56 protein-coding genes and 3 pseudogenes (1 of these 59 only partly in view) are annotated in these 56,670 nt (G+C 64.1%); 34 read left to right on the top strand and 25 right to left on the bottom strand.

Annotated elements, in window-relative coordinates; translation table 11 throughout:
• The 5 genes from H535_RS26365 to H535_RS0117555 all read right to left on the bottom strand — a co-directional run.
• On the bottom strand, window positions 1–78 hold the beginning of the coding sequence (locus H535_RS26365) for an SET domain-containing protein (protein WP_035770080.1). 429 nt of this gene lie to the left of the window's left edge; 78 of the gene's 507 nt are visible here — the first part of the coding sequence; it begins with the start codon at window positions 76–78; the stop codon falls past the left edge of the window.
• Window positions 79–111: 33 nt separating this feature from the next.
• A complete protein-coding gene (locus H535_RS0117570) occupies window positions 112–897 on the bottom strand; it encodes a putative hydro-lyase (protein WP_026820579.1) in 786 nt (261 codons plus the stop codon).
• A 10-nt stretch (window positions 898–907) separates the two neighbouring features.
• On the bottom strand, window positions 908–2,179 hold the full coding sequence (locus tag H535_RS0117565) for an NRAMP family divalent metal transporter (protein WP_081416779.1): 1,272 nt from the start codon (window positions 2,177–2,179) through the stop codon (window positions 908–910).
• Window positions 2,180–2,226: 47 nt separating this feature from the next.
• Complete coding sequence (locus H535_RS0117560) at window positions 2,227–3,072, bottom strand: PhzF family phenazine biosynthesis protein (RefSeq protein WP_026820577.1); 846 nt, start codon at window positions 3,070–3,072, stop codon at window positions 2,227–2,229.
• 207 nt (window positions 3,073–3,279) lie between these two features.
• Complete coding sequence (locus tag H535_RS0117555; RefSeq protein ID WP_026820576.1) at window positions 3,280–3,825, bottom strand: AMIN-like domain-containing (lipo)protein; 546 nt, start codon at window positions 3,823–3,825, stop codon at window positions 3,280–3,282.
• A 260-nt stretch (window positions 3,826–4,085) separates the two neighbouring features.
• Between H535_RS0117555 and H535_RS0117550 the strand changes: the two genes are divergently transcribed.
• The 9 genes from H535_RS0117550 (at window position 4,086) to H535_RS26350 (ending at window position 13,055) form a co-directional block, all read left to right on the top strand.
• Entirely contained in the window at window positions 4,086–5,885 is a 1,800-nt protein-coding gene (locus H535_RS0117550; RefSeq protein WP_026820575.1) for a bifunctional metallophosphatase/5'-nucleotidase, read from the top strand.
• A 35-nt stretch (window positions 5,886–5,920) separates the two neighbouring features.
• Window positions 5,921–6,166: a type II toxin-antitoxin system Phd/YefM family antitoxin gene (locus tag H535_RS0117545; protein WP_026820574.1), complete on the top strand. Its 246-nt coding sequence runs from the start codon at window positions 5,921–5,923 to the stop codon at window positions 6,164–6,166.
• Entirely contained in the window at window positions 6,163–6,420 is a 258-nt protein-coding gene (locus H535_RS0117540; RefSeq protein WP_026820573.1) for a Txe/YoeB family addiction module toxin, read from the top strand. Before H535_RS0117545 ends, H535_RS0117540 begins: the two co-directional genes overlap by 4 nt.
• 73 nt (window positions 6,421–6,493) lie before the next feature.
• The gene (locus tag H535_RS27965) at window positions 6,494–8,383 is read left to right on the top strand and encodes a plasmid pRiA4b ORF-3 family protein (RefSeq protein WP_162144907.1); all 1,890 of its coding nucleotides are present in this window, start codon (window positions 6,494–6,496) and stop codon (window positions 8,381–8,383) included.
• 278 nt (window positions 8,384–8,661) lie between these two features.
• A complete protein-coding gene (locus H535_RS0117530; protein WP_026820571.1) occupies window positions 8,662–9,267 on the top strand; it encodes a helix-turn-helix domain-containing protein in 606 nt (201 codons plus the stop codon).
• Window positions 9,260–10,048, top strand: a complete 789-nt coding sequence (locus H535_RS26355; RefSeq protein WP_051299485.1) for a B3/B4 domain-containing protein — start codon at window positions 9,260–9,262, stop codon at window positions 10,046–10,048. Before H535_RS0117530 ends, H535_RS26355 begins: the two co-directional genes overlap by 8 nt.
• Window positions 10,049–10,104: 56 nt before the next feature.
• Window positions 10,105–10,944 (top strand): EamA family transporter, encoded by an 840-nt coding sequence (locus H535_RS0117520; protein ID WP_051299492.1) that lies wholly within the window; start codon window positions 10,105–10,107, stop codon window positions 10,942–10,944.
• 10 nt (window positions 10,945–10,954) lie between these two features.
• Window positions 10,955–11,851, top strand: coding sequence for a dihydrodipicolinate synthase family protein (locus H535_RS0117515; protein WP_026820569.1), 897 nt, complete (start codon window positions 10,955–10,957; stop codon window positions 11,849–11,851).
• Entirely contained in the window at window positions 11,793–13,055 is a 1,263-nt protein-coding gene (locus H535_RS26350) for an MFS transporter (RefSeq protein WP_245580368.1), read from the top strand. Before H535_RS0117515 ends, H535_RS26350 begins: the two co-directional genes overlap by 59 nt.
• A gap of 74 nt (window positions 13,056–13,129) precedes the next feature.
• Here H535_RS26350 and H535_RS26345 read toward each other — a convergent pair whose 3' ends face one another.
• Together H535_RS26345 and H535_RS26340 are read right to left on the bottom strand one after the other, a co-directional pair.
• Window positions 13,130–13,576, bottom strand: coding sequence for a DUF6328 family protein (locus H535_RS26345; protein ID WP_051299484.1), 447 nt, complete (start codon window positions 13,574–13,576; stop codon window positions 13,130–13,132).
• Between the two features lie 117 nt (window positions 13,577–13,693).
• On the bottom strand, window positions 13,694–14,629 hold the full coding sequence (locus tag H535_RS26340; protein ID WP_051299483.1) for a ketopantoate reductase family protein: 936 nt from the start codon (window positions 14,627–14,629) through the stop codon (window positions 13,694–13,696).
• 295 nt (window positions 14,630–14,924) lie between these two features.
• Here H535_RS26340 and H535_RS30425 point away from each other — a divergent pair.
• The 7 genes and pseudogenes from H535_RS30425 to H535_RS0117460 form a co-directional block, all read left to right on the top strand.
• Window positions 14,925–15,707 (top strand): annotated as a pseudogene (locus H535_RS30425) (benzoate/H(+) symporter BenE family transporter); the annotation flags it as partial.
• A gap of 241 nt (window positions 15,708–15,948) precedes the next feature.
• Window positions 15,949–17,382, top strand: a complete 1,434-nt coding sequence (locus H535_RS0117485) for an L-lactate permease (RefSeq protein WP_026820566.1) — start codon at window positions 15,949–15,951, stop codon at window positions 17,380–17,382.
• Between the two features lie 165 nt (window positions 17,383–17,547).
• Window positions 17,548–18,477, top strand: coding sequence for a sugar kinase (locus H535_RS0117480; RefSeq protein ID WP_081416778.1), 930 nt, complete (start codon window positions 17,548–17,550; stop codon window positions 18,475–18,477).
• A 2-nt stretch (window positions 18,478–18,479) separates the two neighbouring features.
• Window positions 18,480–19,223, top strand: coding sequence for an IclR family transcriptional regulator (locus H535_RS0117475; RefSeq protein ID WP_026820564.1), 744 nt, complete (start codon window positions 18,480–18,482; stop codon window positions 19,221–19,223).
• The gene (locus H535_RS0117470; RefSeq protein ID WP_026820563.1) at window positions 19,211–19,825 is read left to right on the top strand and encodes a bifunctional 4-hydroxy-2-oxoglutarate aldolase/2-dehydro-3-deoxy-phosphogluconate aldolase; all 615 of its coding nucleotides are present in this window, start codon (window positions 19,211–19,213) and stop codon (window positions 19,823–19,825) included. Before H535_RS0117475 ends, H535_RS0117470 begins: the two co-directional genes overlap by 13 nt.
• Window positions 19,826–20,974, top strand: a complete 1,149-nt coding sequence (gene dgoD / locus H535_RS0117465) for a galactonate dehydratase (protein WP_026820562.1) — start codon at window positions 19,826–19,828, stop codon at window positions 20,972–20,974.
• A gap of 99 nt (window positions 20,975–21,073) precedes the next feature.
• Window positions 21,074–22,468, top strand: a complete 1,395-nt coding sequence (locus tag H535_RS0117460) for a GntP family permease (RefSeq protein WP_026820561.1) — start codon at window positions 21,074–21,076, stop codon at window positions 22,466–22,468.
• Here the strand turns inward: H535_RS0117460 and H535_RS26335 are convergent.
• Window positions 22,465–22,905: a DUF2871 domain-containing protein gene (locus H535_RS26335; protein WP_035770077.1), complete on the bottom strand. Its 441-nt coding sequence runs from the start codon at window positions 22,903–22,905 to the stop codon at window positions 22,465–22,467. The genes H535_RS0117460 and H535_RS26335 overlap by 4 nt on opposite strands.
• Before the next feature lie 154 nt (window positions 22,906–23,059).
• Here H535_RS26335 and H535_RS0117450 point away from each other — a divergent pair, with 154 nt between their 5' ends.
• A complete protein-coding gene (locus tag H535_RS0117450) occupies window positions 23,060–24,247 on the top strand; it encodes a hypothetical protein (RefSeq protein WP_155838759.1) in 1,188 nt (395 codons plus the stop codon).
• Window positions 24,248–24,254: 7 nt separating this feature from the next.
• Here H535_RS0117450 and H535_RS0117445 read toward each other — a convergent pair whose 3' ends face one another.
• Complete coding sequence (locus H535_RS0117445; RefSeq protein ID WP_026820559.1) at window positions 24,255–25,124, bottom strand: universal stress protein; 870 nt, start codon at window positions 25,122–25,124, stop codon at window positions 24,255–24,257.
• A gap of 194 nt (window positions 25,125–25,318) precedes the next feature.
• On the opposite strand from H535_RS0117445, the gene H535_RS0117440 reads away from it, so the two are divergent.
• From H535_RS0117440 to H535_RS26330, 4 genes are all read left to right on the top strand, one after another.
• The gene (locus tag H535_RS0117440; RefSeq protein ID WP_211236626.1) at window positions 25,319–26,794 is read left to right on the top strand and encodes an NCS1 family nucleobase:cation symporter-1; all 1,476 of its coding nucleotides are present in this window, start codon (window positions 25,319–25,321) and stop codon (window positions 26,792–26,794) included.
• A gap of 20 nt (window positions 26,795–26,814) precedes the next feature.
• Complete coding sequence (locus tag H535_RS0117435) at window positions 26,815–27,537, top strand: aspartate/glutamate racemase family protein (protein ID WP_026820557.1); 723 nt, start codon at window positions 26,815–26,817, stop codon at window positions 27,535–27,537.
• A 236-nt stretch (window positions 27,538–27,773) separates the two neighbouring features.
• Window positions 27,774–28,130, top strand: coding sequence for a hypothetical protein (locus tag H535_RS0117430; protein WP_026820556.1), 357 nt, complete (start codon window positions 27,774–27,776; stop codon window positions 28,128–28,130).
• A 39-nt stretch (window positions 28,131–28,169) separates the two neighbouring features.
• The gene (locus tag H535_RS26330; protein WP_051299481.1) at window positions 28,170–29,264 is read left to right on the top strand and encodes a phosphatase PAP2 family protein; all 1,095 of its coding nucleotides are present in this window, start codon (window positions 28,170–28,172) and stop codon (window positions 29,262–29,264) included.
• Here H535_RS26330 and H535_RS0117420 read toward each other — a convergent pair.
• Window positions 29,233–29,574: a YnfA family protein gene (locus H535_RS0117420; RefSeq protein WP_026820555.1), complete on the bottom strand. Its 342-nt coding sequence runs from the start codon at window positions 29,572–29,574 to the stop codon at window positions 29,233–29,235. The two genes, H535_RS26330 and H535_RS0117420, sit on opposite strands and share 32 nt — an antisense overlap.
• A gap of 112 nt (window positions 29,575–29,686) precedes the next feature.
• On the opposite strand from H535_RS0117420, the gene H535_RS0117415 reads away from it, so the two are divergent.
• A complete protein-coding gene (locus H535_RS0117415) occupies window positions 29,687–30,232 on the top strand; it encodes a hypothetical protein (RefSeq protein ID WP_026820554.1) in 546 nt (181 codons plus the stop codon).
• A gap of 144 nt (window positions 30,233–30,376) precedes the next feature.
• The gene (locus H535_RS26325) at window positions 30,377–31,102 is read left to right on the top strand and encodes a hypothetical protein (protein ID WP_155838758.1); all 726 of its coding nucleotides are present in this window, start codon (window positions 30,377–30,379) and stop codon (window positions 31,100–31,102) included.
• A gap of 90 nt (window positions 31,103–31,192) precedes the next feature.
• Here H535_RS26325 and H535_RS0117405 read toward each other — a convergent pair whose 3' ends face one another.
• Complete coding sequence (locus tag H535_RS0117405) at window positions 31,193–31,969, bottom strand: alpha/beta hydrolase (protein ID WP_211236625.1); 777 nt, start codon at window positions 31,967–31,969, stop codon at window positions 31,193–31,195.
• A 261-nt stretch (window positions 31,970–32,230) separates the two neighbouring features.
• Here H535_RS0117405 and H535_RS0117400 point away from each other — a divergent pair, with 261 nt between their 5' ends.
• Window positions 32,231–32,986: a class I SAM-dependent methyltransferase gene (locus H535_RS0117400; RefSeq protein ID WP_026820552.1), complete on the top strand. Its 756-nt coding sequence runs from the start codon at window positions 32,231–32,233 to the stop codon at window positions 32,984–32,986.
• A 70-nt stretch (window positions 32,987–33,056) separates the two neighbouring features.
• Here H535_RS0117400 and H535_RS28595 read toward each other — a convergent pair whose 3' ends face one another.
• Complete coding sequence (locus H535_RS28595) at window positions 33,057–34,208, bottom strand: M14 family zinc carboxypeptidase (RefSeq protein WP_162144906.1); 1,152 nt, start codon at window positions 34,206–34,208, stop codon at window positions 33,057–33,059.
• 10 nt (window positions 34,209–34,218) lie between these two features.
• On the opposite strand from H535_RS28595, the gene H535_RS29410 reads away from it, so the two are divergent.
• Entirely contained in the window at window positions 34,219–34,473 is a 255-nt protein-coding gene (locus tag H535_RS29410; RefSeq protein ID WP_162144905.1) for a hypothetical protein, read from the top strand.
• A complete protein-coding gene (locus tag H535_RS0117390) occupies window positions 34,461–35,357 on the top strand; it encodes an amidohydrolase family protein (protein ID WP_281171273.1) in 897 nt (298 codons plus the stop codon). Before H535_RS29410 ends, H535_RS0117390 begins: the two co-directional genes overlap by 13 nt.
• A gap of 71 nt (window positions 35,358–35,428) precedes the next feature.
• Here H535_RS0117390 and H535_RS26320 read toward each other — a convergent pair whose 3' ends face one another.
• The 6 genes from H535_RS26320 to H535_RS0117360 form a co-directional block, all read right to left on the bottom strand.
• Complete coding sequence (locus H535_RS26320; RefSeq protein ID WP_035770076.1) at window positions 35,429–38,104, bottom strand: DUF4153 domain-containing protein; 2,676 nt, start codon at window positions 38,102–38,104, stop codon at window positions 35,429–35,431.
• Between the two features lies 1 nt (window position 38,105).
• Entirely contained in the window at window positions 38,106–38,801 is a 696-nt protein-coding gene (locus tag H535_RS0117380) for a response regulator transcription factor (RefSeq protein WP_026820549.1), read from the bottom strand.
• Between the two features lie 256 nt (window positions 38,802–39,057).
• On the bottom strand, window positions 39,058–39,990 hold the full coding sequence (locus H535_RS0117375; RefSeq protein ID WP_245580366.1) for an ornithine cyclodeaminase family protein: 933 nt from the start codon (window positions 39,988–39,990) through the stop codon (window positions 39,058–39,060).
• A gap of 14 nt (window positions 39,991–40,004) precedes the next feature.
• Window positions 40,005–40,772, bottom strand: coding sequence for a carbon-nitrogen hydrolase family protein (locus H535_RS0117370; RefSeq protein ID WP_162144904.1), 768 nt, complete (start codon window positions 40,770–40,772; stop codon window positions 40,005–40,007).
• A 54-nt stretch (window positions 40,773–40,826) separates the two neighbouring features.
• A complete protein-coding gene (locus H535_RS0117365) occupies window positions 40,827–42,170 on the bottom strand; it encodes an APC family permease (RefSeq protein ID WP_026820546.1) in 1,344 nt (447 codons plus the stop codon).
• 10 nt (window positions 42,171–42,180) lie between these two features.
• Window positions 42,181–43,059, bottom strand: coding sequence for a carbon-nitrogen hydrolase family protein (locus H535_RS0117360; protein WP_026820545.1), 879 nt, complete (start codon window positions 43,057–43,059; stop codon window positions 42,181–42,183).
• A 98-nt stretch (window positions 43,060–43,157) separates the two neighbouring features.
• Here H535_RS0117360 and H535_RS26315 point away from each other — a divergent pair, with 98 nt between their 5' ends.
• On the top strand, window positions 43,158–43,913 hold the full coding sequence (locus H535_RS26315) for a FadR/GntR family transcriptional regulator (RefSeq protein WP_245580365.1): 756 nt from the start codon (window positions 43,158–43,160) through the stop codon (window positions 43,911–43,913).
• 50 nt (window positions 43,914–43,963) lie between these two features.
• Here the strand turns inward: H535_RS26315 and H535_RS0117350 are convergent, their stop codons facing one another.
• On the bottom strand, window positions 43,964–44,560 hold the full coding sequence (locus H535_RS0117350) for a TetR/AcrR family transcriptional regulator (RefSeq protein ID WP_035770074.1): 597 nt from the start codon (window positions 44,558–44,560) through the stop codon (window positions 43,964–43,966).
• Between the two features lie 92 nt (window positions 44,561–44,652).
• On the opposite strand from H535_RS0117350, the gene H535_RS0117345 reads away from it, so the two are divergent.
• The 5 genes from H535_RS0117345 to H535_RS0117325 all read left to right on the top strand — a co-directional run bounded on the left by H535_RS0117345 (window position 44,653) and on the right by H535_RS0117325 (window position 50,142).
• Window positions 44,653–45,693 (top strand): NAD(P)-dependent alcohol dehydrogenase, encoded by a 1,041-nt coding sequence (locus tag H535_RS0117345; protein ID WP_026820543.1) that lies wholly within the window; start codon window positions 44,653–44,655, stop codon window positions 45,691–45,693.
• Between the two features lie 95 nt (window positions 45,694–45,788).
• Window positions 45,789–46,145 carry a hypothetical protein gene (locus H535_RS0117340; RefSeq protein WP_026820542.1) on the top strand — a complete coding sequence of 119 codons (357 nt, stop codon included), beginning with the start codon at window positions 45,789–45,791 and terminating at the stop codon, window positions 46,143–46,145.
• Between the two features lie 218 nt (window positions 46,146–46,363).
• Complete coding sequence (locus tag H535_RS0117335) at window positions 46,364–47,140, top strand: SDR family oxidoreductase (protein ID WP_026820541.1); 777 nt, start codon at window positions 46,364–46,366, stop codon at window positions 47,138–47,140.
• 45 nt (window positions 47,141–47,185) lie between these two features.
• On the top strand, window positions 47,186–48,712 hold the full coding sequence (locus H535_RS26310) for an FAD-binding oxidoreductase (RefSeq protein WP_051299479.1): 1,527 nt from the start codon (window positions 47,186–47,188) through the stop codon (window positions 48,710–48,712).
• A 2-nt stretch (window positions 48,713–48,714) separates the two neighbouring features.
• Entirely contained in the window at window positions 48,715–50,142 is a 1,428-nt protein-coding gene (locus H535_RS0117325) for an FGGY-family carbohydrate kinase (protein ID WP_155838756.1), read from the top strand.
• A 73-nt stretch (window positions 50,143–50,215) separates the two neighbouring features.
• Here the strand turns inward: H535_RS0117325 and H535_RS0117320 are convergent, their stop codons facing one another.
• Entirely contained in the window at window positions 50,216–50,809 is a 594-nt protein-coding gene (locus H535_RS0117320) for a glycerol-3-phosphate responsive antiterminator (protein WP_051299478.1), read from the bottom strand.
• 172 nt (window positions 50,810–50,981) lie between these two features.
• Between H535_RS0117320 and H535_RS26305 the strand changes: the two genes are divergently transcribed.
• On the top strand, window positions 50,982–51,734 hold the full coding sequence (locus H535_RS26305) for a LacI family DNA-binding transcriptional regulator (protein WP_081416775.1): 753 nt from the start codon (window positions 50,982–50,984) through the stop codon (window positions 51,732–51,734).
• An 89-nt stretch (window positions 51,735–51,823) separates the two neighbouring features.
• Here the strand turns inward: H535_RS26305 and H535_RS26300 are convergent.
• Both H535_RS26300 and H535_RS0117305 read right to left on the bottom strand, forming a co-directional pair.
• Window positions 51,824–52,545 (bottom strand): annotated as a pseudogene (locus H535_RS26300) (ThuA domain-containing protein).
• Between the two features lie 177 nt (window positions 52,546–52,722).
• Window positions 52,723–53,316: a TetR/AcrR family transcriptional regulator gene (locus H535_RS0117305; protein ID WP_026820538.1), complete on the bottom strand. Its 594-nt coding sequence runs from the start codon at window positions 53,314–53,316 to the stop codon at window positions 52,723–52,725.
• 93 nt (window positions 53,317–53,409) lie between these two features.
• Here H535_RS0117305 and H535_RS26295 point away from each other — a divergent pair, with 93 nt between their 5' ends.
• On the top strand, window positions 53,410–54,576 hold the full coding sequence (locus tag H535_RS26295) for a hypothetical protein (protein ID WP_051299477.1): 1,167 nt from the start codon (window positions 53,410–53,412) through the stop codon (window positions 54,574–54,576).
• Window positions 54,577–54,609: 33 nt separating this feature from the next.
• On the opposite strand, the gene H535_RS0117295 is transcribed toward H535_RS26295, so the two are convergent.
• From H535_RS0117295 to H535_RS26290, 3 genes and pseudogenes are all read right to left on the bottom strand, one after another.
• Window positions 54,610–55,074: a hotdog fold domain-containing protein gene (locus H535_RS0117295; protein WP_026820537.1), complete on the bottom strand. Its 465-nt coding sequence runs from the start codon at window positions 55,072–55,074 to the stop codon at window positions 54,610–54,612.
• A 104-nt stretch (window positions 55,075–55,178) separates the two neighbouring features.
• A complete protein-coding gene (locus H535_RS0117290) occupies window positions 55,179–56,207 on the bottom strand; it encodes a LacI family DNA-binding transcriptional regulator (protein WP_026820536.1) in 1,029 nt (342 codons plus the stop codon).
• Between the two features lie 94 nt (window positions 56,208–56,301).
• Window positions 56,302–56,670 (bottom strand): annotated as a pseudogene (locus H535_RS26290) (gfo/Idh/MocA family oxidoreductase); the annotation flags it as partial.

Raw genomic sequence — 56,670 nt, 5'->3', positions numbered from 1 at the left:
GACGGCGTGCAGTCCCCGACCCGCGATGTCGCTCGGACTGCCTTTGCGCGCCTTCGGGTTAATGTATGTTTCCACCATCTGCCGAAGTCTACAGCGACGGATTCTGGCTGCTCACGGCACCAGGTAGTCGCTGTCCTGGGCGTCGGTGATGAGCATGTGCCCGGGTGCATGTGAAATCGCCAATGGCGGTCGGGACTCCATCACAGCAGCCTGAGGGGTGACGCCGCATGCCCAGAAAACCGGCAGCTCGCCCGGTTTGATCCTGACCGGGTCGCCAAAGTCCGGGCGGTCCAGGTCGGCGATTCCCAGCTGCTCCGGATCACCAACGTGCACGGGCGCGCCGTGGACGGCCGGGTACCGGGCGGTGATCCGCACCGCGTCAGCCACCTGGGAGGCAGGCACCGGGCGCATCGACACCACCATCGGCCCGCCCATCGCTCCCGCGCCGGGACAGCGGAGCGAGGTACGGTACATCGGCACGTTGACTCCTTGGTCGAGGTGGGCAATCGGCACCCCGGCCTCCAACAGCGCCCGTTCGAAGGTAAAGCTGCAGCCAATCAGGAAGGAGACAAGGTCCGGCCGCCACCATTGAGTGATGTCCGGCGTTTCGGTCTCCAGCACGCCGTCGACGTATACCCGGTACAGCGGTGCGTCGGTGCGGATGTCCCCACCGGCCAGTAGCGGCCCGGTCGTTTCGCCTGGCTCCAGCACGGCCAACACGGGGCAGGACTTCGGGTTGCGCTGGGCGAACAGCAGGAAGTCGAACGCCTCAGCTTCGGGCAGGATCATCAGGTTCGCCTGGGTGAAGCCGGCGGCGAGGCCCGACGTCGGGCTGATGTGCCCGCCCCTGAACCTGGCCCGAGCTTCGGCGGCCGCTGACGACGTCGTCCCCGACATACCGGCCCTCCTATCCTGTCCACACGTCGGCAATGGACTGCAGAGACAGCCAACCCGCCACCACGGTGATGAGCACTGCCACGATGCCGAAGATAATTATCCACATAGGATGCTTGTAGTCGCCGACGATCCGCTTCTGCCTCGAGGCCACCAGCACCGATCCCAGCGTGAATGGCAGGATCAGGCCATTGAGGGAACCGACAATGACGAGGATCGCCACCGGCTCGCCTACGAAGACGAATACCAGGGTCGAGAATGCGATGAAACCGATGATGTACCGGTTGTTGTTGCCGGCAATGGACGGGTGGAAGGAACGCAGGAACGACACACTGGTGTAGGCCGCGCCGATGATGGAAGTAATGGCGGCAGAGAAGAGCACGACGCCGAAAATCTTGTACCCGACATTGCCGAGCGCGATCTCGAAGACCGACGCAGGCGGATTGTCCGGGTCCAAGGTGTGCCCGGCGGCCACGACACCCAGTACGGCGAGGAACAGGATCACCCGCATCACGCCGGTGGTAATCACGCCGAGGGTTGCCGCTTTGCCGGCGAACTTCACATTCTGGTGTCCCATCACACCGGCGTCGATCAGTCGGTGCGCGCCTGCGAAGGTGATGTAGCCGCCGACGGTGCCGCCAATGAGGGTAATAACCGGCAGCACCAGCGCCGCGTAGTCGTCGGGCACCACGCTGGCGACGGCGGCGTCGAGGAACGGTGGCCGGGCAGTGAACATCACGAAGGCCACCAGGATGATCATCACCCCGCCAAGAATGATCGCCACGGCGTCCATGATTTTCCCGGAGTTCTTCAGGCTGAAGACGATGATCGCCAGGACGCCGGCGATGACGGCACCCCATTTTGGCGATATCCCGAACAGCACTTGCATGCCCAGCCCGGCACCGGCCACGTTGCCGATATTGAAAGCCAGGCCGCCGATGACAATCAGCACGGCAATCACCGAGCCAAGTCCGGGCAGCACCATATTGGCGACATCCTGGCCCCGTTTTTTGGCTGCCACCAGCACGCGCCAGATGTTCATCTGTGCGCCGATATCGATAATGACAGACAGCAGAATCGCGAACGCGAAGTTCCTGCCGAAATCGTTGGTGAAGACAGCGGTTTGTGTCAGGAACCCGGGGCCGATGGCCGATGTCGCCATCAGGAAGATGGCGCCCCACAGCACCCGCTTGTGGGTCCTGCTCATCTTGCCTTCCGGTGCCGGCAGCACCTCTGCATCATCAGGGCCCGGACCGGAGCCAGGATTGGAATGCCGTTTCGCCATGGTCAGCCTCTCAGTCGGAAACCCCTCTCAGTATGGTGCGCATCACATCAGTATTCAACGATCGGCACCGCGTAGCCGGACACCTTCACCTGGGGGTCATCCGGCGAGACGTCGACCGTCAGCTCACTTGGCCTGCCCATGTCTTCGCCCTGGCGGATAGTGATAGTCACCGGCTCGTGGACCAGACCCAGCTCCCGGAAGTATCCACCGAGGGCGGCTGCCGCGGCCCCCGTTGCCGGATCCTCCACCACCCCGCCGACAGGGAACGGGTCGCGGGCGTGCACCACTGCCGGCTCTTCGACCCAGAACAATTGGACAGTCGTCCAGTCCCGCTCCAGCATGAGTTCGCGCAACGCATCGAAGTCGTACGCCAGGTCCGCCAACCGCTCACGGGAACGCACACCAAACATCAAGTGATTATTTCCGGCATACGCGACATGCGGCGGGTGATCGGGATCCAGATCGTCCGCGGCCCAGCCCAGCGCCGCCAGCGCCCGCGCTGTTTCGTCGCCGGAGGCTTCCCTGGTGTGGGTGGGGACGCTGCGCAGGCTGGCCAGCATGCCGCCGTCCAGCCGTTGGGTCTCGACTTCCACTTCTCCGGCGGATGTCTCAAACACAATGCGCCCCGGCCCGTCCGCTTCGGCCATCACGACGGCGGTGGCAATCGTGGCGTGCCCGCAAAAGGCTACTTCACCAACCGGGCTGAAGAACCGCAGCTCATACCGGTGCCGGCCCGTCACGGTGCCCACGAACGCAGATTCAGAGTAGCCGACGTCGGCCGCGATCTGCTGCATCCCGTGATCGCTGATTTCGTCGGCATTAAGCACGACGCCGGCCGGGTTGCCGCCGTCGGGCTGCTGGGTAAAAGTCGCGTAGCGCAGAATGTCCGGCATGCCCATCAGCTCCCGTCGCCGCCGATTGAAGATAGATATAGATATAGGTATTGGCCCACTGTGCACATGATGCGCCATGTCCGTGCGTTTGAGAAGGGCATCCGTTCCGCCCCGGCAGAGTCGCCGCCATCCCTACCGGACGCACCACCGGCGGCGGCCGGATCACTGCCCGGCCGCCGCCGTGTCATGTGTCGCCATGATTGACCGCTACCAACGATGCGCTACATCAATCACCACCCTTGAATTGTCACCGGGTCCATCCAGCACGAAGGTGCGGAAAGGCAGGCGGGCGCGGACGCCGAGCCCGATCTTTGTCTTGCCTTCGAAACTGCTGACCAAAGCAACCTGCCGGAACGTTGAGTAGTTCGAGACGTTGACGACATGCCTGCGATCAGCCGGGCGGTACGTGGCGTTGCCGTGCCGGTTGTAGCCGGGAGCGTTGATGGTGACGGAGAGGTCGGCGCCACCCCGCAGCCAGACCGCCTGGCCCGACCCATCGGCCCGGACCCTGTTGACGTAGCGGACGTCGTAGCCGGCGCCGTCGCCTCTGATATCGACAACCAGCCGGTCGAAGCAGGCGTGCCTGCCGGACCGGACATCGATGATGGGAGCATGGGTGGACGACGAATTCGCCTTGGCCAATGACCCCCAGTAAATCCCACAGAATGGAGCTGCGGTCGCGGAGCTTGGAACAATCAATCCCAGGCTCAAAATCAGTGCCATGGCCCCCAACCAGGCATATAGTTTCCTCATAGTGTGCCCCTAGTGTTGCGTGACGATCATCCGCCGGTATTGCGTGATGAACATCACTATGATATGGCGCGATCAGGCGAAAAGACCGGTCAAGTCCAATACAGCGCCAAACCGTTACGCATTCCACTGAGCGCGTTATCAACGGGATATGCCCGGCACGCCCCTCGCGCGCAGGCTCCACCGCCCGCCGTCGTCGTCGTTGACAGTGATCAGGGCCACATATAGTCTCCAGAGCACACCACTTGCACAGGAGCACCTTTATGCCGTCCAAACCCCGTAGACGTTCACGTTCCGCTGCCGCCGCCATCGCCGCGGGTTGCCTCGCCGTCGGCATGGCCGGTCCCGCTGCGGCCGCCCCCGACAATCCCCGGGCATCGAAGAATCACACGGTCGACCTGACGGTCATGGGGACCACCGACTTGCATGGGCATGTGGAGAATTGGGATTACTTCAAGAATGCCGAGTACGACGACGAAGCCGGCAACGACGTCGGGCTCGCCAAGATCTCCACCCTTGTTGACCAGGTCCGCGCCGACCGCGGCGACGAGCATACGCTGCTGATCGACGCCGGTGACACGATCCAGGGCACCTCGCTGACGAACTACTACGCCAACGTGGAACCGATCACTGAGACCGGGGCGCTGCACCCGGTGGCCGCGGCAATGAACGCCATCGGATACGATGCGGCCGCGCTGGGCAACCACGAGTTCAACTACGGGCTGCCGCTACTGCGCACGTTCGAAAGCCAACTGGACTTCCCGCTGCTGGCCGCCAACGCCGTCGACGCCGACACCGGTGAGCCGGCGTTCACGCCATACATCATCAAGACCGTCAACCTGAAGGGCTCCAAGCCTGTCCAGGTGGGCATCCTCGGGCTGACCAACCCCGGCGTCGCCATCTGGGACAAGCACAATGTTCAAGGAAAGCTCCGTTTCCCCGGCATCGTTGAGCAGGCGGAGAAGTTCGTGCCGCAGATGAAGGCGGCCGGGGCCGACGTCGTGGTTGCCAGTAGCCACTCCGGCACGTCCGGCACCTCGTCGTACGGCGACGAACTGCCGGTGGAGAACGCTTCCACTGCGCTGGCCAAAGAAGTGCCGGGCATCGACGCCGTGCTGGTGGGGCACGCGCATGAGGAAATCGAGGAACGCTTCGTCACCAATGAAGTCACCGGCGAGCAGGTGCTGCTGACCGAACCATTGAAGTGGGGCATGCGGCTGTCGGTGATGGATTTCGAGCTGACCAAGACCCGCGGCCAATGGGATGTGACGTCGATGGCGGCCGATATCCTCAACGCCAATACCGTCAAGGCGGACCCGGAGATCTCCGCACTGGTGGCCGATGAACACCAGACGGTGATCGACCACGTCAACACCCCGATCGGCACGGCCACCGAATCCATGCCCGCCGCAGAGTCCCGCTACCGTGACACGGCCGTGATGGACTTCGTCAACGAGGTGCAGGCAAACGCGGTCGACCAGGCGCTCGAAGGCGGCCCGAATGCGGACCTGCCCGTGGTCTCGATTGTGGCCCCGTTCAACCGTGAAGCGGGCATCCCCCAGGGTCCGGTGACGATCCAGGATATCGCGGGGTTGTATATCTACCCCAATACACTCTTCGGCGTGGAAATGACCGGCGCGCAGATCAAGGATTACCTGGAGTATTCGGCACGATATTTCACCCAGCTGGCACCGGGTGAGCCGGTCGACATCGAGTCCCTGACCAACGCCGGCGGGATCCCCGACTACAACTACGACATGATCTCCGGCGTCTCCTACGAGATCGATATCAGCAAGCCCGCGGGCGAACGGATCACCAATCTGCAGCACCAGGGCGAACCCGTCGATCCGGACCAGCGCTTCGCGGTCGCGACGAACAACTACCGGCAGTCCGGCGGCGGGAACTTCCCGCATATTGCGGAGGCCCCGGTGCTGGTGAACCAGCAGCAGGAAATCCGGCAGCTGCTGATCAACTATGTCGCCGAGCGGGGGACCATCAACCCGGACAACTTCTATGTTGAGAACTGGTGGTTGACCCGGGATGGCGAGCGCGTGTTCGGCTAGAGTGGTACAATATTTTGTACCATATAGGAGGGGTCATGGCTGTCACAGCTTCGGAGGCACGGAAAAGCCTCTTTCCACTTATCGAGCAGGTCAACGACGACCGGACCGCCATCGAAATAACGTCCAAGCGCGGCAATGCCGTGCTGATGTCACTCAGCGAATACGAGTCTCTTGAAGAAACGGCGCACCTTTTGCGCTCACCTGCCAATGCCACCTACCTGCTGGAGAGCATAGCTCAACACCGTCGCGGAGAAACGGTCGAGCAAAGCCTGCCCGAATGAACGTGGTTTTCACGCCACACGCGTGGGACGACTATCTCTATTGGCAGAAGACCGACAACGCCACGCTCAAAAGGGTCAATCTTCTCATCAAAGATTGTTTGCGATCACCGTTGGAGGGGTTGGGTAAGCCCGAGGCACTGAAGCATCAGTTGGCCGGATATTGGTCACGAAGGATCTCCGACGAGCACAGGCTGGTTTACGCCGTCGACGACGACCAGCTCGTCATCGTCTCCGTACGTTATCACTACGGATAGCGAAGACATCTGGAACCGACGGCAGCTGGGCTTGTAGGTTTGGAACAAACCATTGCCGATGAAGGGACAGCAGGTGTCGAAGCGACCCAAGGCGAACCGGCCCAAGCCCAAAAACAAATCCGACAAGTCCGCCAAGGCCAAGCAGCGCCGCCACCTGCACGCGGTGCCCTCCGCCCCGGCACGCACGGCGGAAGAACGCAATAAGCAACTCATCGACTCGTTCACCCCGGATTTCGTCGAGTGGTTCAGCCAGGAGACAGATGATCCGGACGGAGCGATGCTCTGCCTGAATATGGCGCAGACCTTGGTCGAAATGTGCTCTCAGATGTCGCCCGAGGCCACCGCCACATTCCTGCCTCCATGGACAATCGAAGAGGCCATCACCTCGGTCTACTCCGCAACATCCGATGAACCCGGAGCCGCCGAAGCGTTCGTCAATGCATGGCACTTGTACCTGCACTACCTGCAAGACAGCGGCCGCTGGACCGGCTCTGACGAGGAGTTCGCCGACACCGATGGCCTGCTGTCGGAGGAAGACTGGGACGAGGACGACCCGTCGCTGCCGGAGTTGGACGTCCCCGAACTCAGTCATTCCGAAGAAGCCACCGGCTTTTCAGAGCTGGAGTTGATCCGCCGGACGAGCCACCTGCTGCAGTGGCTGGGGGCCGGCAAGCAAGTGACCCAAACCGGAGCGCTGCGGCGAAAAGACATCGAGGCAGCGGCAGCGTGCGTCGGCGTACGGGTGAAGGCCGGCAATAAATCCAGTCCCATGTTCGAGCCCCTGCCCGGTCTCGAGCTGACGGATGATGTGCCCGACGACGAAACCGTCCCGACCGTCCGCTCCATGCACGACGTTCCGCTGCTCAGCACCATTTGGGCGGCCTTGTATGAAGTCGAGCTCATATCGCTAACGTCGACGACGGTGAAGCCCACCGCTCAGGCCGAGCAATGGCTGCACGGCGGAGAACCGGAACGAGTCAACCAGTACCGGAACTTCGTCACCAGTTTCCTGCTGCGCACCGTTGTGCCGGACGATGTATTCGAGCCGATGGTTCCCGCCGTCGCGTCTCTGATGTTGATGGTGCTGACGGCCGGTACGTCGGAGCCTGTGGAAAGAGCGAGGTTCGATGAGCTGCTGACCGAGCCAGCTGACGAGTCGGATATCTTCAGCACGTTGACCGCCCGCTTCGCCAAGCACCGCCTGGACCAGCTTTCGGAACTTGGTGTGCTCACCGGCAAGGATCATTTCACGGTGGCTCCGGCCGTTGCCCAGTGTGTCGGTGCGATCGTTGACAATGTCAGGGATTTTGCGCTTGCGGCCGAGGAGGACTTCGACGACGAACTGTTTGAGACGCCTTTCCCCGGCACCAGCACGGCGGACGGCATCACGAACTCCCCCGACGCCGAGGCATGGCAGTTGAAAATCGGGCTGCACGGGTCCAAGCCGCCGATCTGGCGACGCATCGTGGTGCCCTCTTCAATCCGCCTGAATGAGTTGCACGCGGTCATCCAGCTATCCTTCGGCTGGATGGGCTCCCATATGCATGCCTTCAGCACTGACGGACCGTACCGCGGTACTCTTTACCGTCCCCCGGAGTTCATGGACGAAGGCGAGCGTGACGAGTCAACGGTTTCCCTGGATGAACTGTTCTCGGGAGCCGTCAAGAAGCTGACCTACGTGTACGACTTCGGCGATGACTGGGTCCACGACATCCAGGTGGAGAAGACGCTGGATTCAGCCGGTGAGGAATTGCCCGTTTGCACCGGCGGCAGGGGTGCAGCACCCGCCGACGATTCGGGCGGCGTCCATGGCTGGACGGAGATGGTCGAAGCCGCCAATGACCCCTCGCACGAAGAGCACGCTGAGTTCCGGGACTGGCTCGGCCTCGAGCCCGGTGAGTCCATCGACCCGAAGGCGTTCGAGGTGGACAGCGTCAACGCGGCGTTGTCCAGGCTGAGGTAGCCCGGCTCGGCCTGTGACGGCGGGGGTGACGGCAGGGTGACGGCAGGGTGGCCTGCGCCTCCGTGCACCGGCGGCGTTCTGCCGGGACTCCGCCGTGCGGTGGGTGTTCGTGGCGCGGGGTGTTCGTGCCGGGAGTACAAAACCGCCAAAATCGGGCATTAGTGCATCGGGACCCGCTGTTGTACTCCCCGGCCGAACGACACCACACCTGGCCCGGAGCTCCCCGGCCAAACATCCCGGCTTTGCATCCTGCACTATGAGTGCATTATCGTGCCTTTATGGATGAGCATGTAGCAGCGTTGTCCTCGGCGATCGGTGCCAGGGTGAAGCAGGAGCGGCAGTCGCGCGGGTGGACGCTGGATCAACTGGCGGAGGCCGCCGGGGTGAGCCGCAGGATGTTGGTCAATGTGGAGCAGGCTGCGGCCAACCCCAGTATCGGCACCTTGTTGCGAATCAGTGACGCCCTCGGTGTGGGGCTGCCGGCGCTGGTCGAGTCTGCGGGGCCAAAGCCGGTGAAGGTGACGCGACGGGGTGATGGCGCGGCGCTGTGGCATGGTGACGCCGGCGGACGCGGCGTGCTAATGGCCGGCACCGAGCCTCCCGACGTCGTCGAACTGTGGGACTGGACGCTGGGTCCCGGCGATCAGCACACCAGTGAGGCCCATGCACCGGGGACCAAGGAATTGCTGCAGGTGCATCAGGGCAGCATCACGGTCGAGGCGGCTGACCAATCAGTCACCCTTGACGCGGGAGATGCAGTGGGCTTCGACGGCGATGTGGCGCATTCCTATGCCAACCCGACCGGGGAGCCGGCGCGTTTTTCGCTGTCGGTATTCGAACCGGGCGTGGGAACGGCACACAAGATGGAGGCAGACCATGGGTGATGCGCCCGTGCTGCAGGATTTCCTCGATCGCGGCCATGTCGACGCCGCCGTGTTCGACCTGCGGCCTGACTACCGGGCGATGCTGCTCGCCGTTGACGGGATTATTCCCGGTCCGACCGATGAGGTGAGTGAGTCTTTGCTCGAGTCGGCTGAAACCGCCACTCGTGAACTGCTCGCAAGCCGGCCGGTGGAGGAACTGGGTCATGTGGCCGCTTGGCGGGAGGCCTACCGGGCGTTCGGTGCGAAGCCGCAACGGACCCGCAACAGCCTGGAGGCATTGCTGCGCCGGGCCGAGGAGGGCCTGCCGCGGGTCAATCGGCTCACCGACCTGTACAACGCCATCTCCGTCCTCCATCAGAGCCCGGTCGGCGGGGAAGATCTGGCCGGGTACACCGGCGCGCCGCGGCTGATCCGCGCCTCCGGCGAGGAGCTGTTCGATACCGTCGCCGGTGGAGAATCAGTGATCGAGCATCCCAAACTCGGCGAGGTGGTGTGGTGCGACGAGTCGGGGGTGACCTGCCGACGCTGGAACTGGCGCCAGGGACGGCGCACCGCGCTGACTGAGGACACGACGTCGGCGCTGTTCATCCTCGACGCGCTCGAGCCGATGACCGACGAGGAACTGGACGCGGCCGCCGACAGCCTGACAGCGCATCTGGGACGGCTCGGCCCCGACGTCGCGGTCGCCCGCCGGTTGATCCGCAGCGGCGACGCCGGGTCGCCTGGCGCCGGCTCCAGCCGCGACGCCGGATCGTCCGGCGGTGAAGCGGTGGCCCCGTGATCCGTCGCTCCGCGGGCCGTCTGCCAGTGCCTCCGTGGTCGCTGGCGGTGGCGGCGATGCTGTCCGTGCAGCTGGGCTCGGCCCTGTCGGTGGATTTGATCGCGGCCGTCGGCGCCGCCGGAACCGCCTGGCTCAGGCTCACCATGGGCGCGCTGATCCTGCTGGCCCTGGCCCGCCCGCCGCTGCGTGATGTGCGCCGCCGTGACATGCCCGCCCTGCTCGGACTGGGCATCACCACCGGGCTGGTGACCATCGCCTTCCTGGCGGCGATCGAGCACATCCCGCTCGGCACCGCGGTCTCCATCGAGTTCCTGGGCCCGCTGACCATCGCGGCCGTGCGCAGCCACAACGCGAAGGCGCTGGTCTGGCCGGCCGTGGCGCTGATCGGCGTCGTGCTGCTCACCAAACCCTGGCAGGGCGACATCAACCTCGCCGGCATCGGTTTCGCCGCCTTCGCGGCGGTGGGGTGGGCCGTCTACATCACGCTCACCCAGCACATCGGGGACCATTTCACCGGCATCGGAGCATTGACGCTGACCGTGCCTGTCGCCGCGGCGACGGCCGCTGTCGTCGGCATACCACAGGCGCTCGGCCACCTCGGCCTTGGCGTGCTGGCCGCCGCAGCCGGGCTGGCCATCCTGTTGCCGGTGTTGCCTTTCGCCTTCGAGATGCTCGCCCTGCGCCATATGACGCCGACGGCGTTCGGGACCCTGATGGCGCTCGAACCGGCCTTCGGCGTGCTGCTCGGCTTGCTGGTGCTGCATCAGCAGCCCTCCGGCATCCAGATCGCGGGGATCCTGCTCATCGTCTTCGCCGGGGCCGCCGCGCAACGGGGCGGACGACGTCGGCCACGGAACCTTGACAGCGCGCCCTCCCACACCGACCTCAACGCATAGGAGCCGCATGATGTTCACCGGCATGAGTGCCTTTCCCCTCACGCCTCTGGCAAATGATGCCATCGATGAGGAAGCCTTCATCGGTCTGATCCAACGACTGGCGGAGGCGGACGTGGATTCCATCACCGCGCTCGGATCAACCGGCTCCTATGCATACCTGAGCAGCGAGGAACGCAGCCGCGTCGCCCGCCTCGCCGTCGAACACGCCAACGGCACACCCGTATTGGCCGGGATTGGCGGACTGCGGACCTCGCAGGTGCTCAGGCATGCGGAAGAAGCGCAGGAAGCCGGCGCCTCGGGGCTCTTACTCGCGCCGATGACGTATCAGCCCCTCACCGACGATGACGTGTACGAGCTGTTCCGGACCGTCACGCAGAACTCCTCGCTGCCCGTCGTCGTCTACGACAATCCCGGGACCACCCACTTCAGCTTCACCACCGAGCTGTATGGACGTATCGCGGAACTGCCCGGGATCGCCTCCATCAAGATCCCCGGGGTTCCGACCGATCCGGAGCAGGCCCAAGCCCGGGTGGAGGAGATCCGCAGAGCCGTGCCCGAGCACGTAACTATCGGCGTGTCAGGAGACCCGACGGCCGCCGCCGGTCTCGCCGCCGGATGCGATACGTGGTATTCCGTCATCGGAGGGACACTGCCGGATCCGGCCATGCGGATCACCCGAGACGCGCTGGAAGGTCGCGTGTCCGAGGCATTGGCCGAATCCGAACGCCTTGCGCCATTGTGGCAATTGTTCGCCGATTTCGGCGGCAGCATCCGCGTTGTGGCGGCCCTGGCAGAACATTTGGGGCTCGCACCCCGGGACAGCCTCCCATTGCCGATCCAAGGGCTGAATGAGCACCAGCGAGCCCGCGTTGCCACGGTTGTTAATGAGCTCGGCCTCCAGCGGTAACACCGACACGGGGACGTCTCCCGAGGAAAAGCGCCGCATCGGCGGTCTGGCGCGCTACATCTTCGCCGCGACGCTGGTCCGCAGCGCAGACGGTGGCGCCGTCGTCGCAATCGTGCTGCTCGCAACGGCCAACGGAGCGCCGGGATGGGTGGCCGGAATATTGGGCGCTTCAATCACCGCGCCGCATCTGCTTGGCCCTTTCATCGCGCGGCGTCTCGATACAGCCCGCGACGGCCGAAAGGTAATCGCAGTGTCCGGCGCTCTGCACGGTGTATTGCTCGGCGCTGCTGCGCTGCTCCTGCCGATCACGGGCGGGCTGTGGCCTGCCATCCCGTTAGTAGCCTCCGGCGCCTTCGGACCCATGATCACCGGCGGGGTAAGCAGCCGGCTGCCATCCATAGCCGGCCCCGGGCTGGAGAGCCACCGCAGGGCACAAAGCTGGGACGTCGTCAGCTACGGGATGAGCGCCACCCTTGGCCCCGCCGCAGTTGCATGGATCACGGCAACGTCCGACGTACTCACGGCCACGCTGGTCCTCGCCGGATCAGCCGTCCTCGGCGCCGGCGCTGTCCTGGTGCTTCCCAAACAAGCCCCACTCCATCACACAGTTGACGTCCCCTCCCCCGTCGGCGCGCTGAGAGTTATCTGGCGAAACCGCCCGCTCCGCCGCACACTATCGCTCACCGTGACAGTTGCATTCACTGTCGCCGCGCTGCCGGTCTACGCTGTCGCCGTCGCCCCTATGCTGGGGGCACCCGCAGCAGCCGGGACATTGGTCGCCGCGTATGGGATTGGAAACCTCCTTGGGGCTGCAGGTCTCATCCTTTGGCCGCTGCGCGGGAATGCCGACCGGCTGATGAGCTTGCTGGCCGTCGTCGTCGCAACGTTTCTGACGCTGGTGATGCTTGTTCCCACCCTGGCCACTTCGCTGGCCGCTTTCGGCCTGGCCGGAGCTGCCAACGCAATATTCTTCGCTGCAACGCTCGCTGCGAGGAGCGAATATTCTTCGGCCGAGACCCGCAGCCAGGTTTTCATCTGGGTCGGGGCGCTCAAGATCGCGGCTGGATCTGCCGGAACAGCCGCGGCAGGAGCAGCCATTGCGTATGCCGTCTGGACGCCGCTGGCGCTGGCAGCCACGCTGACCGCAATCGTCGCGATCGTCACCGTTGTAGATCGCTCCCGGTCCCGTTCGCTGAAACCGTAGTCTGTGAGTCTGGGGATGTTCGTACGAGGAGTACAAAATGCCGAAGCCGGCCATTCGTGCACCGGGAGGCGCTCTCAGCGGTTGCGTCGACGTCTCAGGAGCGGGAGTACGAACCAGGTGGCGATGGTCAGAACCAGTAGCCCGCCGGCCGTGGAAATGGCCAGCCGCCCCGGAAATACGACCTGCGTGACGTACCAAACACATGAGGTGAGGGAGATCATGAGCAGGAGCAGCGCCGCAACCGCCTGGCGCGTGGCCGTGATGATCAGCTGCTTCTTGTCGTACGGCTTGCCCCGCAACCGGTGATAGGCGCTCTCCCCGAGCAGCAGCACAAGGCTGCAGGCTGCGGAGATCAACGAGACCATGTACACCGCGCGGTCTCGTTCGTTCAGCTGGCTGAAACCGGATGAAAACGGCAGAGTCAGCAGGAACGCGAAGAGAACAGTGACTCCCGGAACGATAGTGCGCAACTCACTCGTGAGCTCATCCAGCTGCCGGTCTTCAACTTCGGGATTGCCCATACGCTAGGTATAACACGCCGTGGCCCGACTATTCAGTGCCCTCGCCCGCTTCGGCAACGCGGCCGGGACGGCACCAACATTCCATTTCCAAGGAGTGGGGCCCCGGCCGGACACGCTTCAGGCGGAGGCAGAGTCGAAGATCCCTCCTCCGGTGTGATTGATGTGGTGAGCCCGCACCTGTGTCACGGCGAGGTCCAGGAACGGTGTATCGACATTCAAGGTGCGGGCCCGGGCCGACAAGGAGCCAAGAAGGTGCTCAGCTTCGACTGCTTGCCCGCTTTGCAGATCGCGGTACACCGAAGACGTAAACGCTGAACCGGGAGCCGTCAGGATGTCAAGGCTCTGCTGATGCCCTGACTCGCTCACCGGGTAGCCGGCTGCTGCCGCAACGCTTTCAGTTTCGGCGATGGCCTGCAGGATCTGCGAGCGCCCTCCTGCTTCGAGGATCGCGGCCACATTGTTGCGCAGCAGGCAGGTGATGGCTCCTGCTGCGCTGATGAACGCCCATTTTTCCCAGAGTTGCTGCTTTATCGTGTTCGTGACGGTCAGGTCGATGCCGGGAACGTCCAGGGTTTCCACCAGGGAGTCAGGAAGCGGATCAGGCGTCAACGATCCGATGGTCATTGTGGACAGTGGCGCCATCTGCCGGATGGCGCCGGCGTCGTCGACCATGGCGACGATCTTCACCAGACCACCAATAACCTGCCCTGGATACGCGTCTTCGAGCAGATCAATATGGTCAAAGCCGTTGAGGAACGGCAAAATCAGCGTCTTGTTGCCAATTGCCGGGCCAGCATTGTCGAGGATGCTCTTGAGTGCTGGTGCTTTCACCGCGATCACCACCAAGTCGTAGTGATCGCCCTCGGGGACACTGGAAATTGCTGTGACCGCGTTAGTCCGTTCGCCGTCCGGGGCAAGGAACCGCAGACCATCCCTTTGGAGGAGCTGCTGGCGTCCGGGGCGAACAAGGTACGTCACATCCTTGCCCGCTTCCTGGAGCCGGCTTCCAAAGGCGCCTCCAGTAGCTCCCGCGCCCGCAATCAATACCCGCATCCGTACTCCCTTTCAACCGGCCCGGCAACCAGTGCGCCCAGACGACAGAATTCTATTGGTTCCAGTCTCCCACCCACTTGTGGCGCAGGTGCTGCGGCCCCCGGGCCGACCTGGCCCCACATTGGGAAAGTTCCCGTGCCAGAGCCGCCGAATTCATATCCAAAACCGGCGCACCGATAGGGGTGATTTCCGCTACAGTGACCGGCACATTCCGCACGAATCAGGAAGGCGGGCGCTGATGGCGCGAACACTGACCAAGCCGGATCGGCAGAAGTGACCCGGCCTACGGGCCTCGATGTCGCTGTCAGCGGTGACTGCCGGCTTCGTTGCTGTCGCGGTCTCATACGCGGGCCCGATGCTGGTCGTGTTGCAGGCTGCCCGCAGTACCGGGTTGAGCACGGCGCAAACGACGTCGTGGATCTGGGCCATCGCCGTGGCCAGCGGCGTGACCTGCATTGTCCTGAGCCTGGTCGCCCGCCAGCCGGTGGTGGTCGCGTGGTCCATCCCGGGCGCAGCTCTGTTGCTGACCGCCCTCGGCGACTACGACTACAGTGATGCAATCGGCGCCTATATTGTGGCGGCGCTGCTGGCACTGTTCCTGGGCGCGACCGGTCTTTTCGGCAAGCCTCTGTCGATCGTGCCCAAACCGGTCATAGCCGCCGTATTCGCCGGAGTCCTGCTGCCGTTCGTGCTCAACGTGGCCTCCGCCGTCGTCAGTTCCCCAATAATCGCAGGCGCGCTGGCGGCCGCCTTCCTGATCGACCGACGGCTCACGCCCCGCTATGCCGTGCTGCTGGCGGTGGTGGTGGGCGCGGCCCTCAGCGCCGCGACGGGACAAGCCTCAGCACCGGCGCTCGAATGGGACCTAAGCGGACCCATCTGGACCACGCCGACCTTCGATCTCCAGGCGATCATCAGCATCTCCATTCCACTGATGATCGTCACTATGGCGGGCCAGAACGGTCCGGGCCTGGCCGTCATGCGCACCTCCGGATACCGGGTGAATGACAAGCTCGTGCTCAGCGGCGCGTCCCTGGCCTGGCTGGTGTCGGCTCCGTTCGGCTCGCACGGCATCAACCTGGCGGCCGTCACCGCAGGCATCTGCTCCGGCCTGGAAGCCCACGAAGATGTCCGCTGGGCATCGTGTCACCGTTCTGGGGACTGCTGGCAGGCAGCGTCGCCTATCTGGTGCTCCGCCGCTGCAACCAGCACGCCGTCCGGGCGGGTGCTTAGCGGGCTCGAGCCTAACGTCCGATTGATCCAGCTAGAATGGCTCCTCGGGCCCGGTGCATCCGCCGTGGCCTGCTGGAGGTGCGCGCATGGTGGAATGGTCGACGGCGTTGCTCGCCTCGACCCCGATTGTGTGCGCCTGCCTGCTGCTCGGCCTGGGAATCCGGTCCTCCATCGCCGCATCGGCGGCCGTGCTGACCGCCGTCGTCGTCAGCGCCCTGGCCTTTCCCATCTCACCCGCGAGCGCGGCCGAGGTCGCCTCATCGCTGGGACCGGTGGTGATCGAGGTGCTGCTGATCATCCTCGGCGGGGTGCTGCTGGGCGGGCTGTTGCGGGCGTCCGGGGCGCAACAGGTCATTTCGGAGTGGGTGGAGAGAGCCTGTTCCAACCCACAACGGGCCGTACTGCTGGTAGTGCTGGGCATTACAGCCTTCGCCGAGTCGGTCACGGGTTTTGGCCTCGGGGTGATCGTGGGCATTCCGATCCTGCTGCATTTCGGCCTCTCGCCGACCCGCGCGGCAACGGTGGGACTGCTGGGCCTCACTTCCGGCGCCTGGGGTTCGCTGGCTCCCGGCACGCTGGTGGCTGCAGAACTGGGTAACGTCAGTTTCCGGCTGCTGGGCACGTGGAGCGCGGTCTTCAACCTGCCGGTGCTGCTGGTCATGAGCCTGACGTCGCTGGTCATCGCCTTTGGTTTCCGCCGGGCCGTGCCCTACATGCCGCACGCCGTCGGCGTCAGCCTACTGATGTGGGTCGTACTGATTGGCTTCAACTACTTCATCTCGGTGCCCCTGGCCGGTGTGGCGGCCACGCTGACAGGCATTGCCGCGACGCTGCTGATCGCCCGGTTCCGGGATGGCTCGAGGGCGTCGTTCCGGGGGCCGATCCGGCGGGCGGTGCTGCCCTATTCGGTGCTGATTTGCGGCCTGCTCGGCACCAGCCTGCTGTTGGACGCGTTCGACGCCGGCTCGCTGGCGGAGTACGCGGCAAGCCCGGCCCTCTGGTTGCTGATTACCTGCGCAGTGACGCCGAAGCTGGTCGGTATGCCCACCCGGCGTCTGCCCCGGCTGTTCGTCGAAGGATTGGGCACCTGGTGGGCCATCGGTTATGCCACCGGCGCCTTCCTGGTCCTTGGCGGGATCCTGGCGGCCAGCGGAATGAGCAGTGCCATGGCTGGTTATGCCGCGCAGCTTGGGAAGCCGTATTTGACGCTGATTCCCGTGATCGGTGGAATCGGCGGTTTCATCACGGGATCCAACACCGGCTCGGCGGCGATGTTCTCCACCAGTACCGTGCAGGCGGCCGAGCAGCTGAACAGCAGCCGACTAGTCGCCCTTGCCGGCCAGAACGCGGCGGCCTCAGTAACTTTCATGTCGGCACCGCCGAGGGTGGCGTTGGCGATCTCGGTGGCCGACGGCGGCAGCCACCGCACGACGCCGTTCGGCACCGTCTTCCGTCCGGTGGTGGCGACCAACGTCGCGGTGGTGGCCGTCCTCGGTGCCGCCGTCTACCTGCTGGCCTGAGCCAGCACGCGTCGCCCGCGCCCAATGGATTGGCGGGATTTCAGCGGGGACTTGCGCCCGATGGTGTGATGCCCGTAACGTTTGTTCTCGCGTTGCACATTAAACATCGTTGTTGCATATGTTGCACGTATCGGAACGCCCAGCACACAGGAAGTTGCCACCGGCATGTCTCTATCCGACCAGGACCGGAGCACCACGGGCGCCCCGGGGGTCATCTGCGTGGGCGAGTCGATGGCGCTGGTGTCCCCTTCGGACGGCCAAGGCCTCGAGCACGCTGCCGCCTGCACCATCAGCTTCGGCGGTGCGGAGTCAACGGTCGCGCTGTACCTGGCCGAGATGGGCCACCGCGCCGGCTGGGTCAGCCAGGTCGGCGACGACCCGTTCGGCCGCCGGCTGCTGTCCACCTTGAACCGGCACGGCGTCGACACCTCCCACGTGCGGGTCATAGAGGAGGCCCCGACAGGCGTCTATTTCAAGGATCCCCAACCGGGCGCGACAAAGGTGCATTACTATCGCAGTGGCTCGGCGGCGTCGAAAATGTCCATGGCGATCCTCGAAGACCTGCCCCTGGCCGAGGCCCGGCTCATCCACGTCTCCGGCATCACCGCAGCCCTCTCGGAGTCCTGCTGCGGGTTGCTCACGGACATCTTCGCCCGCGCCCGGCGTGACGGAACCATGGTCTCCTTCGACGTCAATTACCGCTCGGGTCTTTGGTCCGTCGAACAGGCCGCAGGCGTGTTGGCGGACTTCGCCCGCCAGGCAGACGTCGTACTGGTCGGGCGGGACGAGGCGGAGATACTGTGGGGCACCAGTAGCGCGGAATCCATCGCCGCCTTTATCGACAGCGGCGGCACCGTCGTGGTCAAGGATGACGACGTCGGCGCCACCGAGATTGCCTCCGGAACCACAACATTCGTGCCGGCCGAGACCGTGGACGTGGTCGAGCCGGTCGGCGCCGGAGACGCCTTCGCCGCCGGCTACCTCTCCGCACTGCTGCGGTCCGACGACCCGCACACCCGGTTGCAGCACGGCCACCGGTTGGCCGCACGGGCACTTGGCAGCTATGACGACTTCGTCCCCGAGACAGGCCGCTGACCATGTCGCAGAGTATCCAGCGCGCCGCCGACATCCTGGAGTTCGTCAGCATCCGGCCCAGGACGCCGTCGGAGGTGGCAGAGCATCTTCAGGTGCACCGTTCAACCGCGCTGCGCATGCTGCAGACGTTGTCCGAAACCGGGCTGGCCCGGCGCCGCAATGACGGGCTGTACGGGGTGGGTTACCGGCTGACCGGCCTGGCGCATGTCGCCCAGGAACAGTTCGACCTGGCCGCCGTCGCCAAACCCCACCTGGCTGCCCTCGGCGAGTCCTGCTCGCACACCATCCACTTGGCCGAACTCCAGGGCCGCTCGATCGCCTACGTGGACAAGATCGAACAGCCCGGGATGGTGAGGCTGTACTCGCAGATCGGCCAGCCCGTGGTGCTGCACACCTCCGGCGTCAGCAAGGCCATCCTCGCCCACCAGAGCGCCGCCGTCGTCGACGCCATGCTCGAATCCTGCTCTTTCGAGAGCTACACAGACGCCACCATCACCTCACCCGACGCCTTCCGGCGCGAACTGGACCACGTCCGTGACCAGGGGTGGGCGGTCGATGCCGGCGAGTACGAGGACTACGTGAACTGCATCGCGATGCCACTGCACGACGCCGGCGGGGCAGTGTTTGCCTCGGCCTCCATCACGTCGCTGAAGGCGAGGGCGGACCTCGATGAGCTGCAGCAGCTGGCGCCCCGGCTAAAAGAAGTCACAACGTCAATATCGAAGGAGATCGGATGGCGGCCATGAACGAGTGGTTCGACAACACATTCGCGCAATGCCCGGTAATGGCCATTCTGCGCGGTTTCAGCCCGGAGAAGACCGTCGAACTGGCCGAAACCGCCTGGGGCCTGGGCATCACCAGCGTGGAGGTGCCTATCGAGACGCCGGCGGCCATCGACAGCCTCGCCGCGGCCATCGCGGCCGGCCGGCAACGCGGGCACCAGGTCGGCGCCGGGACCGTGGTCAGCCTCGAGCAGGTGCGGCAGGCCGACGCCAACGGCGCCGCGTTCACCGTCGCCCCCGGCTTGGACCCTGACGTTGCGCATGCCAGCATCGACGCCGGACTCCCCCACTTGCCCGGCGTCGCCACCCCCACGGAAATCCAGCGGGCACGGCAACTGGGGATGGGCTGGGTCAAGGCCTTCCCCGCCACCGCGCTGGGCACCGCCTGGTTCAAGGCCATGCCCGGCCCGTTCCCCGGACTGAAGGTCGTGGCCACCGGCGGCATGAACGCCACCAACGCCGCCGAGTACCTGGACGCCGGCGCCAGCGTGGTCGCCGTCGGCTCCGCACTCGAAGACGCCAGCCAGCTGGACCGGCTGGCCACCCTGATTGGCAGGAGCAGCTAAATGAAGGTCACCAAACTCACCACCTACCAGGTGCCGCCGCGTTGGCTTTTCCTCAAGATTGAGACGGACGACGGCGTCACCGGCTGGGGAGAGCCCGTCGTCGAAGGCCGGGCCGCCACCGTCGCAGCGGCCGTGGAGGAGCTGTCCGACTACGTCGTCGGCAAGGACCCGCGGCATATCGAAGACCTGTGGAGCACCATGTACCGCTCGGGCTTCTACCGCGGCGGGCCGATCCTGATGAGCGCGCTGGCCGGCATCGACCAGGCGCTGTGGGACATCAAGGGCAAGAGCTTCGGCGTGCCCGTGTCCGAACTGCTCGGCGGATCCGTGCGGGACACGATCCGGGTCTACTCCTGGATCGGCGGCGACCGTCCGGCCGACACCGCGGCGGCGGCACGGGACACCGTCGACCGCGGCTTCACGGCGGTGAAGATGAACGGCACCAGCGAGCTGCAGTACGTGGACAGCTGGGACAAGGTGCAGGACTGCATCGACAGCGTCGGCGCGGTCCGCGACGCCGTCGGACCGAACGTCGGCATCGGCGTCGACTTCCACGGCCGGGTGCACAAGCCAATGGCCAAGGTGCTGCTGCGCGAGTTGGAGCAGTTCAAGCTGATGTTCATCGAGGAACCTGTGCTCAGCGAAGAAACCGACGGGTTGCTCGACGCGATGCGCCACACCAGCACCCCCATCGCGCTCGGCGAGCGGCTCTACAGCCGGTGGGACTTCAAAAAGATCCTGGCCTCCGGCGCCGTCGACATCATCCAGCCCGACCCGTCCCACTCCGGCGGCATCACCGAAACCCGGAAAATCGCCGCAATGGCCGAGGCATACGGCGTCGGCCTCGCCCTGCACTGCCCGCTGGGGCCGATCGCGCTGGCCACCTGCCTGCAGCTCGACGCCGGCTGCCACAACGCTTTCATCCAGGAACAAAGCCTGGGCATCCATTACAACACCACCAACGACCTGCTCGACTATGTGCGCGATCCGTCGGTTTTTGCGTACGACGACGGCTACGTCACCATCCCCACCGGCCCGGGCCTGGGAATCGACGTCAACGAGGACTACGTCCTCGAACGCGCCGGCGTCGGCCACCGCTGGCGCAACCCTGTGTGGCGGCACGCCGACGGTTCCATAGCCGAATGGTGATTGAAGTAAACGCACCACCGCACCAACGCATCCCCCACCCCTGACGCATTCCCTGGCCCCCAACGCGTTTTCCACCCCCACGGAAGGACCCTGACCTGTATGGACGTGCTCGAAAACTGGACCCAGCCGATGGGCACAGCACCGCTGATGTTCATCGCTGCCGGTGCAGTTGCTCTACTGCTGTTCCTGATCATCAAATTCAAGATGCACGCGTTCGTCGCGCTCATCCTGGTCAGCCTGCTCACGGCATTCGTCACCGGCATCCCGGCCGGATCCATCACCGACGTGCTCCTCGCCGGATTCGGCGACACTATCGCCAGCGTCGGCCTGCTGGTGGGGCTCGGGGTGATGCTCGGACGCCTCGTCGAAGTCAGCGGCGGCGCGCAGGCCCTGGCCGACTCGCTAATGCGCCTCTTCGGCGAGAAACGCGCACCGCTGGCCCTCGGCGTCGCATCGTTGATCTTCGGCTTCCCGGTCTTCCTGGATGCCGCCCTCGTGGTGATGCTGCCGGTGATCTTCGCCGTGGCCCGCAGGCTCGGCGGCGGCATCCTGCTGTACGCATTGCCCGCGGCCGGCGCATTCTCTGTAATGCACGTCTTCCTGGTGCCGCACCCCGGGCCGGTGGCCGCGGCCAGCCTGCTGGACGCCAACGTCGGACTGCTGGTGCTGGCCGGGCTCATCGTCGCCCTGCCCACCTGGGTGGTTGCCGGTTATATCTTCGGACAGGTCAGCGGCCGGAAGAACATTCGCCCGGTGCCCGAATTCATCAGCGGCGGACCCCAGCAGGAGCACGACGAGCACCCGCCCCATGCCGGCGTCGTCGTGGCCATGCTGCTGTTGCCCATCCTGCTGATCACCATGAACACCGTGCTGAACACCCTTGCCACCAGCGGCGTCCTCAACGGCGACGCCACCTGGGTCGGCGTGCTCCAGACCCTCGGCGCCACACCCATCGCGCTGCTCATCTCTGTACTCGTCGCCTCCGTGGTGCTGGGCACCCGTCGCGGCCGCAGCCGGAGCACCATCGAAAAACTGCTGGATGGCTCCCTCGGCCCCATCTGCGCCATCATCCTGATCACCGGCGCCGGCGGCATGTTCGGCGGCGTGCTGGTGGCCAGCGGCATTGGCGACGCCCTGGCCGGTTCGCTGGAGAACATCGGAATGCCGATCATGATTGCCGGCTTCGTCATCTCCACCATCATCCGGGTGGCACAAGGCTCGGCCACCGTCGCGCTGACCACCTCGGCAGCACTGATGCAGCCACTGGTGGCCGCCGGCGACTATAACGCCATGCAGGTTGTCGCCATCGTACTGGCCCTGAGCGCCGGGTCCGTGATGCTCAGCCACGTCAACGACTCCGGCTTCTGGCTGGTGGGCAAATTCCTCGAACTGGACGTGAAGACGACGCTGAAGACGTGGACGGTAATGGAGACGATCATCGGCTTCGTCGGCTTCCTGCTCAGCTGGGCGATCTTCGGCGTCGCCTCCGCCTAGGCGTCTGCCGTCACCACGTTCGTGGAGCCGCTCTTGACGCCGAAAGCCACAGAGCGGAGGGCCAGGAAGAAGATGACGAAACCGGCGGTCAGCAGGATGTGGCCTATCCCGGCAATTCCCGCAATGGCGGCACCTGCTTCGGCCCCCATCACCGTCATGGTTCCATGCACCACCAGCATGCCGACGGTCAGCACCAGCCCGGCGCTGAAGAGCCAGAAGAACCAGTTGAACAGCTTGCTTCGGGAAATACCGAAGGACCTCTCCAGCACCATGGCGAGGAGGAAGACAAGTGTGCCCAGTACCAGAAGGTGCGTGTGGACCACGGCGAGCTGGGTCTCTCCGGCGAAATCCTGTGCCTTGGTCAGTTCGCGGTAGTACAGCCCGGACAAGAGACCAATGATGGTGTAGGCAAACGCGGAATAGAAGAGCTTCTTCAACGGATTACCTTTCAAACGGATAACTGCTTCCAATCTATGGAGGGCCCCAGGCGCTCACATCAACCGTTCGATGGATCACGACCCATCGTTTGGACTATCCCCCGTCGTCGCCAACCACAGCTGGGATTTTTGCCGGCCCGTTAGACTGACGGTTGTGCTCGCTGTTTCAACCACGAGCATGGCCCGGAGCATGCTGGGGCAGCCCCGGGCCTTTACCAACACATATGAACAGGAAGCCGCGCGCCACTTGCACAAAATCACACTCGGTCTCGTGACCGACCCTGGCCTGCCCACTGATATCGCGGCGAACATCGTTGACGATCTGACGGCAGTGCTGGAAGAGAGAGTGAGCGATCAAGTCCAGTGGACGGTTGATTTCCATTCCGAATCCCTGCCGCTGGACGGCGACGGGCGCCTGCTGGTCTGGAAGCACAGCGACCGGATCAAGCGGGAGCACGGCTGGGATCTGTTGATCTGCCTCAGTGAATTGAGCCGGCGAATCGACAATGAGCTGGTGATCAGTGAGGCGAATCTCGATCACGAGGCAGCCTTGGTGGCACTACCTGCACTTGGACCGGTCCGGCTGCGCCACCATGTGCTGACCGCCATAGTCCGGGTGGGCCGCGTGCTGGTGCCTGACGAGCTGCAGCCGGAACGCACCGAGACGGGCGGCCAGCGGCCCCTCAAGAAACTCGGGGCGGGCACCACATCGCCTCAACGGAAGACCAGCACGGACCGGAAAGACGGCACAACCTCATCCTTGCGCCTGACAGGTGCCACCGGAATGGTCAGGATGCTGCTGGGGATGATCCGGATCAACCGCCCGTGGCGCCTGGTGCCCAGCCTGTCCAGCGCCTTCGCCGCCGCGGCAGCAACCTCGGCCTTCGGCATCTTCTACTCAAGCATTTGGATGATGGCGAACTCGCTCACCGTGGCGCGGCAAGCCTCAGTCACTGTTATCGCCGTCGCCGCCATGATTACCTGGCTGATCTCCTACAACGATATGTGGGAGAAACCGAAGAACGCGGCGTGGAAACGGGATTCGCGCATGTACAACGGGGCAACTGTGCTTTCGGTCGGAGTCGGCGTCGGCTTCTTTTACGTGCTGCTGTTCGTGCTGACCCTGCTGGCCGGCCTGGCCATCATTCCACCCGGCTACTTCGAAAAGACGCTGGGACAACCGGTGGACCTGTTCAGCTACATCTCCTTGGCCTGGCTCTCGACGTCGATGGGCACGATTGCGGGCGCCCTCGGCTCCAGCTTCGAAGACGATCGTGCTATCCGGCAGGCGACCTATGGGCGCCGGGAGATCGAGCGGTACGAAGCCCGGCAGGACGACTGACCCGGGCTCAGTCGTCCAGCGACACGTAGTCGCGCGGGACGACCACCATGGGCACGGGCAGGGAACGCAGCATCTTGTTCGCCGTCGCTCCCAGGAACAGTTGGCGGCGCTGGGCGAGCCTGCTGGAGCCGATCAGCACCATCTCGTCGTCGTTCCACTCGAGGTCTTCGATCGCGTCCTCGATGGACTTGCCCCGTGCCACCTTGGCACTGAGCTGCAGTCGGCCGTCGGACTTTTCACCAGCCTGTTCCAGCACGTGCTGCGCGTGGGCACCGGCTTGTTCGGCGGCCCGCTGCCCCTCGTCATCGTCATGGGCATCCAAGGCCAGCAGGGAGATCAGCCGCAGCGGGATCCGACGACGGGAAGCGGCATCAATTGCGACATCGAACAGCGCTTCCGCGCCAGGACGGGTGCCGATCGCGCAGGTAATCCGGCCGATGCTTTCGGGCGCGTGATAGCCAGAGGGCACCAGGGCCAATGGCACGGTCGATGCGTGCAGCAGTGCACTGGCCACCGATCCGACGGTGAAGTAACCGAACAATCCGTTACGCGCCGCTCCAACCACAATCAGCTTTGCGGCTGCCTCCTCGGCCGCCTCAATCAATCCTTCAGCAAACGACGGCGCGTAGCGCACCTGCGTTGAAACGGGGACGTCGTGGGGAAATGATTCCACGGCTTCGTTCAGCCAGCTCTCTGCCCGGCCCGCGCGGATCTGTTGCACTGTTGACTCAGGGCCGGACGACGCTTCACCGGGTTCGGGCCCATCCAGTACGTGGACCAGCTCCAGCTCGGCGCCTGGATTACGGGCAAGCGACGCGGCCAGCGCCAGGGCGTCCTCGCCCCGGGAGTCGGGGGTGTAGCCAACGATGTAGCGCATATGTGCGGACCCTTCTTGTGTAGTTCCCCGGCCTGAGGGCCGGGGTGAATGGCATCAGCTTTACCAGCAGGCTCACCAGTCACGCAATGGAAGGTGCCGCTGCCGTAATGGTTGACGGTGAACCAGCTCACGCGTACGCTAAATTTCTATTACCGGAAATTCAGTTCCATGATATGAAACTATAGGTTCGTTCAATGATGACATTCAACCCGGCGCAGTCGACGGATGTACAGATCAGCCCTCGCTTGTACAACTACGACCTTGCCCCCACCCAGCGCGCCGGGCGCCGTTGGGGCACTTACAACATCTTCACGTTGTGGGCCAACGATGTGCACAGCCTCGCCAACTACGCCTTCGCCATCGGACTGTTTGCGCTGGGATTGGGAGTCTGGCAGATTATGCTGACGTTCCTGCTCGGGTCGGCGATGATCTTCCTGCTGCTGACCCTCTCCGGTTTCATGGGAGAGAAGACCGGCGTGCCGTTTCCGGTCATGAGCCGCATCGCATTCGGCATCAGCGGCGCACAGATAGCCGCCGTGGTGCGCGGCGGTGTGGCGATCGTCTGGTTCGGCATCCAGACCTATTTGGCCGCCCTCGTACTTAATGTGTTGCTGATAGCCCTCTTCCCGTCGCTGGAATCGCTGACCAACACGTCGCTGCTCGGCCTTCCCCTGCTGGGCTGGATCTCCTTTATCTGCCTCTGGATAGTCCAGGTCATCATTGTCAGTTATGGCATGGGCATGATCCGCAAGTACATGGCGTACGTCGGTCCGACCATCCTGACCACCATGCTCGCCATTGCCGGGTGGAAATTCTTCGAAGCTGGCGGCAGTATCGCGCTGTCCACTGACAAGAGCCTCACCGGTGGCAAGATGTGGCTCGAAATTTTCCAAGGCGCCGCGCTCTGGGTCGTCATTTACGGCACCTTCGTCCTCAACGTCTGCGATTTCACCCGCTCGGCGAAGAGCAAGGCAGCCATCGTCAAGGGCAATCTCGTCGGCATCCCGATCAATATGCTCTTCTTCGCCGGGATCGTCGTGGTCATGGCCGGCGCACAGTTCGAGATAAACGGCAATATCGTCACCAGCCCTTCCGACATCGTGCAGACGATCCCCAACACCTTCCTGCTGGTGGTCGCTTGCGTGGCCCTGATCCTGGTCACCATTGCTGTCAACCTGCTGGCGAATTTCGTCGCCCCCATCTACATGCTGGCCAACCTCTTCCCCCGCAAGTTGAACTTCCGCCGCGCCGGTCTGGTCACGGCCATCATCGGCGCAGTCATCACGCCGTGGAACCTGTACGACTCAGCGGTCGTCATCCAGTACTTCCTTAGCGGCCTCGGAGCCGCCCTCGGCCCGGTCTTCGGTGTCATCATCGCCGACTACTGGCTGCTGCGCAGGTCCAAGGTCAACATCCCGGCCTTGTATACCGAGGATCCCGAGAGCGATTACCACTACCGTTCCGGATACAATCGGCGCGCCATCCTCGCCTTGGTGCCGGCCGCGATCATCGCCATTGTGCTGGCGCTGGTGCCGGTGTTCGCCGCCCTCTCCGGGTTCTCCTGGTTTATCGGTGCCGGCCTCGCCTTGGTGTTCTACTTGATAGTGGCCGACCGTGACCGTACGTTTACCGACGTCGACGGCGAGTCCATCGCCGTTCCGAGCGAATAACTCTGAGGAGGTCTGCGCAAGTGCGGATCCTTGTTGTCAACGTCAACACCACCGACGCGATGACCGAAGCTATCGGAGAGCAGGCGGCATCGGTCGCCGCGCCGGGAACCGAAATCGTTCCGCTGAGCCCGATCTTCGGCGCGGACTCCGTGGAGGGTAACTATGAGAGCTATCTGGCGGCCATCGCTGTGATGGAAACAGTGCGCTCCTATGAAGGCGATTTCGACGCCGTCATCCAGGCCGGATACGGAGAGCACGGCCGGGAGGGACTGCAGGAACTGCTCAACGTGCCTGTGGTGGACATTACCGAGGCGGCGGCCAGCACCGCGCAGTTCCTCGGCCATAAATACTCAGTGGTCACCACGTTGGACCGGACCGTTCCTCTGATCGAGGACCGGCTCAAGCTCGCCGGTCTCTATGAACGGTGCGCCTCCGTCCGCGCGAGCGGGCTGGGAGTACTGGAACTCGAACGCGATCCGGACGCCACGGTGGAAGCGATCGCAGCCGAGTCTGCCCGCGCCGTCGAGACCGACAAGGCCGAGGTGGTCTGCCTGGGCTGCGGCGGGATGGCGGGGCTGAACGAACGCGTCGTCGAACGCACCGGGGTGCCGGTGGTCGACGGCGTGACGGCCGCCGTCACCATTGCCGAATCGTTGGTGCGGCTGGGATTGTCGACGTCGAAAATCCGCACCTTCGCTCCCCCGCGGCCCAAGAATTTCAAGAACTGGCCTCCCCGCAGCTGAGCGCTCAGGCCGGGCTCCTCGAGGCCTCGGACTAACACGATTGTATGATTTCCAGCACACTTGCCCTTCAGGGATCTCACAGGTCTTCCGTACCTGATGCATGTGCTGCTAAAAATGATTCAGCGAAGCATAAAGCGCAGTACCGGGCGTCGAAATTCTGACTCCACGCCGTGGGCTGTCCAGGTCTGGCAGCTTCGCTCCATTCACTCATTTCTTAGCATTCCCAGGGGACCCCTATGCCTACCTACTTCCCGGATTACGAGGACGATCCGCCCACCGTCGAACTGCCCGCCATCGATGTATCCAGCCCGGCCGCCCCGGTGTCCGAGGCTCCCCGGAAGGCATGCGGCCGGTGCCGCGCAGTCACCCGGACGCACGACGAGTTCTGCCCGCAGTGTGCGGCACGATACCGGAGCAGGACGCCATTCCAGCGGCTGTGGAGGACTGTCGCGCTGGCGGCACTCATCATTGCCGGCCTGATCGCCGCCGGGGCCATGATCACCGCTTACAACAGTGAAATGAGCGTCGGGACCGCCGGACAGGGCGTACAAACAACCTCTGCCCAGACCGTCTTGATGAGACTCTCAGGTTAAATTCGGGGTTCCGGGTGGTAAATGCGGTACAAATGACTGATGAGCAATGACCTCGGACGCCCACGTCCAGCCTGGCGCCAGCTTTTCGGTGTCCCGCTTGTCGTCACGCTATCATTCGGGGCGCTGATGCTGATTACGGCTATTGTTGCCGGGTTGCCGGTGCGCGATCCGGACGGCTTCATTGGCCCCAGCTATGTGCGGCTCCCGCTGATGATCGCGATCGTGATGATGGCCGACGTCGTCCCCAGGGTTATCCGGCGAAGGCCCGGGTACCGTAATTGGTTCCCGGCCATGGCAGGGGTGTTGCGTGAACGATGGACCGGCCCGCGACTGGCAGTTATCGCTGCCGGTCTGGCAACGTTCTACCTGGCCTATGTGGCCTACCGGAACCTGAAGAGCTTCCTGCCATTCCTGCAGGAACACCTGACGGACCCGGCACTGGCCGCCATCGACTCCTGGCTGGCCTTTGGCGCCCACCCGGCGGATGTACTGCACCTGCTGCTCGGAACCGGCATTAGCGCCCACATACTTTCGCTGGTCTACATGTTCTACATGCTGTTCGTCCCTCTCACCCTGGCCGCTTCCCTCGCCTGGGCGAACGACTTGGCCCGCGGGGCCTGGTACGCCACTGCGTTGTCCTTCAATTGGATCCTTGGCACAGCGACGTACTACATGCTGCCCGCGCTCGGACCCATCTATGCTGCCCCTGCACCGTTCGCCGACCTGCCTCCCACCGAAGTATCAGGGCTGCAGGACGCGCTATGGGAGAACCGGCTGGAGGTGCTGGCCGGACCGCATGACACTCTGACGGTCCATGGCATCGCCGCCTTCGCATCGCTGCACGTGTCCGTGGTGTTCACCGCAGCGCTGATTGCCCACCTGACGCGGATGCCCAACCCGGTGCGGGTCTTCATGTGGATTTACGTGGTCCTCACCTGTGTGGCCACCATCTACTTCGGCTGGCACTACGTAGTGGACGTGCCCGCCGGCTTCGCCGTCGGCGGTTTGTCAGTATGGCTGGCCTGGCTGGCGGTGCGCCGCGGCCGGCCGACCCTGGATGTGGAGATCGGCCGGACAGGTGCCATCCGGCAGGAGGCAGGCGCTACGGCGCCGAGCCCCGGGGAGCGAACATAATCACCGCAACCCCGAGCAGGCAGATGGCTGCCCCGGTGAGGTCCCAGCGGTCCGGCCGGAAACCGTCGACGACGACGCCCCACGCCAGCGAGCCTGCCACGAACACCCCGCCATAGGCGGCGAGTATCCGTCCAAAGTGGGCGTCCGGCTGCAGCGTTGCGATGAAACCGTACAGTCCCAATGCCATCACGCCGAGCCCGGCCCACCACCAGGCTCGATCCTCGCGGACGGACTGCCAGATCAGCCAGGCGCCGCCGATCTCTGCCAGCGCGGCCAGGGCGAATAACACAACAGGCTTAAGAATGGTCATGCGTCCAGTCTCGCGCATTCTTCGCAGACCGGCGGATACGCGGATGCGCAGTTAGGCGGTGCGGTCAGCGATACGATGGCCATGGCAACTGATTATCGAAGAAACGAGCATAATGAACGCCGCTCGAGGCACTCAGCCCGCAGCATCCGACGTCGAACGTCAACAGGCCGCACTACACGCCAACAGCCTCGCTTTGCTCGTGGCGGGCGCCGCCGCGCTTCTGAGCCTGCTCGGATCCTTGATCATGGCAGCGGCCGGGGCAGGATGGATCGCATCCGCCCCGTACATCCTTATCAGCTCCGCGACACCACCGCTTTTTGCGCTCGCGTTTTGGTGGATGGTCAGCCGTTGGGAAGTGTCCAGGTCCATCCGCGAACATCGCGGGGCCGCGGCACTGCTGGTTGCGATTGCAGTGCTGGTCACCGTATTCAGTTGGTCCATTGCCGGCTTCAGCCCTTTCTATGCCGTCTTCCTGTTCCTCGTCGGAGTCCGGACGAAATCGGGCGCCCTGCTTGGATACGCGCTCCTCGCCGCCCTGGTTACCTTCGCCACCGGGGCGCTGCCATTGCCGCTGGCCGCGGCGGCGTACGTCGTCTTCGCGGCGGCATGCGCGTTCTCCGCCTGGAGGCTGGGGGTGCCTCGCATCGGCGGAAAATGACGGTACCAGTTGTTATAAACTAACTGGCAGGGGGAATGAACCGATGACTCGTAATCGTGTCGTCAATTTCAACGGTTGAGGGGAAGCGACCGGCATCGGGGCAGTTCCAAATCACTTATCGCACTCCTATGAAGGACATTCCGCATGTCTCACGACGAACCACCGCGCCCTCCTCTCCCTTCTTCTCCGGAGGAAGACGGGTGGAATGAAGCACCCACCTCGGAAATTCCACTGGCCGCACCAGTTGTCGGCGCATCGGAGGCCGCCGAAACCCCGATCAAGCTTTGCAAGCGGTGCAGCGTACAGACCCGGACAGATGGCAACTTCTGTCCTCACTGCGCCGCCCCTTACGGAACCGCCGCACGTTCCAAGGGCCGAAAAAGAATCGTGCTGGCGCTGGTGGCTTTACTCGTTCTTGGCGGCATAGGAACCGGCACCGGTCTCATCATCCAGCACAATAACGAGGTTGCAGCTCAAGAAGCCGCAGCTGACAAACGCAAAGCCGAGGCAGCCGCTGCCGAGGAACGCCGGGCCGAAGCAGCCGAACGTGCCGCCGCGAAGCGCGAAGCCCAAAAGCGCGAGGACCAAGCGGAACGGGTCTACAGGGAACTCGTTGTGGAGGAAATGGAGAAGTCGATCCTGGACGATGCCAAAGAACGCGTCGCGACGGGAATCCTCACAGGTCCAATCGTGGAAGTCTCGTGCACGCCTATGGCAGGCGGCTCGACTGACGACCTGACAGCTCTGACCGGAAGTTATGACTGCATTGCCGTCAATGAAGAACACGACGACGGCACGGCGTCCGGCTATCGGTTCTCAGCCACCACCAACTGGGATGAGGCCAGTTACTCCTGGCACCTCGGTGGCTGAGTCTCTGTGTCCTCAGGCCAGTGGTCCGAGGCCTGGCGAAGCTTGCGGTGGACCTCCCGCAGTTCGTCGCCCCAGGCGATCAGACGTTTATCACTCAAGGAAGCACTCCTCGCGGAGCCAGGACTCGGCCGCCGAGGACCATTGTGCAGTGTGCGGTATGTGGGTATGGCCGTGATCGCCGTAGGCCTGGCCATCGGCCAGGCCGAGCCCGTGCCACCCATGGGGGTAGATGTGAAGCTCGACGGCGACGCTGGCATCAACCAGCGCAGTCGCCCAGGCCAGGGCGTTGGGAAACCCGGGAGGATCTTCTGCCGTTGCCCACACGAACGCCGGGCAAACCCGTTCATCGAGATGCCGCACCGGGGACAGCTCGTCCTTGAGGTTGATCCGCTCCCCCAATAATGCTTCGACGGCCGGGCCGGGCAGCAGATCCAGATCCGCGACCGCGTAGGCGAGAATGGCGAAGTCCGGACGTGGAGGCGCCTCGTCCAAAGTTTCGATGGACAAGACCGTGCCGACCATCAACAGGCCTGCGAGATGTCCACCCGCGCTGGATCCGATGACGCCGACGCGTGCCGTATCAACGGACAGGCCGTGATCACCGTGCCTGATGTAATGCAGCCCCGCCCGTGCGTCCTCCAGCGGAGCAGGAAACCCGTGCGGCAGTAACCGGTAATTGACCACAAAAGCGTGGAGGCCAATGTCGCTGAGCCAGCGGGCATATCCCTCGCCCTCGTGCCCGGTGTGCTCCCGGAAAGCCCCGCCCGGAAGCACCAGGACAGACGGCCGCGGGCCGAAAAACCCGGGTGCGGCAGGATAGATTTCGGTTGAAACAAGTTCGGATTGCTCCAGGATGGCAGTAGCCACCTTTCACTACCACGCCTCCATGCCTGACGCTGTCCGCCATCGACACGCGACGCTGGAAGTTAATATAGCACCGTCAAGGCGACCACATCCCGCGCAATCCCAACCGAGCAATCGGGCAGACAGTTTCAGGCCTCACTGAGAGGGCGGCGCCGGCGGGCCGTTCCATGATGCAGGGGCCTTCTCTGGCAGACTCAGAACCATGGAGCGTAATGATCCCGCCCGGCTGCCCAAGGTGAGGGTGTCCCGGCAGTCGGGGTTCCGATGAACGGCGGCGACCCTCAGGGCTGGTCGGCGGTGGCGAGCGGCTGGGCCGAGTTGTGGGGCGGCTTCGCCGAGCCGGTCTGGCGAGCCGTGGTCGATGCCAGCGGCGCCGGCCCGGGTACGGTCGTGCTCGACGTCGGATGCGGCAGCGGCGATCTGCTCGCCCACCTGGACAAGCTCGGCACCTCCACCGCCGGCATCGACCCGGCCACCGGCATGGTCGAACTTGCCCGCACCAGAGTGCCCAACACCGATCTACGGGTCGGCTCGGCGGAACATCTTCCATGGCCCGATGCTTCGTTCGACTTGGTGACATCCATCAACGCGCTGCAGTTCGCCGACGATACGCTCGACGCCCTCGCTGAAATGGCCCGAGTCGTCAAGCCTGGCGGATACATCGCGATATCCAACTGGGCAGAGGACGACCGCAACGACCTGAACACCATCGAAAACGCCGTCGCACGCGCCGCAGGAGAGGAGCCCCTTCCCGACGGCGACCTGCGTCTGCCCGGTGGCCTGCAACAACTACTCGCGGACGGACAGCTCGACGTCGTCTCCTCAGGACTCATCGACGTCCCGTGGGCCGCGGCCGACGACAATGACCTCGTCAGCGCAGTGCTGCTGGGTGAGGACCCTTCCGCCATCGAGGCCGAGGCCCCCACGGTCGTCGAGGCAGCCCGCCCCTTCCGCACCCGGAGCGGGAGCTACCACCTTAACAATGCTTTCCGGTACGCTCTCGGGCGCCCCCGAGGCTAGTCGTGATCAACACAGCAGCGGGCCCCGCAACAGTTTGCCGCGAGACCCGCTCCACCTCAGTTATGTGTGATTAGTGAGGATCCGAAATGCGTTCACCCCGCTCCCTGATGTTCTCGACCGGTTCAAGGCTTGCGGTCAGCCATTCGCCATCGGCCACGGCTTCCAGCACGGACATGCCGGCCCTCTCTGCGGTCTTCGTGATGTAGCCGTTGGACTTGGCTCCGATGCCGCCGCGCATCTCGAATAGCACCGATGCGGACCCCAACAGGCCGTAGGCGTTACGCGCGATGCCCGGCGTCGTGGTGCTCGGATACCTGGTGACGTTCGCGTAGCCATACTGATCCAGTTCCTGCAGCAGCACCGATACTGCCTTCTTCGACCGCACAATGGTGTCCGCGAACTCCTCGGAGATGCCGAGGTTCTCGGCCTCTTCCAAGGCATTAGGCCACATGGTCGACGCCGTGATCAGCCGGCCTTCATCGTCCACGTAGGAACCTTGGTGGTGGAAATCCATCACCAGTTCCGGCTGGCGCTCTTCCCACAGCAGCCGCATCGCGATCGCTTCAGGCACCGGGTTCAGATTGTCATCGCCCGGTACATAGGGGTGGTCGTAGGCATTGTCGCTGTAGGAGTGGAAACGGTTGATGTCGTATCCGCGGCCCTCCTCATAGAAGGCATCGCATGCGATTTCGCAGGTCGGATCGTAGTTCTGCCGCCACGGCGTCGTGGCACCGGATGCGTCGGTGACATCGGCGTCGAAGCCGTCGACGTTGACACGGGGCACAATCGTGATCGTGACCTCGTTGCGGATTTTCTTCGCCGTCGGGTTATTGCCGCTGATATTGCGGATAATGTTAATCATCGACTCGGAGACCACAAACTCGTCGCCGTGCTGGCTGGCGATGTACATAATCGACCGCGGGCCGTCGCCAATTGTGACGACGGGAATCTCCCGGCCCGTATTGCTGGTCAGCGGCGCCGGCGACAGGTCGAACGCGCCCTTGGCGCGGTGCTCAAGCGTCTCCAAAGTGGACCATAACTGCTCGTAGCTATGTATGGCGGCGAGGTTGGAATCTCCCCACGGACCATTGGGATTGCTCTGCGGATCCGCGGCTGCACTGCCCATAAGACCCATCGGCAGCAGTGCGACGGCGGCAGCTGCGGCCAGCAGCCGTTTCCTCCCCGGCCCGGTGGTTGTCTTCGACGGATTCGATCTATTCAAAAATTTCACGATGACTCCAGTGTCGAGTGATTGGGACAACCCAAGCGTCACAGTGGGACCAAGGCGCGTCAATGAAAACGGCGGAAAAGAAACCAGTATCGCGCCTGACTCTGGACGCACGCAGGAAGTGGTGTTACATTTCGCCGGCAGCCGGGAGCAGTTGGATTGCTGGCGCAAACGTGGCATGGTCGACGTCGAGGAATATGGCCGAAACCGGCGCCAGGATACCCAGCTCGAAAGGCCGCTGACTACGTGGAGCCACTGACCGACGACGACGTGCCTGCCTGGTGGCAGCGGCTCGGCCTGCCCGGGTTGATCGATATTCATACCCACTTCCTGCCCGATCGGATGATGCGGCGGGTATGGGCCCATTTCGACGACGCCGGCCCGCTGATCGGGCGGCCCTGGCCGATTAACTACCGCTGGGACCAGGACGCGAGACTGGCCCACCTGCGGCGACTGGGTATCCGCCGCTTCACCGCGCTGACGTATGCGCACAAGCCCGGCATGGCCGCCGACCTCACCGAATTCGCACTCGACCTGTCCGAGGAGAATCCGGACTGCGTCCCCAGTGCCACGTTCTTTCCCGAGGACGGTGTGGTGCATCAGGTCCGCTCCGCCCTCGACCGGGGCGCCCGGGTGTTCAAGCTGCACCCCCAAGTCGGCGGGTTCGACCTGCGCGAACCGATACTGGACGAGGCGTGGGGGCTCCTCGCCGAAGCCGGGGTTCCCGTCGTCATCCACATCGGTTCCGGCCCGGTCCCGCGCGGAGGCGCGACCGGGCCGGACAAACTCGAAGGAGTGCTGCGCCGGCACCCGAATCTGACCGCCGTCGTCGCCCATCTTGGCGCACCCGAATATGCCGAGTTCCTCGACCTCGCCGACCGTTACCCGCGGGTGCACCTGGACACCACCATGGCCTTCACCGACTTCTTCGAAGACGTGGCGCCCTTCCCGACGGAGCTGCTCCCCCGGCTGGCTGACCTGGGCGACCGGATCATGCTGGGCAGCGACTTTCCGAACATCCCCTACTCCTATGCCCACCAGCTCAAATCCCTTGAACGGCTCCGCGAGCAGGAGCCAGGGCTCGACGACGACTGGTTGCGGGCGGTGTGCTGGTCCAATGGTCAGCGGCTAATCGGGGACTGAGCGCTTGTAAGCCCGCCGGACGACAGTGGCGTGCACCTTGCTACGACCGATGCAGCTCACGCGCGGCGCCGCTATTGCCCGATCTGGTCGGGACACGACCCTACCGGCACTTCCCCGGGACCGTAGGCGGGGACAGCTTCAGCCCGGGCCCTTCCGAGATTCCACGCCAGCCAATCGTCAGTGCTCGCTCCTGGGACGGGCTGTTGGGCGATCACGCACTGTGCCAGTTCGGCAGGCAGTCCCTCTGCAATAACCGGGGTCGCATCCGCTCCAAGGGTAGAGAGGTACTGAAGGTCGAGCTTGCCGGTTGCCTCATAGCGATCGATATTCTGCTGAGCCACCCACGCCTCGGGATTGGCCAAGCCAATCGCCAGCAGCAGCACCGCCCCCGAGGCGAGCGCAACCCGGGCCAGCCACCAGCCGGACAGCCGTATGCCGGCCACCATCACCAGCAGCACCAGGATGCCGAGCCAGACCTCGAATGCATCAACCAAAACCCGCAGCACCGTGAAGCCGTAGGCCTGCTGATAGACCGCCATCCGGAACAGCGCCGATGCCACCACCACGAGGGTGAGCGCACAGAGGATTCCCAGCACGATGCGCAACAGCAACTGGTCCCGCTTGCCGGCCTGCGGCGCCTTGCGCACGGCCAGCGCGATGGTCGCCAGCGTCAGCGCCGTCGCGATGGTCAATTGCGCGAAACCCTGATGGACATACTCGGCGTAGCTCAGTCCGGTGGTGCTCGTGATGAAGGCGTGGCCGCCCCACATCGCAGAGGCCTGCGCCGCGACGAAGGTGAGGAAGACGGCGATGACGACGCCGACGGGCACCATCCACTCCCATGTCCGGGTCACCGGCCGGGCCGGCGGCATCGCGACGGTATGGACACGCGGCGGGTTGAGCGCCAGGTAGCACCCGGCAAGCACCACTCCGCCGATCACGAACCACACGAAGGCGCGCAACACGAGGCCGTCGGCGATGTCCACATCGGGAAGCACCCGGGACACCCAGGAGCCGAACACCGCGTCCCCGGAGGCGAACAGCCCGCCGAAGACCACCAGCGCCACGACCGAGATCGCCGCGGTGCGCAGCACCGGCCACAGCATGCGGTGCCGGCTGGTGGCCGACAAGGTCCGGCGCAGCAGCGGCAGCCCCCGGATGCCGCTGAGCACCCAGGACGCCGCGCCCGCAAGCATCGGCGGCAGCCGCCTGGCGCCGGTGAGCGACGTCGTGACAAGCACCCCGGCAACCAACACCGCAAGGACGGCCAACCATTCGGCGGCGCGCAAGACCACCAGCGAGCCCAGCCCGAGGCACAGGAGGGTGGAGAACACCGTCCACGGACGACGGCGGTTGGCCGACAGCGTCAGCATCAGGGCCCCGGACGCCACCAGCACCAGCAGGGTCGCCAGTCCGAAGTTGCGGTAGGGCAGCACGACGGCGGCCAGCAGCCCGATCGCGATCGATGCGTAGAGCGGCACGGGCGCCGTACGCAATCCCCGCTCGGGCCAGTAGTCGCCGAACAGCGAGCTGGCGAAGGACGGCAGCGCGATGGTCGATCCGCCGGGCCGGGCGACGTCGTCGGAATGAGCGGTCACGTGGGTCTCCTCAGGGTCAGTGCCAGTGGCATGGTTTGGTCGGGGTTCCGGAGCGGCGCCAGGGGCTGGCCGGGGCTCCGGACCGGCGTCCGGCTCCCGGGCGGCAGCGGCATCTTTCCCACGGCCTTGATCCGGATTGCGTGGCAGCAACGCGCGCATCCGCGCTCCCGCGGCCCCATCACTGCGTGGCAACACCTCGATGGAACCGCCGTGCAGCTGGCAGACCCAGCTGGCGATGGCCAGGCCGAGTCCGGTACCCCCGCTGCTATCGTCGCCCACCCCGAACCGGGTCAGCACCCGCTGCGCATCTTCTGCCGGGACCCCCGGGCCCTCATCGGTGACCTCAAGGGACCACCGGTCATCACCTTCGGCGATGGCACGCACCTGCACGAGCCCGTCGGGCGGGCTGTGCCGGACGGCATTGTCCAGCAGGTTGGCCACGACCTGGGCCAATCGCCCGGCATCCGCCTGGATCACCAGGTCCTGCGGCTCGACGGACGTTTCGAAGCGCACGGCCCGGCCGCCAACCCCCGCCTCGGCAACCGCTTGATCGAGCAGCTCCGCCAGGGGGACGGGAGCATATCGCAGTGGTGCCGCTCCGCCGTCGACCCGCCCGACGTCGAGCAGGTCTTCAACCAGCGCGCTCAGCCGCTCGGACTGTGTGAGCGCGCCCTGCAGCACGTCGTCGTCGGGCCTGACCACCCCATCGACGAGGTTCTCCAGCAGCGCCCGCTGCGCGGCCAAGGGGGTGCGCAGCTCGTGGGACACCGTTGTCAACAACTGCCGGCGCTGCTGGTCCACCGTGGCCAGCTCGCCTGTCATGGTGTTGAATGCTCGCGCCAGCCGCCCCACCTCGTCGGCCGAGGTGGCAGTGACGCGGACCGAATGGTCGCCGGTTGCCATCCGGCCCGCCGCCCGGGTCATCTCCCGCAGCGGCGCGGTCATCCCGCGCGCCAGCCACTGCGTGACCCCCAGCGCCGCGGCGAGCGTGACCGGCAGCGTCAGCCAGCCGGGCACCCCGGCCCGGATGCCCACTTGCAGCATCACGACGGCGGCCATAATGCTGAGCGCGACGAGTAGGCCGATCTTGAACTTGATCGATGCCACCCCATCCAGCGGACGGGTGGTGCGCGAGGGGCGTTCGGCCATCTCAGTTCTCCAGCGCATAGCCGACGCCGTGGACGGTGCGCACCCGCGAGGCGCCGACCTTCGCGCGCAGCGACTTCACGTGGCTGTCCAAGGTGCGGGTGCCGCGGGCATCGGCCCACCCCCAGACCTCGGTCATCAGGGCTTCGCGGCTGTGCACGGCGCCGGGCCGCTCGGCGAGCATCGCCAGGAGGTCGAACTCCAATGGGGTCAGATGCACCTCAGCTTCGGCGACCTGCACCCTGCGGGTGGAACGCTCAAGGACGAGATCGCCAACCGTCAGCGCAGGCTGATTGGCGGCGGCCAGCTCAACGGCTCGGTCGACCCGCCGCAGCAGCGCCTGGACCCGGGCCACCACCTCGCGCATCCGGAACGGCTTGACCACATAGTCGTCGGCACCAACACCCAGCCCGACGAGCACGTCGGTCTCATCGACTTTGGCGGTGAGCATCAGCACCGGGACCGGCCGCTTCGCCTGGATCCGCCGGCACACCTCCAGCCCGTCGAACCCCGGGAGCATCACGTCCAGCAGCACGAGGTCCGGTTCGTGCTCGTCGAAAGCGGTGATGGCGCCGGGGCCGTCAAAGGCGCTGAAGACCTCGAACCCCTCGGCGGTCAGCCGGTCGGCCAACGCCTGATTGATCGTTACGTCGTCCTCGACAACCAGCAGCCTGCGGGTGGTCCCCTTTTCTTCCGTCATGCTTTCGAGCCTACAAGCGGGCGTGCTGGCCGTTGTGGGGGTGACATGTGGAGGACTTGTGAAGGTTTACGGACCGGTACGCCAGCGAGTGGTCGGCCTATTGTTCGGTATCATTCCTGCGGGATCCGCCGTCGCTCGCCGCCCATGAGGACTCAAGCAACTAAAGTAGCTGATGAGTAACTATAGTTGGCGCACAATAACTGGCAATCGGCACCGGCCTCTTGACTCCAGTTCATGTGGTTGCCCGCCCCGCCCCCTACTGAAAGTCCGCCTCAATCACGCCGACGGCGACGGCCAGATCCTGCCAGGACATCCCCACGCCCTTGAAGACATTGGGCCTGTCGTCACGGCGTGCGACGGCGCCAGTCACCACATCGCGCAGAGTCACCAGCTTCCCCGCTGCCAGGGCCCCGTCGTCGACTGCCATCACCACATCGCCGGCCTCGCGCAACGCCGCGGCAGCATCCTCGACCACCACCTGCGAGCGCCCCATCAGTCCGCTGTCCAGTTCGCGGCGGCCTGTCTCGTGTGAGCCCATCGCGACCACGCACGCGCCGCCCTTCACGCCCGCGCCGTCGAAGAGCGGCTCCGCCGCCGACGTGGCGCAGACGACGATGTCCGCCTCGGCGATGTCCTCGGCGCGGCCTGCTTCCACCGGTAGCCCCAGCTTCGCGGTCTCGTCCACGACGGAACCGACCTTTCCAGGGTTACGTCCCACCACCGTGATCCGCGACAGCTCACGAATATCGGCGAACGCAACAATGTGAGCCAACGCCTGAGGCCCGGTGCCAAAAACAGTCAGCTGAGCGGCGTCCGGCGCGGCCAGCTTGTCCGCCGCGACCGCAGAGACCGCCGGCGTTCGCAGGGTGGTCAGTGCCGAGCCATCCATCAGCGCCGCCGTCGTCAGCGTCTCCGCATCCAGCAACACGTAGGTCGCCTGAATCCTCGGCAGTCCCTTGTCCGGATTGCCCGGCGCCACGGATGCCACCTTGGTCCCGACCCAGTCGCCGAGAGTCGAGGGCATGATCAGCAGGTGGCCCGCTCCGGCCGGAATATTGATACGTCCCGGATCGGTTGCGGGATCGAACCCGTCGAGCAGAGCGCGTTCAATCAACCGCCGCGCGATGCGAGGCGAGGCCCGCTCGACTGTGTCTTCGGCGCTGTACCACGTTGGTTGTGTCGAATTCACGTTGTGAATGTCCCTCATACTCGGTGTTGCAGGGCTAGCGGAAGCAGCCGCCGGGCCTCGGCAACACGTTCCAGGGGCAGATCGATCGTGTGGCTCGTTGCCCCTGTATTGCACTGCGTTATCACCACACCCATCGGGTCGGCCACCAGACTGGAGCCGATGGAAACCGGAGCTGCCTGTGACACTGCCACCACGAAGGCGCCGTTGTCCATGGCACGTGCCCTTGTCAGAACGTTCCATTGATCGCTCTTGCTCGGGCCGGGAACCCACGCTGACGGCGCAAGCAGCACCTCCGCCCCAGCAGCGGTGATGGAACTGGCGAGCGAGGGAAACCGCAGATCGTAGCAGGTGAGAATCCCAAACACCGTCCCGTCGACGGCGAATGTCACCGGGCGAAGGTCCTCCGCTGGCTTGATGTATTGGGATTCCTGAAGCCCTTGGCTGTCGAAAAGGTGAATCTTCCGGTACAGGGCGAGACGGTCGCCGTCGGGCCCGAGCGCAAGAATGGTGTTGTAAGCGCGGTCTGGTTCGTCGGAACTTTCGACAATCCCGGCCACTAGCACCAACTGGTACCGCATTGCGATATCAGCGAGCCTTCTCGCCACAGGGCCGTCTGCCGGTTCGGCACTCGCGACAAAACTGCTGTCCACCCGCGGTTTCTCATACACCGCATATTCGGGGAACACGATCATCCGTGCCCCGGCCCGCGCAGCATCCCCGGTCAGCTGCTCAATCCGATCCAGGTTCTGCGCGATGTCGGGGCCTGAGTCCATCTGGGCCAAAGTAATAAGCATAGGTAGGCGGCTTTCAGGAACGGATGCTGGTATGGCCACTCATTAAACCGTTTCCTTCTCCGGTTCCGCCATATCCGGCGGTGCATTGCGGAAGCCGCGGGTCGAAATAGCCAGCACCACAACTCCGACTCCGAGCCAGATCAGCCCCAAGGTGATCGCCGTCGGATCGAGCTGGGTCAGCAGAAATGCGTCGATAAGGGCACCAACGGCCGGCAAAGCGAGGTAGCCAACCGGGTTGAGCGGATGGCCGGCCTTCCGTTGCCGGAGGTAGTAGGCAATCACCGAAACATTGACGAGCGCGAAGGCAGTAAACGCACCAAAATTGATGAACGAGGTTGACGTGGCGACATCGAGGAAAATCGCGATCAACCCCACGGCACCGGTGACAATCAGGTTGAAGGCGGGGGTGCGGAACTTCGCGCTGATGTAGCCGAACACTCTGCGGGGCAGTACACCGTCACGCCCCATTGCATACAACAGCCGGGATCCGCTGGCCTGAGCGGCGAGCCCTGAAGCGAACTGCGCGACGACGAGGCCCGCCAGAAAGATAGCGGCGAAGAGCTGTCCGCCAATCTGCAGCGCAATATCCGATGCCAGCGACGACGAGTTTTCAAAGAATCCGCCCGGGCGGATCAGCTGCGTTATATAGGAGACGGACACAAAGATGGCGCCGCCAATCACGGCGATCAGCATAATCGCCTTGGGCATCGTTTTCGTTGGCTCGACCGCTTCCTCGGTCAGCGTGGTGACAGCGTCAAATCCCAGGAACGAGTATGCGGCGATGGCTGCGCCAGCGGCAATCGTACTGAGATTGGAGGTGTCGTTGATAAAGGGTTCGGCGCTGATGAGCGCATCTGCCCCTGAGGTGCTGACGAGAGTTCCGATCGTCAGGGCCACGAAAATGGCGATAACCAGCAGTTGGAAGGTCATCAACATGTAGTTCGCCTTTTCGGCCACCTTGATGCCAATAAGGTTCAGCAACGTGGTGATGACTACGAAGCCCAGGATCCAAACACCAATCGGAACGCCGGGGAACTGCGCGTTGAGGTAGGAACCGCCGATCAGCCAGATCACCATCGGAAGGAATAGGTAGTCGAGCAGGATTGCCCAGCCCACCAGAAACCCCACGCGCGGCTCAATCGAACGGCGTACGTAGGTGTAGGCAGAGCCGGCGACCGGATGGGCCACCGACATGCGTCCGTAACTATGGGCGGTGAACAGCATAGCCACCAGGGCCAGCAGATAGGCCGACGGCGATGCGCCGCCAGTAGTCTCGGCGATGACGCCAAAAATTGCCAGCACAATCAGTGGAGTGAGATAGGCAAGCCCGAACAGCACGAGCGAAGGCAGCCGGAGCGTCCGGATGAGATGTGGTGTTTGCTCCATAGATGTTTCCTTACTGGCCATGGTTCTGCGGGTCCCAAGTGGAGGGGTTGATGCGGCCCTGGTATACGGGCAATTCGATCGGCGCTTCGTGTGAGTGGAACTGTGACCACATGCGGTTCAGGCCCGCAGTGCCATGACTCCGCACCTTCTGCACATGGGCGCGATCCAATTGCGCGGGCAGTATGCCCGAAGCATCGTCGTCGAGCGCGTCAATGACCCCGCCCTCTGGATCGACGATGAGGCTGTGGCCGCGGCCGGTCGGGCCCGCACAATTTACGCTGACGACAAAGATCTGATTGGTAATCGCGCTGGCCCGCGCCAAGACAAGTTCCTGGGCTCGATCTTTAGTGGTCGTCTTGACCACATTGACGATCACGTCCGCACCCATCCAGGCCAACTGCCGGCTGACTTCCGGGAACCAGGCGTCGTAGCAGATGGACAAGCCGGCCCTGCCGAACCCGTCCAGGTCAACCGTGACGAATTGGTCGCCGGGATCGTATGGCTCGTGGGGACGCCAGGGAAATATCTTACGGTAGCTGGCAGCCAGCTTTCCCTCAGGTGAAAGCGCCAATGCGGTATTGAATAGCTGTCCCTCCCGACCGCGCTCGCAGATGCTTCCCGGAACCAGCCACACCTTCAGATCCCCTGCCAATTGCTGCAGCTCACGGACGAGCCGACCATCGAGCGGTTGCGCCGCTTCCTGCAGAGCCTCCGTCCGCTGCTGGTCGGGGACGCCGTCGCCGAAGAGATGCAGTTCCGGAAAAATCACCAACTGTGACTCCGGATGGCTCTCCAGTGTGGCACTGACTTCCGCCTCGAACGCAGAGAGTGGTTCGTCTATCCTGCGGGGCTCCGCTTGAACAGCGGCAAGCGGCAGTATCTGTGGCAAAAGAGTGCACCTTTGAACTGGCTAACGTGACGCAGGCAATATTAGTTCATTTTGATCTATTATCAACCCATGCACGCAATCATAGATACGGTGGGCTCATGAACGCCTCGACAACAACCTCGACCGAGGAGTCCAGGTTGAATGAGGGAGCTTTGCCCGGCATGGGAAGGCGCAGCGCCATCGACGCCGTCCGTGCCCGATTCGCTACGGCGATCTGGCTCGGCCTGCTTAAACCTGGAGAGAAACTTCCGGGGCAAAAGGATGTTGCCCTGGGACTATCTGTCAGCCCGATGACGGCCCGCAGGGCAATGGCCAGCATGGCGGACGAGGGCATCGTCGTCCGGCGCCGAGGACGTGCCGGTGGAACGTTTGTTGCCGACGATCCGCCGCAGGAGGCCCTGAAGCGGCTACGGTCGGCGAATACCGACGCGCCTGCCATCCACGCATTGGTGGACCGCCGGCTGCTGGCCGAATGCGCCGTCACCCACTTTGCCGCCACCCAAGGCTCGAATGAGGAACTGGAGCGGTTGGAAGCACTAACGGAGCAGATGGCCCGGGCGGAGGACTGGTCGGAATATCATCAAGCCGACAGCCAGTTTCACCGGCTGGTCGCCGAAGCCTCACATCTCGGCGGCGCCGCAGAGATCTACAACGAAGCCCTGACGGAGCTGTACGAACACTTCATCCCGTACCCGATTGAAGCCCTGCATCGGGCCAACGAGGACCACATTGCTCTTGTAGCCGCACTGATGCGGCGCGATGTGGCTGGCGCGGTGGAAATTGCCCGCACTCACGTGGAAACACTTCACCGCACCATGTTCATGGAGCTATCAAAACAGACACCCGACGAGTAAGACACTTGAATTCGCCGGTGCCTTCCTGCGACTTTCCCTGGTGCACGCGCTCAGGATTCCATAAAGGCTTTCCTCACGCTGATGCGCAGCAATTCCCGACGCCGATCATGCTCCGCCTCATCTTCATCGGCGCTGGCAGCGTAGACATTGCTGACCGGCGACCAGGCCATAGACATAGCGATCACCATGGCCATCACGTCGAACGGATCCGCCGACGCCGTGACCGAACCACTCGCTTGGGCCGCGGCAATTGCAGCAAGTTTGGTGTCGTCCATCCGCTCGGCGTCAGGCACCAAATGACCGGTCGGTCGACGCTCCAGCCGCGCCCACGTGGCGAGCCTGATGAGGTCAGGGCGGCGAAGATACTCGTCATAGAGACGCACCGCCCAGTCGGCAATATCGCTGGCGTCCCCGATTGGGGCGACATCCATAATGCGCTCGAGGGAGTCCATGAATATAGCGTCGAACAATTGCTCCTTGCTGCCGAAGTACGAGTAGAGCTGCGCCTTGTTCGTCCGTGCGGTGGCAGTAATCCGGTCAACGCGGGCTCCAGCAATACCGAAGCAGGAGAATTCCTCGGTGGCAGCCTCCAGCATCCGCTGACGGGTGGCCCGCCCCCGGGCCGTGAGTTGGCTGTCGTCGATCATCTTTCAACACTACCAACCAGTTGGTTTGCAACTCTTCCACTTCCGCACTACGTTTAATAAACTAACTAGTTTGTTTATTTAGAGGAGAGATCATGCCCACCGCTACTGCCTATGTCGCCGAGGGCCCCAACCAGCCTCTGGGCCTGCACCCAATTTCCCGGCGGGACCTGCGGGCCGATGACGTGGCGGTGCGGATCAGCCACTGCGGCGTCTGCCATACAGACCTGCATTCACTGGCATCCACGGACCCGGAGACCTTCCCGCTGACTCCGGGGCACGAATTCGTCGGCGAGGTGATCGACGTCGGACCATCAGTTACTGGATTTGGGCCAGGGGATCCCGTAGCGGTGGGGAATATCGTTGACTCCTGCCAGCAGTGCCCCATGTGCCATGCCGGTCAGGAGAATTTCTGCCGGGACTTCCCAACACTCACCTACGGTGGCGTCGACCGCCGGGATGGCTCGGTCACGCAAGGAGCCTTCTCAACCGAGTACATAGTTCGCGACCAGTTCGTTTACCACCGGCCCGCCAACCTCGACCCGGCCGGCGTCGCCCCACTGATGTGTGCGGGGATTACCGTGTGGGAACCATTGCGGCGCTGGGAAGCAGGACCTGGAAGCAAAGTGGGAGTCGTCGGACTGGGAGGCCTCGGACACCTGGCCGTGAAGCTCGCCGCTGCACTGGGCGCGGAAGTCACGGTATTCACCACGTCCCCGGCAAAAGAAGCCGACGCCCGCGCACTCGGCGCACACGACGTCGTCATCACCACTGACGAAACCGCGATGGCCGACCAGGCAAACACACTCGACCTGGTCATCGATACCGTCTCGGCACCGCATTCTCCGGCGCCTTATCTGCCGACCGTCGCCCTCGACGGAACGTTATGCTCGCTGGGATTCCTCGGCCAGATTGAGGTCGAAACGACAGACCTGCTGATTGGACGCAAGAGCCTCAGTTCGGCCGGCAGCGGCGGCCATCGCCGCACCCAGGAACTGCTGGATTTCTGCGGCCGGCACCACATCACTGCCGACGTCGAAACCCTCCCCTCCGCTGACGTCGCGACAGCTCTGGACAGACTCTCGAACAACGATGTGCGCTACCGGTTCGTCCTCGACATGGCCGACATTCACTGATGAACGTAGAAGCTGCGAATCTCCGACGTCTGTTGGCTTTTCCGAGGGGCGTAGATAAGCTTCTTCTGTTTGAAGCCAAAAAAAATGGAGAAGTCATGAGACGTTTCGCATCTTTGGCATTGTCCACCGCCTTGGCGTTTACGGCCGTCAGCGGGATTTCAGTCGCCGCTGAGACGGCAACCGCTCCCGCTGCTGAAGCGGCAAGCTGTGGCACATGGCAGTACAAGTTCACGCAGAAGACCGGTGTGTACGTTGGCTGGCCTACCGGCGGCTACTGGCGTTGGAGAGACACTGCTTGGACTGGCTACTACTTCAACAGGATTAACACCTCTAGATACTGGATGCGTGGCAGTCCTGCCTATGTGTACGGCAACATATACACCGATGATAGAGAGTTTGTCGCGACTGGATATGTGAGGAAAGCCTTTTTGGATTACCTGACGTGCTGGTGAGAGTAGTCAGTACGATCGGTTGCCCGGCGCGTGCTTTGAGGCTGTGAAAAGCGCGTGATACGTTGATTCCAAACCACATACGAGCGCCTTCGGGTGCGTCACTCAGACACCAGAGAACAGTGACTCCTTGACTTTAAGGAGGGGACTGTTCTCTTTTTTTATGCCATGGCGCCGACGGACAAAGGCATCATAGTTTGAAAGGAACAAGGAATTGAACGATGGATATACGTGACTTCTCGCTGGATATGTTTTCGCTGACAGGGAAGCGGGCGATTGTCACCGGCGGTAATTCGGGACTGGGACAGGCGTTCAGCCTCGCTCTGGCGAAAGCCGGTGCCGACATCTTTGTGCCGAGCATGAGCGACGACGACGGCACGACCCGGGATCTGGTCACCGCCGAGGGCGTGCGGTACGAGTTCGTGGAAACTGACCTGACCGCCGCCGAAGCGCCGGCCCAGGTCATCGACGAATGCAGCAGACGTCTTGGCGGGCTCGATATCCTGGTCAACTCCGCCGGGGTCGCCAAGCTGGCCGACGTCGAACATTTTGACCGTCCGAAGTGGGATCCGATGGTCGACATCAACCTCACCGCTCCGTTCACCCTGGGCCATGCGGCCGCGGGTCACTTCATCGAGCAGGGTTCCGGCAAGATCATCAATGTCGCCTCGCTGTTCGCGTTCCGCGGCGGACAGCAGTCTCCGGCATACGCGGCAACCAAGCACGGGATCGTCGGCTTCACCAAGGCCTACTGCGACGAGCTCGCCCGGTACGGCATCCAAGTCAACGCCATCGCGCCGGGATACTTTGCCACTGCCATCACAGAGGAAACCCGCTCCAACCCGGAAACGAACCAGCGCGTCCTCGACCATATCCCGGCCGGGCGCTGGGGCGATGTCGCCGACCTCATGGGCGCACTGGTGTTCCTCGCCTCACCCGCATCCAACTACGTCAACGGCCACGTGCTCACCGTCGATGGCGGATATCTGGTCCGCTGATCCGCCGCTGCCTGCACCAATCCTCCGATGAAAAGGAACAGCTCCATGATTGAATCCACCGCCAGCCTCGACCGGGCCGCAATCCTCGCGCGCCTGCGCACGCTGCTTCCCGCCGACCAGGTTGAAACCTCAGAGGCAGTCCTCAAGGAAGCCAGCGTCGACCGCTTCAAGAAATACCAGTCCGTCAACGGCATCTTCGACGCGCCGACTCCGGCCGCCATCGCCTACGCCACCTCTGCGGAAGAGGTCTCGGCCGTGCTGCAGTTCGCCAACGAACACCTGGTCAACATCGTCCCGCGCACCGGCCGGACCGGCACCGAAGGCGGGCTGGAGACGAGTGTGGCCGACACCATCGTGCTGGACTGCTCGAAGATGGACCGGATCATCGGCATCGACCCGGAGAACATGCAGGCCACGGTCCAGGCCGGCGTCCCGCTCCAGGTCCTCGAAGACCAGCTCCGCGAACAGGGGCTGACCACCGGCCACTCGCCGCAGTCGAAACCCCTCGCCCAGTACGGCGGTCTGGTTGCGACGCGTTCCATTGGCCAGTTCTCCACCCTGTATGGGGCCATCGAGGACATGGTGACGGGGCTGGAAGCAGTCTTCCCTGACGGCGGCATCCAAAAGATCAAGGATGTCCCCCGCCGGTCGGCCGGCCCGGACATCCGGCACATCGTCATTGGCAACGAAGGAGCGCTGTGTGTGGTCACGGAAGTGACAATCAAGCTCTTCAAGTACATGCCGGACAACAACTCCTTCCACGGAGCGCTCGTCGATGACATGCGCACCGGCGTCGCAATTCTCAGGGAGGTTGTCACCAACGGGTTCAGCCCGTCCGTGGCACGCCTCTACTCGCCGGACGACGCCAACCAGCACTTCTCCCACTTCTCCAAGAACCAGTGCGTCGTCGTGTTCGTTGCCGAAGGCCCTCGGGGAATCGTCAAGGCCACCGGCGACGAGATCGACCGGGTCCTCGCCCAACACCGCCACGAACGCGTCGACCCGCAGCTGATCGAGGACTGGTTCGACAACCTCAACTGGGGCCAGGACAAGATCGACGCGGAAAAGGCCGCAATGCTCAGCAATCAGCAGCTTGGCTACACCACAGAGGTCTCGGCGAACTGGTCTGAGGTGGCAAACCTCTACGACGCCGTCATGGAACGGATCCGTCATGAGTACCCGCACTACGCCGACCTGCCGATGCTCGGAGGCCATTCCTCGCACAGCTACCAGACGGGCACCAATATGTACTTCGTCTACGACTACCGCATCGACTGCGCCGTCGAGGAAGAAATCGCAAAGTACCACGTACCGCTCAACGCGATCATCGTCGAAGAGGCGCTGCGCCACGGCGGGTCGATGGTGCACCACCACGGCATCGGCAAGTACCGCACACCGTGGACGACGGCGGAACACGGCACGGCCTACCCGATGCTGGCAGCGCTCAAGGAGGCCTTCGATCCCAACGGGATCATGAACAAGGGGACCATCTTCCCGGTTGACGGGGCAATACCTGCCGCCGCCCAACACCCGGATACGACGTTCACCGGCCCCGCCGGATTGAGGGGATGACGATGGCGCGTTATTTTGTCGGCATCGACAACGGTTCCCAATCGTCGAAGGTCGCCATCTTCGACGACGACGGCGCGATCGTCAGTGAGGGGCGCGCCAACCTTCGCCCAAACGACACCCCGGCGCCCGGCGTCGTCGAATTCCCCGACGACGACATCTGGGACTCGATCATTGAGGCCTGCCGGCTGGCCTTGAAGGACTTCGGCGGTTCGACGTCGCAGATCGCCGGCGTGGGTTTGTGCACCATCCGCTTCTGCCGGGCGATGCTGCGCGCAGACGGCGCCCTCGCTCAGCCCATGCTCAGCTGGATGGATGCACGGGTCGGTGCCCCGTTCGTTGCCGAGCATGACGACATCAGCTACGTGACGACGTCGTCCGGTTACATCACCGCCCGCCTCACCGGCGAGTTTCGAGACACGGCCGCGAACTATCAGGGTATGTGGCCCATCGACACAGCCAACTGGGCCTGGAGCGCGGATCCGCAAGCCTACGCGGACACCGGGATGGCGCACGAGCAGCTGTTCGAACTCGTCCAGCCCGGCGAAACCCTCGGGCACATCACGGATGCGGCGTCTGCCGCCACCGGACTTCCTGCGGGGGTTCCGGTGATCGCGACCGCCAACGACAAGGCCGTCGAAGCGCTCGGATGCGGGCTGCTCGAGCCGTCGACGGTGCTCGTCTCGCTGGGCACGTACATTGCAGGCATGTCCATCGGAGACGTCGAGGTCAACGACGCCGGAACGTTCTGGACCAACTTTGGTTCCGAGCCGGGCCGCTACCTGTATGAAAGCCATGGGATCCGCCGGGGCATGTGGACCGTCAGCTGGTTCCGCGACGTGCTGGGAACGGAGGCCGTTGACGCCGCCACCGCGCGCGGGCTGCGCTTGGAGGAAGTTCTCAATCACGAAGCCATGCAGGTGCCGGCCGGGTCCGATGGCCTGCTGACCGTGCTGGACTGGCTGGCACCTTCGGATGCGGCTTTCCGCAAGGGAAGCATCCTCGGCTTCGACGGCCGACAGGGGCGAGCGCACATGTACCGCTCAATCCTTGAGGGCATCGCGATGACGATGCGGACGCGGACCGGCGCTATGGCCGACGAGCTCGGAGCGCATTTTGAACGGGCCGTCGTCTCCGGCGGCGGGTCAATGTCGGAGCTGATGATGCAGATCATGGCGGATGTCTTCGAGGTCCCGACCCTGCGGATGCAGGGCGACAGTGCCGCCGCCCGCGGCGCCGCCATCTGCGCCGCGGTCGGGACAGGAAGCTACGCGTCCTTCGCCGATGCCGTCCACGCGATGGTGCGGCACCGGGACACCTTCACGCCCAACCCGGACAACGCCGGCATCTACCGCTCGCTGCGTGCCGTTCACGAGGACGCCACCGCGCACACCGACGCGATCTACCGGCGCACCAGCGGCATCGTCGGATAACTGGCCGCCCACACATACAGGCCGGCTGCCCGCATAGGCCTTCGCCCACAGAGTCGGCCAGCCAGGCGGTTCGCTACATCGTCCACACGTCCCGGTTCGACGACGCGACGGCGAGCGCCCCGGCTCCCAGCGCCGCGACGACGTCGTCCTTCTCGCAGACCAGTCCCCCGGCGATCAGCGGTATATCCGTGTCCTCGCGCAGCCAGGTCAGCACCCGGGGCACGCACCCCGGAAGGATTTCCAGCACATCCGGCTGTGCCTGCGAAGCCACCCGCGGCAACTGCCCGTAGGACAACGAGTCCACGAGGAAGAACCGCTGTACGGTGACCAGCCCGTTGCGGCGCGCGGCCCGGATCAAGGAGGTCTTGGTCGACAGAATCCCGTCCACCTGCGTGTGGGAAGCAAGCCAGTCAATGGAGACGTCGCGTCCGGAGAGCCCGTCCACCATGTCAACGTTCACCAGCACCGTCTTCGCTGCCGTCTTGCACCGGGCGACGGTCTCTTCAATGGACAGGATTGAGCCGAACAGGAGAAACACCACCTGGCGTTCCGAGTCCAGTATCTCCCGGAGCCCCGCCTCCTCTTTGACAGTGGCGATAATGGGATCTTCGCGCAGCAGCTCGAGAAATTCGGCAGGTCCCGCGCCCGCAGTCGACTGGTTACTCATAACGTCCATTCTCCCCTTGGCCTGCCCACCACGGCGGCCGCACCACCGCAAACCTGGAACAAGCGGCGCCACCGGGCCTGCCTCCGGCCACTTAACGTTGCTTAACGCTTTGTTATGCGGCTGTAATGGTCCTCACACAGCCCGTCGAATGGATCACTTAAAGGAGGGCGCCATGGCAGCTACGGACACCGCCGGGGACACCCTGATGCGCCCACGTTCCGTCTCTGCCGCAGCGGTCGCGAGGGTGACCGGTGTCTCTCCGGCCACAGTTTCCTATGTGATGAATGGAAAGGGCGGGGTCTCCGCCGAGACCAGGAAGCATATCGTCTCGGTGGCGAATGAACTTGGGTTCCGCCCTCGCCAGGGGGAGCTCAAGCGGAGCGGCCAGCTGACCCGCGTGATCGGACTGATCCTGCCCAATGTCACAAACCAGATGTACATGGCGTGGGCCCAAAGCGTTATCGATGCCACCGCACGTGAGGGGTACGAGGTCTTTGTCTCCACCACCCAGGACGATGCCGAAACCCTCGCCCAGTCCGCTGCCACTCTCGCTGCCAGGAATGTCGACGGCGTCATCATCGCCGGTGCTCTGCGCGAAGACACGAGGGCGCTGCGCACGTTGCGGCAGCATCGCATTCCCTACGTTTATCTGTCCCGTCACACAGCGTTCGTCGCGGGCGACTTTGTAGGCATCAACGACGACGCCGCGGCGACCGAGGTCATGGAGCATGTGTTGTGGCATGGATACAGGGAGATCGCGACCGTCGTCGGGCCACGCATTTCCACAGCTTCGCTGGCACGCGAGCAGGCTTTCGTCAGGACGGCCGATGAGCACGGCATTTCCATTACGGGCGGCCGCAAAATCAGCACCAGGCTCAACAGCGACGGCGGCCGCGCCGCGTGTCGACTGCCGACACGCCGGTGAACATACCGATTGGTGTTAATCCCTGCTCACCGATCACCATTGCCGCCGGTCCCACGTCAGTCTCCCTGCCGATTGGAGGTGGCTTCAAACTAATCACGACGGGGATTTCCCACTGAAGGCATGCTCCTTGCCATCGGCGAGGACGGAGCAGCCCATTGGGCGGCGTTGGCCAGAACCCTCCGGATCCCGGGCTGATAGTAAATCGGGTAGGACTGATCCCCGGGACTGAAGTAGAAGATTTTGCCCCGTCCCCGGCTGAACGTAACCCCGGAGCGTAAGACTTCCCCGCCGGCAAACGAGCTGATGAACACCAACTCGTCCGGGGCAGGGATGTCGAAGAATTCGCCATAGGTTTCGTGGCTGTCCAGCACGAGCGGAACACGTCGACGCCGCCGGCAATGGGATGCGTGGGGTTGACGCTCCACACTATTTCGCGCTCTCCCTCATTGCGCCACAGCAGCGAGCACGTCGTTCCCATCAGAGCCCTGAAGATCTACGAAAAATGGCCGGAGTGCAGCACGATCAGGCCCATACCTGCCAGGACGTGGCGATGGACCCGCTCGACGACGTCGTCGTCAACGGACTCGTGGGCAATATGGCCCCACCACAGCAGCACATCCGTTTCATCCAGCACGGCCTCGCTCAGCCCGTGTTCGGGATCGGACAGCACGGCCGTCCTGATCGTCGGCCCATCGCCGAACTGCAGCCGCAGGCCGTCGGCGATGGCGTTATGAATGCCATCCGGATACACGGCCGAGACCTCCGGCTGCGTAGCTTCGTGGACGCCCTCATTCCACACAGTGATGCGCAGCGGTGACTAAGAGGCACGCTCTTCCGTCATGTCCAGCCTTTCAATAGGGCCTTGGGCCGCAGTCGGCTCGCGATCTGCCGCCGCACGATTGGTTGATCCAGATCGGTGCGTATGCGTACACGTGTTGGATTCCAGCTTACGGGGCGGAGCAGGCCAGCCGCGGGGCATGCATTCGACTCACGGCAAATGCACCGCGGCCAGTCCGTCAATATAGGTCTCGATGTCGAAGTCGTCGTCGATGACCGACTGCACAATGAACCCCTGGCAGATCCCCAGCATGACGGCCCCGTACTGCCGGGCGCGGGCGGCCGGGTCAGACCCGGCAGGTGCGTCGGGGCGGGTGATCCAGGCGAACGCATAGTCCTCGAAAACTCCCCGCAGTCCGGCGACCGCCCGCGTCGAGGCCTGGCGAAGCCCCGGCACGGTCGTTGCCTCGGCCCAGGTTTGAACCAGCAGTCCGAGATCGTCGAAGCTCGCCTCGACGCCACGCACGAACCGCGCGAGGACCTCCGCCGGCTCCGGCATGGCGCCTTCGTCGTCCATGTCCGCCACGAAGGTCATATGGTGCTCCAGCACCTCGCCGACCACGATGGAAATGAGGTCGTCCTTGCCCTTGAAATGCCCGTAGATGGCGCCGGCCGACAGGCCCGATTCGGCGATAATGTCTGACATCGACGTCGCCTGGAATCCCTTGCGGGCGAAGCAGCGCAGCGCCGCCTGGGCGATCTCGAGGCGCCGCGCAGCGCGGTACTCGTCGGTGACTCTTGGCATCTTCCACCTCAAAAAGAATGAACGTTCTTGACGGGATCTCCGCCAACCTTCATTATAGAGAACGACCATTCTTTTTACGAGCGAAGGCCCGCCATGTCGACCACCACAGCAACTACACCCCACACCCCCTGGGCACGCGTCGTCGTGCTCGGCGTCGCCGCGGCCGCGATTGTCGGCATCATCCTGCTTGCCTTCACCTGGCCGGGAATGAATTCATCGGCCAAGAACATCCCGCTGGCTGTGACCGGCCCCGCCTCCCAAGTCCAGACCGTGACGAAGGCCTTGGACCAGCGCGCCGGCGACACCTTCGACATCACCACAGTCGATAGCCGACAGGAAGCCGTCGACCGCATTAAGACCCGTGACGCGTTCGGGGCGATCGTCCTGGGAAAGAAGCCCGAGGTCCTGGCCGCGGGGGCTAACGGGGCCGCGGTCACCCAAATCATGAAGGGCGTCAGCCAACAGCTCCAGGGACAGCTCGCCCAGGCGGCAGCGAAACAACAAAGCGCCCAGGCCCACGCACCCGCCGCAGGCGGCGGCAACGGCCTGGCAAGCGAATCTGCCGGCACCGGCGGAGCGCCCGAAGCCGGCCGGCAGGCACCTCAGGTCGCCTTCACCGACGTCGTGCCCCTGCTCGACGCAGACCCCAAGGGCGCCGGCCTGGCGCTGGCCTCGTTCCCGCTGGCCATGGGCGGGATGCTTGGTGGCATTCTGGTCTCGCTACTCGTGGCCGGCAATCGCCGCCGCATCACAGCGCTCGTCGTCTTCGCGACCCTGGCCGGCGGCATCATCGCCGTGGTCATGCAGGGCATGTATGGGGTGCTGGCAGGCAATGCCCTGCTGAATGTGCTGGCTGCGGGGTTGGCAGTACTGGGGACAAGTTCGCTGATCGTGGGCCTGAACGCATTGATCGGCACGCTCGGCATCCCGGTGGGCGCGGTGTTGACAATGCTGATCGCCAACCCGCTCTCCGGCGCGCGGGCGCCATGGCAGTTCCTGCCGGAGCCTTGGGGCGCCGTCGGCCAATGGTTCGTACCCGGCGCCTCCTCGACCTTGTTGAAAGACCTCTCCTACTTCCCGGACGCGAACACCACCTTTGCGTGGCTGGTGCTGGCCGGCTGGGCGGTCCTGGGCGTGGTATTCACGCTGGTCGGACACTTCCGCAACCAGGAGGTGGTCCACACCGAGGACAACACCCACGCCGGGGCCGCCACCCGGGACGAGCCGACGACAGTGGGGTCGGGCAAGCATCGCGCCTGAGCCCGCCAACCACAGGGAGACGGGGCGGCATGGCTACTTCTTCGCCGTCACCCACAGGGGAATGATGCCGCGCACCACTTCGGCGCCGTCGCGCAGATGCGCGGAGACTCGGACGTCCACCTGGGACGGCGCCTCCTTGTCCCAGTCCTTCGGATCCGTCTCCGCGATGCAGCGGACATCGCCGGGCACCTTGGCGAGGTAGTCCAGCTGGATGCCTTTCGGGATCCATCGAGTCCCCTTCGCCACGGTCGCCTCGCCGAGCAGGCCCATCGCCGCCTCGAGGCCATTTGCGATGGCGATGGCGTGCAGGGTGCCGATGTGGTTATGGACCGCGCGCCGCTTCTTGATCTCGACCACCGCACGGTGCGGGGACATCTCGACAACGCCGGGGCGCACCGAGCGGAAGTACGGCGCCTTGAACATGTAGGCCGCGGAGAAGATCTGCCGGCCGAACGGCCGGGCGGTGATCTTTTGATAGAGCTCGTAAGTCGATGCCATACCGCCGATGTTACCGGACGGTAATATCGGCACCCGGCCAAAGGCCCACCGAAAATCGCTCCCCGAGGACGACGACGGACACGGCCCGGGCAGCCATTGTCAGTTCATGGCGCAGGGGTACAACCACATGATCGGCGTATCAGCATCTCCGTCGGGAAGACCGTATGTTCCTCGTCGCCGGACTCTCCGGGTTTTAGCAATTTTTCGACGGCTGCCCGTGCCATCTCGTGGATCGGTTGGCGTACAGCGGTCAGTGCCGGCCAAGCGTACTCGGATTCCTGCGATGCGTCGAAGGACACCAGCGCAATGTCCTGCGGCACGTGGAGCCCTGCCTCGTGGAGGGCACGCAGCACGCCCACGGCCTGCGTATCCGAACTGGCCAAAACAGCAGTGGGCCGACGTCGGGACGCCACCAGTCGCTGGCCGGCGTCGTAACCTCCCCTTCGGCTGAACTCGCCTCGATACACCACGCCCTCGGGCAGCCCTCGCTCGGCCAAGGTATGACGCCACCCTTTTTCGCGTCCGTCGATCGGCGCCACCGGGTTGGCGCCCATCACCAGATCGATATCAGTGTGGTCATGCCCAATGAGGTGTTCCACCGCTGTCCGCGCGCCCTGAACCAAGTCAACTCCGATTGAGGTCGATCCGGGGAGAGGCTCATTGCGGTTCAACAGCACTGCTGGAATCCCCGACTCTGTGAAGCGTCCCAGGTCAGGGTGCGGCTCAACGCTGGCGAGGAGCAGCCCGTCAACGCGCCGGGAGGAAAGATTCTGGACGTGTTTGCGCTCCGTTGCTATCGAACCGTTCGAGTTGGTCAGCAACAAGGCATATCCGAGCTCATTGGCGGCATCTTCGATGGCGTGGGACAGTTCCGCGAAGAAGGGATTGGTGCTGTCCGGAATAACCAGGCCGAGCATCTCGGTGGAGCCAAGTTTCAGGGCCCGGGCCGCGCCATTTGGCCGGTAGCCGAGCAGCCGGATTGCCTCGCGGACACGGGTCTCGGTGGCCGGGGCGACCTTATTTGGCCGGTCATTGACGACGTAGCTGACGACGGCGGTGCTGACGCCGGCATATCTGGCGACATCGGCGCGGGTGACGGCTGGACGCGGGGACGGGTCTGCGCTCATTCCCATCGGCCCCACCTTCTCCAAGTTGCCCCACGTGCTGTGCCCGCGTTCGAATTCCCGGAACCCGGACATTGAGCTTGGCGGACTGATTCCCGGCCTTTCATCCGCCAGTATATCCAGCGGCAGCGGGGGCGTCGCCGAAGTCGGGGATGGGCAGGCGTTCGCCGTCGCGGTTGGCCGATTGGTGGGCGATGATGCCCGGCAGGGTGAACCGGGCGGCGACCCAGGCGTTGACCGGAGGCAACGTTGCCTCGTTGACGGCGGTGACGAAGTCATCGACCAGGAAGTGATGGCTGCCCTCATGCCCGTTCGGGGCACCCTGGAACTCGGCCGGCAACCGCTGCACGTCATGGACCGGGGCGTGCCCGGAGGTGAAAGCACCCCGCAACTCCGGGGCAACGTGGGCCAGCGCCGGATCATCAGCATCCAGGGTCGAGACCGTGTCCACTTCGGCGGAGACGTCGTGGAC

The organism is Arthrobacter castelli DSM 16402, from assembly GCF_000430705.1.
Classification (GTDB): Bacteria; Actinomycetota; Actinomycetes; order Actinomycetales; family Micrococcaceae; genus Arthrobacter_C; species Arthrobacter_C castelli.
This window is presented reverse-complemented; position numbering and strand designations above follow the sequence as displayed.

Coding starts and splice junctions, on each gene's coding strand:
- H535_RS0117320 (WP_051299478.1), bottom strand. CDS start 50,809: ATGAGTAACCAGTCGACTGCGGGCGCGGGACCTGCCGAATTTCTCGAG.
- H535_RS26330 (WP_051299481.1), top strand. CDS start 28,170: ATGAGCAATGACCTCGGACGCCCACGTCCAGCCTGGCGCCAGCTTTTC.
- H535_RS0117325 (WP_155838756.1), top strand. CDS start 48,715: ATGGCGCGTTATTTTGTCGGCATCGACAACGGTTCCCAATCGTCGAAG.
- H535_RS0117515 (WP_026820569.1), top strand. CDS start 10,955: ATGTTCACCGGCATGAGTGCCTTTCCCCTCACGCCTCTGGCAAATGAT.
- H535_RS0117305 (WP_026820538.1), bottom strand. CDS start 53,316: ATGCCAAGAGTCACCGACGAGTACCGCGCTGCGCGGCGCCTCGAGATC.
- H535_RS0117475 (WP_026820564.1), top strand. CDS start 18,480: ATGTCGCAGAGTATCCAGCGCGCCGCCGACATCCTGGAGTTCGTCAGC.
- H535_RS0117460 (WP_026820561.1), top strand. CDS start 21,074: ATGGACGTGCTCGAAAACTGGACCCAGCCGATGGGCACAGCACCGCTG.
- H535_RS0117480 (WP_081416778.1), top strand. CDS start 17,548: ATGTCTCTATCCGACCAGGACCGGAGCACCACGGGCGCCCCGGGGGTC.
- H535_RS0117545 (WP_026820574.1), top strand. CDS start 5,921: ATGGCTGTCACAGCTTCGGAGGCACGGAAAAGCCTCTTTCCACTTATC.
- H535_RS0117520 (WP_051299492.1), top strand. CDS start 10,105: ATGCTGTCCGTGCAGCTGGGCTCGGCCCTGTCGGTGGATTTGATCGCG.
- H535_RS0117345 (WP_026820543.1), top strand. CDS start 44,653: ATGCCCACCGCTACTGCCTATGTCGCCGAGGGCCCCAACCAGCCTCTG.
- H535_RS0117335 (WP_026820541.1), top strand. CDS start 46,364: ATGGATATACGTGACTTCTCGCTGGATATGTTTTCGCTGACAGGGAAG.
- H535_RS29410 (WP_162144905.1), top strand. CDS start 34,219: ATGACTCCAGTGTCGAGTGATTGGGACAACCCAAGCGTCACAGTGGGA.
- dgoD (WP_026820562.1), top strand. CDS start 19,826: ATGAAGGTCACCAAACTCACCACCTACCAGGTGCCGCCGCGTTGGCTT.
- H535_RS0117365 (WP_026820546.1), bottom strand. CDS start 42,170: ATGGAGCAAACACCACATCTCATCCGGACGCTCCGGCTGCCTTCGCTC.
- H535_RS0117380 (WP_026820549.1), bottom strand. CDS start 38,801: ATGACGGAAGAAAAGGGGACCACCCGCAGGCTGCTGGTTGTCGAGGAC.
- H535_RS26345 (WP_051299484.1), bottom strand. CDS start 13,576: ATGGGCAATCCCGAAGTTGAAGACCGGCAGCTGGATGAGCTCACGAGT.
- H535_RS0117415 (WP_026820554.1), top strand. CDS start 29,687: ATGAACGCCGCTCGAGGCACTCAGCCCGCAGCATCCGACGTCGAACGT.
- H535_RS0117560 (WP_026820577.1), bottom strand. CDS start 3,072: ATGCCGGACATTCTGCGCTACGCGACTTTTACCCAGCAGCCCGACGGC.
- H535_RS0117400 (WP_026820552.1), top strand. CDS start 32,231: ATGAACGGCGGCGACCCTCAGGGCTGGTCGGCGGTGGCGAGCGGCTGG.
- H535_RS0117290 (WP_026820536.1), bottom strand. CDS start 56,207: ATGGGAATGAGCGCAGACCCGTCCCCGCGTCCAGCCGTCACCCGCGCC.
- H535_RS26305 (WP_081416775.1), top strand. CDS start 50,982: ATGGCAGCTACGGACACCGCCGGGGACACCCTGATGCGCCCACGTTCC.
- H535_RS0117540 (WP_026820573.1), top strand. CDS start 6,163: ATGAACGTGGTTTTCACGCCACACGCGTGGGACGACTATCTCTATTGG.
- H535_RS0117295 (WP_026820537.1), bottom strand. CDS start 55,074: ATGGCATCGACTTACGAGCTCTATCAAAAGATCACCGCCCGGCCGTTC.
- H535_RS26310 (WP_051299479.1), top strand. CDS start 47,186: ATGATTGAATCCACCGCCAGCCTCGACCGGGCCGCAATCCTCGCGCGC.
- H535_RS0117430 (WP_026820556.1), top strand. CDS start 27,774: ATGCCTACCTACTTCCCGGATTACGAGGACGATCCGCCCACCGTCGAA.
- H535_RS26295 (WP_051299477.1), top strand. CDS start 53,410: ATGTCGACCACCACAGCAACTACACCCCACACCCCCTGGGCACGCGTC.
- H535_RS0117445 (WP_026820559.1), bottom strand. CDS start 25,124: ATGCGCTACATCGTTGGCTACACCCCCGACTCCCGGGGCGAGGACGCC.
- H535_RS0117470 (WP_026820563.1), top strand. CDS start 19,211: ATGGCGGCCATGAACGAGTGGTTCGACAACACATTCGCGCAATGCCCG.
- H535_RS0117530 (WP_026820571.1), top strand. CDS start 8,662: ATGGATGAGCATGTAGCAGCGTTGTCCTCGGCGATCGGTGCCAGGGTG.
- H535_RS0117485 (WP_026820566.1), top strand. CDS start 15,949: ATGGTGGAATGGTCGACGGCGTTGCTCGCCTCGACCCCGATTGTGTGC.
- H535_RS0117350 (WP_035770074.1), bottom strand. CDS start 44,560: ATGATCGACGACAGCCAACTCACGGCCCGGGGGCGGGCCACCCGTCAG.
- H535_RS26320 (WP_035770076.1), bottom strand. CDS start 38,104: ATGGCCGAACGCCCCTCGCGCACCACCCGTCCGCTGGATGGGGTGGCA.
- H535_RS26315 (WP_245580365.1), top strand. CDS start 43,158: ATGAACGCCTCGACAACAACCTCGACCGAGGAGTCCAGGTTGAATGAG.
- H535_RS26355 (WP_051299485.1), top strand. CDS start 9,260: ATGGGTGATGCGCCCGTGCTGCAGGATTTCCTCGATCGCGGCCATGTC.
- H535_RS26325 (WP_155838758.1), top strand. CDS start 30,377: ATGTCTCACGACGAACCACCGCGCCCTCCTCTCCCTTCTTCTCCGGAG.
- H535_RS0117570 (WP_026820579.1), bottom strand. CDS start 897: ATGTCGGGGACGACGTCGTCAGCGGCCGCCGAAGCTCGGGCCAGGTTC.
- H535_RS0117550 (WP_026820575.1), top strand. CDS start 4,086: ATGCCGTCCAAACCCCGTAGACGTTCACGTTCCGCTGCCGCCGCCATC.
- H535_RS0117555 (WP_026820576.1), bottom strand. CDS start 3,825: ATGAGGAAACTATATGCCTGGTTGGGGGCCATGGCACTGATTTTGAGC.
- H535_RS26350 (WP_245580368.1), top strand. CDS start 11,793: ATGAGCACCAGCGAGCCCGCGTTGCCACGGTTGTTAATGAGCTCGGCC.
- H535_RS0117440 (WP_211236626.1), top strand. CDS start 25,319: ATGATGACATTCAACCCGGCGCAGTCGACGGATGTACAGATCAGCCCT.
- H535_RS26340 (WP_051299483.1), bottom strand. CDS start 14,629: ATGCGGGTATTGATTGCGGGCGCGGGAGCTACTGGAGGCGCCTTTGGA.
- H535_RS0117420 (WP_026820555.1), bottom strand. CDS start 29,574: ATGACCATTCTTAAGCCTGTTGTGTTATTCGCCCTGGCCGCGCTGGCA.
- H535_RS0117340 (WP_026820542.1), top strand. CDS start 45,789: ATGAGACGTTTCGCATCTTTGGCATTGTCCACCGCCTTGGCGTTTACG.
- H535_RS0117565 (WP_081416779.1), bottom strand. CDS start 2,179: ATGGCGAAACGGCATTCCAATCCTGGCTCCGGTCCGGGCCCTGATGAT.